The following is a 57206-nucleotide window of genomic DNA, read 5'->3' on the forward strand; positions in this document are numbered from 1 at the left end:
TCGGGATGGTCCTGCCGTTCATTTTCGCCTTTATCGCAGCACACGCAATTGGTCAGGGCGCAGTGATTTGGGTCTATATCAGCGAGGTTTTCCCGAGTGCTGCTCGCGCGAAAGGCCAATCATTGGGAGCTGGAACCCACTGGGTTTGCGCTGCCGTACTTACCCAAGCCATGCCGATCATCCTATCCCAAATGGCGCCCGCCGCAATATTCGCCGGATGTGCCGCACTAATGGTGCTTCAGCTCGTCTGGGTTCATTTCGCGATGGTTGAAACCAGCGGGCGTAGCCTTGAGGATGTCGCCTCCGAGCTTTCGGTATCACGCGTTCGCTTTTTCAGAAGCAATATGGGCTCTGGACGGGACCGCTGATTTGAACAAATACACCAAAATATTTCGGATTAATCTCATATTTTTTAAACATAATTTCTAAAAATAGCCGCTGATCAACAAGACAGGCACCATCACCGAGGAAAAGCCATTGCTGAACATGATGGAGGCGCTTGATGGGTTTGACGAGGCCACACTGGTGAACCTGGCCTCGGCGGTGGAAAGACAATCGGAACATCCATTGGCCCAGGCCATCGTTCGCGCAGCAGATGAGCGCAGGCCTTTGCCCGGCGCTGTATCGGATTTCGCTTTGCAGACGGGGCCTGGGGTTGGCGGCGTATCGATGGTCATGACGTGGTCGTGGGCAATGCAGCGCAGCTCATCCCGGTCGGTGCCGACCCAAGAGCGTCGGAAATCATCGCTGAGGCGGTTGCGCGCCAAATCGGCGGGCTTGATGCAGTGCATGCAGGCTTGAAACCAGCCGACAAGGCACGGATCGTCTCCGCATTGCAGGCATCCGAGGCGAAGGTCTCCACGGCAGGCGACGGTATCAACGATGCGCCGGCGCTTGCGGCGGTCGATGTCGGAAACGCCTCGCGGCTTAACCGGGCCAGGCTGTGAATGCGGTTCGCCCCCTGGCCGCGTAACAAATGGCCGGGCACCGCGTAGTAGAGGAATAATGAAACCGCCTGGAGCGATCAGAATGAATCTCGGTTACTGGCTTGGCGTTCTGTCTCTCCACCTCGCAAACTCACCGACAGTGCCGCACTGCCAGACGACGGTGAACAATCGGACTGGCCCGGGCAGGGGTCACATCAACACGCCGCGCGTGCTTCGCCGCCGACGCCACGGTTGGGCACAAATTATCGTACGCGTGCCTCTCACGGCCCTATGCGCCCTTATGGGAATACTGCTGTCACCTATAGCGCTCAACGCCCAGCCCGTCGAAGACCCGGCCAGTTCATCCTTGCCGGCGATTGCCGAGATCGGCGTTGCTGGCGAGCCAGAGCCGGTGATTCAGCCCGCGATCCAGGATGCCAATTCCGACCAGAGCGTTGCATCGCGAATGGAGAGCATATTCCAGGAGATCGAGGGTCTGCGCGATGTCCGGATCCGGGTGCAGTCCGGCGTCGTCACGCTGACTGGTACGGTATCGAACCAGGCGGACCGGGACAAGGCAGAGGCCATAGCCGGGCGGTTTGCCGGAGTGGTCACGGTGGAGAACGCCATTGACCGCAGTTTCGAGGTCGACGGCAATCTGGCACCCGTAGTGGAAAAGTTCAGTGCAGATTTGCGGGGTTTAGCCCGAGCCCTTCCGTTGTTCGGGGTCGCCCTTCTGGTCGGATTCATCGTCGGCGGCTTGGGGTATCTGCTGGCCGCGCAGGACCGACTTTGGCGTTGGCTTGCGCCGAACAACTTCCTTGCCGAATTGATTGGCGGCGCTGTCCGTGTGGTCAGCATCGTCGCCGGCCTGATCGTCGCGCTGCAAATCCTGGGTGCCACCGCACTTTTGGGTCTTGTCCTGGGCAGCGCTGGGGTCATCGGCATCGCATTGGGTTTCGCGGTGCGGGACACTGTCGACAACTATGTCTCCAGCCTGATGCTCAGCATACGGCAGCCCTTTCGCGCCAACGATCATGTGCTGATTGGTGACAGCGAAGGCCGCGTCATCCGCCTCACCTCGCGCGCAACCATATTGATGACGCTGGATGGCAACCATTTGCGCATTCCCAATGCCACGGTCTTCAAGGCCATCATCCTCAATTACACGCGCAACCCTCAAAGACGGATCGAGTTCGATCTGGGCATCGATTCCGATGACGATCCAATGCAGGGCATGCAGGTCGGCCTCGCTGCAGTGCGCAGTCTGCCGATCGTGCTCGCAGACCCTCGCAGCCATGCAATTATCGATGTCGTTGGCGATTCCAGCATCATCCTGCGCTTTTTTGCATGGATTGACCAACGTCATACCGACTTCGGGAAGGGTCGAAGCCTTGCGATTCAGGCCGCCAAACATGCGCTTGAACAGGCAGGGTTTGTGCTGCCCGAACCGATCTACCGGATCCGCGTCGACGGTCGCAGCCAACTTGACCCATTGAGCGCACTTGGAGACGCAAGCGATCAGGCTCCACCAAAGGCCCCCCGGCGCCCCGACACCAGGCTGCCGGTGGACGGCGATACCGGGCCGGACAGTGCCGTCGAGCAGCTGGTAACCGAGGAACGCGATGAATCGCGCGAACCTGATCTACTCGATGGGAGAAGACCGGTCGAATGACAGTGGAGGCCCGGATCCGCTCAGTGCGCTCAGTGCGCTCACGCGCCTGCACCTTCGGTCGATCTGCTGCCAGTTGAGTTTGGCCATGAATTTATCGACATATTTGGCCGCCGCCGTGCCATAATCCATGTGATAGGCGTACTCGTACATGTCGAGCGCCATCAGTGGTACGCTGGCAGCAGGCTGGTGCAAGCAATCCCATGCCCAGTAGTTGTGCAGGCTGCGGTGCAGCCCCGCATGACTATTGCGTCGATGCACCAAAGCCAACGAACACGGCAGCCTCATCAACCGATTTTCGCTGAGAGATCACAGCGTTGGCAGGAAAGGCCTCATCCGGCCAGCCCAAGGCGATGCTCTTCATGATCACTTGATCGTCTGCGATGCCGGCATGTTCGCGCACAACGGGCGACTGCATGATACCCTGGCTGTTGATGACCGTGCCCAGCCCGCGCGACCACGCCGCGTTGACCAGGGCGGTGGCGACTGCGCCGCAATCGAACGGCGTATCATCGCTGCCATCCAGTTCCCGATCATAGGTGATGATGATGCATACCGGTGCATCGAATTGACGGAAGCCGCGCAGAACCCAGTCCTGGCGGGCAGCTGCGTCGTCGCGCGCTATGCCCATCGCGGAAAACAGCTGCTTGGCGACCCCGATTTGCCTGTCGCGATGCGGTCCTGCAAAGGGATTGCCAGTGCGAAATTCGCGCGATTGCGGCACGCCTGCGATCATGCGCTCGGTATTGCCCTGCCGGATCCGGTCGAGGGGCTCGCCGGTGATGACGTAGAAATTCCATGGCTGGGTATTCATCGAAGACGGCGCACGCATGGCGATCCGCAGAATTTCCTCGATCAGGGCGCGCGGCACTGGATCGGGCTTGTATCCGCGGATGCTTCGGCGACCCAGAATGACCTCATCGAACTGCATGCAGGCTCCTCTTGACTGAGGGACTGTTCATGAACGAACCGGGCCTGCGTGGGAAGTCCGGTTTCCGGCCTACGAACACAGGGATCCACCAATGGCACAGGTGCCTGCCGGAAAATGCTCGATGCGGGCTGCTCTTGTCTGATCTGTAGTTGTTGAGCGAGGCGCATATGCGCCTCATCGAGCCCTTTTTCTCCCTATCGCAGGGCATTCCGCAGGACGATGAATGTCGGATCGCAAGCGGTATCATCTTCGCGATCGGGACGGGCAGCGCTGGCATGATGCGCCTCCAGCCCCCAATTATGCCCCAAATTATGCCCCAAATTAACGAAATCTGGCAGAACAATCTGGAACAAAGCGAAATCCCAATCACGAGCAAAATAGCTCGGAACCCGCAAAAAATCAACGTTTTGGGATGTTTTGGGAGGGAAAGGTGGTGCCGCTTACGTGACTCGAACACGTGACCCCATCATTACGAATGATGTGCTCTACCAACTGAGCTAAAGCGGCGCGGGCCTTGGAGTGGCCGGTGCGAGGGACGCCGTTATCAGCAGCGCGGGCAGGATGCAAGACGCCTTGCGCGTTCTGTTTCCCGTCTGGGGAAATCCGTCACGCGCTGTCCTGCGGGCTTCTGCCTAACGCATTCAGGCGTTTGAATTAACCCTAGTTTTACCTCCTTGCGAGACATTGCTCAGGTTAAACACTGATTGGGGCCAAGGCATGGATACTCTGCGCGGATATCGCGATGGCGCGAACGGCCACGACGACGCAGACGATGCGCAGCTGGCAGCGGCTGTCGTCGATAGTGACGATGAAGCGTTGATGGACCCGCCGCAGGGTTTTGGCAGCGATGAGCGGCGCATGCATGTGCGCGCCTACAACTACTGGGCCAAGCTGCTTGGAAACCGGGTATTTCCGTCGATCGAAGACCTTGATCCGGAGAACATCGAAGACTTTGGTCCGCACAGCGTCCTCCTCGATTTCACATCGGGAATCGAAAATCCGGCCATTCCCTTCATCGGCAGGGCGTTGCGCGAGGAGAGCGATCTTCCCGATGCCGTAGCCTATCTGGACGAGGTTCCGGGCCGGTCGCTGCTGTCGCGAATCACCGATCATTATATGCAGATCCTCGCCAACCAGGCCCCCATCGGCTTCGAGGCGGAATATGTGAACGATCGCGGATCGACGATCATGTATCGCGGCATCCTGCTGCCCTTCTCCACCGACGATGACAGCATCGACTTTGTCTATGGCGTGATCAACTGGAAGGAGCTCGCCGACAGGACGCTCACCGAGCAGTTGATCCTGCAGATCGACGAGGTGGTGAAACAATCGCCTCGGAAGCCCGCCTTGCCGATCTGGGAGGATGATCCCGCCCAGATTTCCGCGCCGGGTGAACTGGGGCTCGACCCGCTGGATGAGCCGCTGGCGCTGGATGGCTATGCGATGTTCGACACCGTGGCCGATGGGCTGGTCGAGATCGGCTTTGGCGGAGAAGACAGCGAACCTGCCGCCAACCCCTTCCCTGCCGTCGAACTGCCGGGCGGCGATGCCGCCCTGGCCGACCTGCTCGATTTTGCCCGCGCGCATGTCGAAGCCGCGCTGGCGAGCGAGGAGCGTTCGCGCGCCGCGCTGTATGCCGCGATCGGCCGGGCCTATGACTTTGCGCTCGCGGCCCGGGGACGGCCCGACGATTACGCGGCGCTGCTCAGCGCAAGCGGCATCACCGCGCAGTTGCGCGCTCCGATGACTCCGCTGGTCAAGCTGGTCTTTGGCGCAAGCTATGACAAGACACGGCTGGCCGAATATGCCTGCGTCCTGAGCCACGCGATGCGGCGCGATGTGCCGCGCGGCGGCCTGGCCGATGTGCTGATGCAGCAGGTCGGCGGCCTCAAGGCGATCGTCCAGATCGAGCGGCGCGCTCGGCGGGCCCGCGACGAGGATGCTGAAAAGCTCTGCCGCAAGCATGAGACCCGGCAGAAGCTGCGCGCCAACCCGTCGACACCCATGGGTGCATTCGACATTGGCGATTGCGAGTTTGCGGTGCTGGTCGCGCGCCGCAACGCCGATGGCGTGCTGGGGGTGATCGGCATGGTCGACGAAAGCGATCCACTGGCCGATCGCATCCTGCGCAAGCTGGCCGGCTAAGCGGTTTCGGGCCCTTCCAGGGCTCGTAACATTTAATCGATCAGTTGAAAGAAAATTACGTGAATTTGGCGTCAGCCCCCGGCTGTCCGCTTGAGAACCCGCGCATGATGGCGCATAAGCCGGGGTAGCAGACCCCATAAAGATGCGGCACTACAGCACGCACAAGGGGCAAGAGGAACAGATGGCCGACACCCCGAATGCAGCGTCTGACGCAGACGCATCCGCGACCCCATCCAACAGTGCAAACCCCTTTGGCGACCCGCAACTCCACAACAGGCTGCGCGTCGCGCTGACCGATGCATTTCTCAAGGGTGCGCTGCCCGGCGAGAACGAGGGCTTTGATGAAGACGCCCGTACCGAGGCTGCAGACTTCGCGTTGAAGGCGATGGCAAGGCGTCCCAGCGCCGACACCGTGCTGCTGATCGAATCGATCCCGGGACAAGCCGGCCACCGTCATATGCGGCTGGCGATCATCAATGACGACATGCCGTTTCTGGTCGATTCGATCGCCGCAACGATCTCGCGCTTCGGGTTGGCGATCGACCGGGTGATCCATCCGGTCGTCGCGCTGCGCCGCGATGCCGATGGGCTGCTCAGCGAGATCTTTGCCGATGAAGCGCCGGGTGAGCGGCGGGAATCGGTCGTGTATCTGGAGGTCGAGCGGGCCGATGCACGGCAACGCAAGGCGCTGGAGGCAGCGCTGTTGTCGGCGATGGCCGATGTGCGCGCCGCGGTGCAGGACTGGCCGATGCTGCAGGCTGCGATGCAGGCCGATGCCACCGCGATGGCCGATGGCGAGGGCGCAGCCCTGCTGCGCTGGTTTCTCGACCGCAACATGACCCAGCTGGCCTATCTGCGCTATCGCCGCGATGGCGCGACGGAAGCCGCCCTGGGGCTTGCACGGATGGGGGGCAGTGACCGCCAGCTGCTGGCAGCGCATTCGTTCGAACAGGCCTTTGCCTGGTTCGAAAGCGGCAACGCATCACCGCTGATCATCAAATCGAACTTCATTTCGACCGTTCATCGCCGGGCACCGCTCGACATGGTGATCCTGCCGATCTGGGAAGATGGCCGCGTCGCCGCACTGTCTGTCCACGGCGGCATCTGGACCAGCGCCGCGCTCGCCGCCGCGCCGGAGCGCGTGCCCGTGCTGCGCGCGCACCTCAAGATCCTGATGGACAAGTTCGGCTTCTCGCCCAGCGGCCATGCCGGCAAGGCGCTGTCGCACGCGCTCACCGCGCTGCCGCACGACCTGCTCATCGCGTTCAGCCTGGAAAATCTGGAGCGTGTCGCGCTCACCGCGATGTCGCTGGCCGATCGCCCGCGGTCCAAGCTGGTGACGGTGCAGTCTTCGCTGAAGCGCCACCTGTTCGTGTTTGCATGGCTGCCGCGCGACGAGGTCTCGACCGGGCGCCGCGTCGCCATCGAACGGATGCTGACCGAAGCATCGGGCGGCAAGACGCTGAGCTGGTCAATCTCGCTCGAAGACGGCGAGATCGCACTTCTGCGCTATGTGCTCGACCTGCGCGACGGCGGAATGCGCGTCGATGATGCCGCGCTGGATTCCGCGCTGCGCGCCATGGTCCGCGGCTGGGAGCCTTCGGTCGAGGAGGCGCTGATCGCCTTGGGCGAGGACAGCCGCGCCGCTGCGATGGCAGGCCGCTATGCCCCGCAGTTCCCGATGGCCTATCGCACCGATTACGGCTCGCAGGAGGCCGCGCTCGACATACTGCGGCTGCGCGATCTGGACAGCCCGGAGCAAACTGGCGCCCGGCTCTATCGCAAGAGCATGGATGCAGCGCAGAACCTGCGGCTGAAACTGTACAGCCAGGCCGGCGCGATACCTCTGTCTGAAACCGTCCCGGCGCTCGAGAATTTCGGCTTTGACGTGCTGGAAGAAATACCGACCCAGCTGTCTGGCAGCGGCGGCGCGCATATCCACGATTTTCTGCTGCAACTGCGCGGCCAGGGTGATGTCGATTCACTGCTGATGCGCGCCAGCGCCATTGAGGCCGCGATTTCCGGCACGCTGGAAGGCAAGGCGGAAAACGATCCGTTCAACCGCCTGATCGCTGCGACGGGGCTGGAACAGCGCGCGGTGATCTGGCTGCGCGCCTGGTACCGGTATCTGCGCCAGGCAGGCCTGCCTTATGGTATCGGCACCGTGGTCGATGCGCTGCACGATGCTCCTGCAATCGCGCATGCGCTGGTCGCGCTGTTCGTCGCGCGGCACGATCCGGCCTTTACGGGCGACCGCGAGGCCGCCACGCAGGCCAATCTCACCGCGATCAACACCGGGCTCACCCAGGTATCCGCGATCGATGACGACCGGCTGCTGCGCATGTTCCGCTCGCTCGTCATGGCGATCTTGCGCACCAATGCCTTCGCCCCTGCCGCGTCGCTGGCGATGGTGATGAAGATCGACAGCGCCAAGGTACCCGGACTGCCCGCGCCCCTGCCCTGGCGCGAGATGTTCGTGTATTCGCCCCAGGTCGAAGGAATTCATCTGCGCGCCGGCCCTGTCGCGCGTGGCGGGTTGCGCTGGTCCGACCGACGCGACGACTTCCGCACCGAGGTGCTGGGCCTGATGAAGGCACAGCGCGTCAAGAACGCGGTGATCGTCCCGACCGGCGCCAAGGGCGGGTTCTTCCCCAAGCAGCTTCCCGACCCAGCGACGGATCGCGAGGGCTGGCTCACCGGCGGCAAGGATGCGTACAAGGCCTTCATCCGTACCCTGCTGTCGATCACCGACAACATCGTCGATGGCAAGGTGGTCCACCCTGACAGCGTCGTCGTGCACGATGGCGAGGATCCGTATTTCGTGGTCGCCGCCGACAAGGGCACCGCGACCTTCTCCGACACCGCCAATGGCATCGCTGCCGAGTTCAACTTCTGGCTCGGCGATGCGTTCGCCTCGGGCGGTAGCCAGGGCTATGACCACAAGGCGATGGGCATCACCGCCAAGGGCGGCTGGGTCTCGGTCCAGCGCCACTTCGCCGAAATGGGCGTCGACGTTCAGAGCGACCCTGTGCGTGTTGCAGGCTGCGGCGACATGTCGGGCGACGTGTTCGGCAACGGCATGCTGCTGTCCAAGGCGATCAAGCTGGTCGCCGCGTTCGATCACCGCCATATCTTCCTCGATCCCGATCCGGATGCTGCCAAGAGCTGGGAAGAGCGCCAGCGGCTGTTCAACCTGCCGCGGTCCAGCTGGGACGATTACGACAAGGCGCTGATCTCCAGAGGCGGCGGCGTGTTCGCACGATCGATGAAGGCAATCCCGCTTTCGGCTGAGGTCAAGGCGATGCTGGGGATCGATGCCGACGAGATCGAACCGGCGGCGCTCATCTCCGCGATCCTGCGCGCCGAGGTCGATCTGATGTGGTTCGGCGGCATCGGCACCTACATCAAGGCCGCGTCCGAAAACAATATCGACGTCGGCGATCCTTCCAACGATCCCCTGCGCATCAACGCCGAACAGCTGCGCTGCAAGGTGGTGGGCGAAGGCGCCAATCTGGGCGTGACCCAGGCGGCGCGCATCGCCTTCTCCATGCTGGGCGGACGGATCAATACCGATTTCATCGACAATTCGGCAGGCGTCGATTGCTCGGACAACGAGGTCAACATCAAGATCGGCCTGGCGGCGGTGACGCGCGCGGGGCATCTCGACGAGCCTGCGCGCAACGCGCTGCTCGCCTCGATGACCGACGACGTTTCGGCTCTGGTTCTCGAGGACAACCGTCTGCAGGCACTGGGCCTTTCCATCGCCGAACGCGCCGGGGTGACCGCCCTGCCCTCGTACATCCGGCTGATCGAGCATTTCGAGGAGCAGGGACGGCTGGACCGCAAGGTCGAGGGACTGGCCGACAACGCCACGCTCAAGCGGCGCGCGCAGGAAGGGCATGGCCTGACCCGGCCCGAGCTTGCAGTCGTGCTCTCCACCGCCAAGCTGACGCTGCAGGATGCGATCGAGCGCATTCCGCTGGCCGATGATCCGACGATGCGGCCCGAGCTGCTCGCCGCCTTCCCGCCGCAGATGCGCGAGGCCTATGGCGACGTGCTGATGCAGCATCAGCTGCGCGGCGAGATCATCGCCACCAAGCTGGCCAACCGCATGATCAACCGGATGGGCCTCATTCATCCGTTCGAGCTGGCGGAAGAAGAGGGCTGCAGCCTGGGCGATGTCGCCTGTGCCTTTGTTGCGGCAGAGCGGCTGTTCGCGCTTCCTGCGATCTGGGAGGAGTTCGACCATGCCGAGATGGACGAGCAGGTCCGCCTGATGCTGTTCGATGCCACCGCCAATATCGTGCGCGTGCACATTGCCGATGTGCTGCGCGCGAGCGCCGATGGACTGATGCCAGGCGCGATCGTCGCTGCGCTGCAGCCCGGTGTCGATGCGCTGATCGCGGGGATGGACGACCTGCTCAACGCCGAGGCACGGCTGCAGGCGGCGCGTCAGGCGCAGGATCTGGTCAGCCTGGGCGCATCGCAGGTGCACGCGGGCCATATCGTCCGGCTGACCGGTCTGGATGGCGCGGCAGGCCTTGCCAACCTCGCCAGCCTGAGCGGCACCGGCCCGCTGCCGCTGACCCAGGCCTTTGCCGATCTGGGCGCGACCTTGGGTCTCGACTGGACGCAGATGACGGCGGCGCGCATGTCTCCCAGCGACCCGTGGGAACGTCTGCTGGTCTCGGGCCTCGCCCGCGACTTCCAGCAGATGCGGCTCGACTTCCTGGCGCGTGCCCAGGGCGGCGATCCGCAGGACTATGTGACCCAATGGGCCGAGGCCAACCTGCCCCGGATCAAGCAGTTCCGTACCCTGATCACGCGCGCAAGAATGGATGCCGCCCCCAGCGTGGCCATGCTCGCACAGATCGCCAGCCAGGCGCGGATCCTGCTGGCGCGGTAGCGTATTGCTCCGGCGCACCGCTCACACGCGGTGTGCCGGAGCCGTCATGCCGGATTGTGCCTCGCCAGAAATGCTTCGAGCCGCTTCAGCCAGTCGGCAAGGTTGTTCGGGTCGTCGAAACCATGGCCTTCGGTTTCATAGCTCACATATTCATGCGGCTTGCCCGCCGCCTTGAGCGCCTCGACATAGATCTTGGCCTGTTTTGGCGGCACGATCGTGTCTTCTTCCCCCTGGGCGATCAGGACCGGTCGGGTCAGGCGGCTGGACTGAGCGACGGGCGAGACGGTATCCAGATTGAAGCCCTCGTCACCACGGATGGTGTTGCGCCATTTGCGCAGACCGCTTTTGTTGAAGAACCGCGCATCATATTTGAGGATGCGGTTCCAGTCGGTGACACCGGCAAAGCTCGCGGCACAGCGGTAGCGCTCCGGATTGCGCGTGACCGCCCAGAGCGCGGCATAGCCGCCATAAGACGCGCCCACAACGCACACCCGGTTGGCATCGACCGTTCCGTTGTTGACCAGCCAGTCCATGCCATCGTCCAGATCGTCCTGCATCTGCCGCCCGATAGCCCCCTCGCCTGCAGCGGAATGCGCCTCGCCATAGCCGCCTGAGCCTCGGAAATTGGGTTGCAGCACGGCATAGCCACGGCTGGCCAGGAACTGCACCTCGACATCATAGCTGAGCGAATCGCGGATGCCATAGGGGCCGCCATGCGGCAGGATCACCAACGGCAATCCCTTGGGGTCACGGCCTCTGGGCAGCGTCAGGTTGGCGTGGATCGTCAGACCATCGCGCGCCTTGTAACTGACATACTGGCTGGGGCTGAGGCGGTTGGATTTGATCGTCTCGTTGGCCCGCGCAATCAGTTCCATCACGCCGCGCGATTCATCGAACAGATAGAAGCTGCCTGGATCGTGCGAAGCGCCGACATGATAGATCTTGACCCTACCGTCGCGGCTGCGCGAAACGAGCGACCCGTGCCGCGTGCCCAGCGCCTTGTCGATGGACGCCTGGATCTCCTGCTGGGCAGGATCAAACCAGTGCACCCGCGCGCGGTCATCGGTGTAATAGACAGCCGACAGGCTGCCGTCCTCGTTCAGGTCAAAATCGGTGATATCATGATCTGGATTGCCGTAGACCAGCTCGCCAACGGTCTGCGTGGCGTAGTTGTAGCGGTGCAGCGCGTAACGCCCGGTCGCCTTTGCCGACAGCACATAGCCCTCATCCGACCCGCCGATCACGCGGATCGCCTCGATCAGACCTTCGCGGGTTTCGTCGTCATAGCGGATGGTCGCCAGCTTCTTGAACTCGCCGGTGTCACCAGGCCGGTAATGCAGGGTCCAGCTGCGGCGATCAAAACTGACCCCCATGCGCACAACCCCCCGGTTGTCTGCATACCATTCCCAGATCGTGCTGACGGGCCGTTGAACGACCGTCATCTTGCCGGTCTCGAGCGAGGCCCGATAAACGGATGGATAATCGTAAATCGTCCGCTGGATCGACAGCAACACCCATTCGCCAGAAGGCTCGACGTACAGCACATCGTCGCCTTCCTCCCCCTGGGTATCCTGTCCGATGAACTTGGCCTTCATGGTCGCGGTATCGACTGCCAGTAGGTAGGACTTGCGCACCTCTTCGCCCTGCACATTGCTGGTCTTTGACACGCTGATCAGAATGCGATCATTGCCCGCCCAGCGGAACCAGCCAAGTTCAAGCTTCTCAGGCAGAGCAAAATTTTGGAGCGTGCTTTCGGTCAGGCCGCGAAACACGACAAACGTCTTGCCCTGACGCTGGGTGGAAAACAGGATAGTCTGCCCGTCGGGTGACAGCTTGGGCCAGTTGACCAAATTCAGTTTTGCGAATGTCTCGGCATCATAAAGCTCACCCGCTGCGGCCGCTGGCTCTTGCGCAGGCTGATGCGCGCTGGCCTGAACAGATGCAAGGCTCAGCCCCAGAATGACGGTGACCAACACGCTACGACTGAACAAAAGAAAACCTCCCCCGACGATCGATCGTCAGGGGAGGTTATTCAGTCATTCAAAATTGATGCAAGCAGACATTCATTCAAAACGAATGGATCTCGCGATCAGGCCGCCTCCTTCTTCCGGCTCTGCTTCTTGCGCTCGTTCGGATCGAGGAAGCGCTTGCGCAGGCGGATGTTCTTGGGCGTCACTTCGACCATTTCATCGTCGTCGATGTAGGCGATGGCCTGTTCCAGGCTCATCAGGCGCGGCGGGGTGAGGCGGATGGCGTCGTCCTTGCCGGTCGAACGGAAGTTCGTCAGCTGCTTCGACTTCATCGGGTTGACTTCAAGGTCATCGGGCTTGGCGTTCTCGCCGATGATCATGCCTTCATAGACCGGCACGCCCGAGCCGAGGAACAGCACGCCGCGATCTTCCAGCGCGTTGAGCGCATAGCCCACGGTGTCGCCGGTGCCGTTCGAGATCAGCACGCCGAGCTGACGCCCGGTGATCTGGCCCTTGTAGGGGCCGTACTTCTCGAACAGCCGGTTCATGATGCCGGTGCCGCGCGTGTCCGACAGGAACTCGCCGTGATAGCCGATCAGGCCGCGCGACGGTGCGCTGAAGGTGATGCGGGTCTTGCCGCCGCCCGAGGGACGCATGTCGGTCATCTCGGCCTTGCGCTGCGCCATCTTCTCGACAACCGTGCCCGAGTGCTCGTCGTCCACATCGATGACGACGGTTTCATAAGGCTCGGTGCGCGCACCCTTTTCGTCTTCGCCAAACAGCACGCGCGGACGCGAGATGCCCAGTTCAAAGCCTTCGCGGCGCATCGTTTCGATCAGCACGCCCAGCTGTAATTCGCCGCGACCGGCAACTTCGAAGCTGTCCTTGTCGGCCGATTCGGTGATCTTGATCGCGACGTTCGATTCGGCTTCGCGCATCAGGCGATCGCGGATCATGCGGCTGGTCACCTTGGTGCCTTCGCGGCCGGCAAACGGGCTGTCGTTCACCGCAAAGCGCATCGACAGCGTCGGCGGATCGATCGGCTGCGCATGCAGCGGCTCGGTGACCGAAGGCTCGCAGATGGTGTTGGCAACGGTCGCGGTGGTCAGGCCCGCGATCGAGATGATGTCGCCGGCATTGGCAACGTCCACCGGAACGCGCTCAAGACCGCGGAACGCCATGATCTTCGACGCACGACCGGTCTCGACGATCGCGCCATCGGGATCGAGCGCGTGGATCTGCTGGTTGGTCTTGACCGAGCCCGAGAACACCAGACCGGTGAGGATGCGGCCGAGGAAGTTGTCGCGGTCGAGCAGCGTCACCAGGAACTTGAACGGACCGTCGGGGTCCGCCGACGGGGCGGGCACATGCTCGACGATCTTCTTGAACAGGGGCTCCAGCGTGCCTTCGCGGACATCGGGCGAATCGCCGCAATAGCCGTTGCGGCCCGAGGCGAAGAGCACGGGGAAATCGAGCTGCTCGTCATTGGCTTCGAGGCTGACGAAAAGGTCGAACACCTCGTCGAGCACTTCTTGCGGGCGGCCATCGGGACGGTCGATCTTGTTGACGACGACGATCGGCTTGAGGCCCAGAGCCAGCGCCTTGCCGGTGACGAACTTGGTCTGCGGCATCGCGCCTTCGGCCGCGTCGACGAGCAGGATCACGCCATCGACCATCGAGAGGATGCGTTCCACTTCGCCGCCGAAGTCGGCGTGGCCCGGGGTGTCGACGATGTTGACGCGCGTCAGGTTGCCCTGCTGGTCGTCCCATTCAATCGAGGTGCACTTGGCCAGAATGGTGATGCCGCGTTCTTTTTCGAGATCGTTCGAATCCATCGCGCGCTCTTCGACGCGCTGGTTGTCGCGGAACGTGCCGGACTGGCGGAAAAGCTGGTCAACAAGGGTGGTCTTGCCATGATCGACGTGCGCGATGATGGCGATATTGCGAAGGGACATGAAAGAAAGCCTGTGTCAGGGGATTGCCGGGGCACGCCGTCCGGCACGCCACTCTCGCGGGGCCCATAGCTTAAGCCTTGCTGCGGCGCAACAACTAGCGCGTGGGGGGTGGCGTGTGCCAAATCCTCCCCGCCCCGGGGAGGGGGACCATCCGCAGGATGGTGGAGGGGCAGCGGGGATGTGCGCCGTCGAAGCATTGCACCTGGACGCTTCCCCTCCACCATTCGCTACGCGAACGGTCCCCCTTTCCCAAGGGGGAGGAATTGGAAAAGCCCCGCGCCTCTTCTCACCTTCGTCATCCTGAACTTGTTTCAGGACCCATCGCACCCCAAAAGCCGAAGCCGCGCGGGGAGAAATGGGCCCTGAAACAAGTTCAGGGTGACGGACAGCGGCATTGCCGTAGCCAGGTCTATGGAGGCGGCTTTTGCACCATAAAGGAAAAAACCCGCCGTTCTCCAAACGACCCCATAGTCGACATTACATCAATCGTCGTTCGGGATCTGGCTTGCCGCATAAATCGCGATCAGCTCGTCCGGTTTCGCTTGTGTAGCGACATGAAGGATCACGGTTCGTTGGAGTTCGACATCGGGATGAAACGCACAGTTCCCGGCGAACCATAGCGCTTCCGACATTGGTTCATCGGAATGCCACGTCGTCATGACGAACTTTTCATCCGGTATGTGGCCGTAATTAAAGGTTTCAAGGACCGCCCAATCAACCGCGTCGTGCCACTTTTCGCACTCGGCCCCCCAAGCGATTGCATACAAGCAACCGCCTTCTACCAACCATTGGGCGATGCTGTTGCGCCAGTCGTCGGTCACCGTGGTGTCGGAGACAATGACTGCCCGAAGCGGCCCGATGGGTAGCTGTGGTGGAGTCTCGTCTGGAGGCAGATGCACGTATTCCGGTCTCATGCGCTCAGCTTAGGGGAACGGTTCCAATCGGCAATCCCTTTTCCGAAAACCACCCAGTTCCCGCCATCCCCACCACCAAGCCCCGCCCCCAAAAGCAGCCCCTACTCGGCACATACCCCCATCCACATATCGCGCGGCATATCGACGCGGATCGGCGGGCCGCCCTTGGGGTCGGCGATGCCGTCGTACCACAGCGAGCGCGCCAGGTCGGGCATGAACACGCCGAGCGGCGCGGGGCTGTCCAGCAGCGGCGGCGTCGAGACGTATTTCATCCCGTTCGGCTCGCCAATGAAGGCGTGGAAATACAGGCTTTCCTCGCCCTCTTCCTCAGGCAGCATCTCCGGCGGGTTTTCGGCATCGCCCATTCCATCGACCGGGATCAACGTCGTCGATCCGAAGCCGTTGGAGCCTGCAAAGCTGAAATATTTGCGGAAGATCAGCTTGTCATCCTCGTCGGTCTGCTCGAGCACCGCGACCATGTCCGACTGCGCGCTGGGCGGCAGTGCGGGCTTTTCGAAGTGCAGCGTGAAGCGCGTCGGCCAGGGCGAGCGGTAGGTGGCCTTGAGGATCGGGCACGCCAGAGGCTTGACCTGCACCGCCGGGTCAGGCGTGAAATCGAGCGTGTCGATGCGCAGCCGGTCATCGACGATCTTGAACACCGCATAGGCATTGCCCCCGGTGGCGCAGCAATTGGCGTCGCTGTCGCGCCAGATCGGGAAATAGCTGCTGAGGCCGTAATAGTCGTAATCGACGCCCTTCCACAGCCCCATGCCCTCGGGCAGGCGCTTGGGCAGTTCGTTCTTCCAGCTGTTCATGCCGATGTTGACCCACGCGCCGGTGCGATAGAGGAACAGGCTATCGGCATTGCCCTCGCCCGTCCCCGCAGTGCGCGCAGGGAAATGCAGGATGATGTCCTCGCCATTGTCGACCAGACGCGGCGGCTCGGCCTCGCCCTCGGTGCTGGTGTAGCCGATCAGCGCCGGTTTCGCCCCGCTGATGTCCCAGGCGATGGTCATGCGCAGCGGGATGCCGCCGCCAGCATCCAGCCCGCTGACATATTGCCACGCGATCTGCCGCGCGCTGCCCTCCTCGCCTGCATTGAGGAAACCTGCCGACTGCACGACGCACATCTCGACCGCGCCGACCATGCAGGTCCTGGCGAGATTGCGCCCCAGCTCCTGCGGGGTGCGAATGGACGCGGCGATTCTGGCCAGCCCGTCGATCTCGGCCTTCACAGAACCCAGGCTCTCGATGATCACATCGGGATTGGCCTGTTGCGGCGTATCCTCGGGCGAATATTCGAAACCCCGCCGCAGATCGGCCACCGCCTCGTCGCGGCGTTCGGCGATCGTCGCCTTGCGCGGATCGACCTTGTCCCAGTCGGCCAGCGCCACCTCGACATCGGCCCAGCGCGCCGCGATTTCCGCGTTGGCGCACAGCGCGGCAGCGTTGAGTGTGCGGTCGGGACAGGGCGGAGGGGTTACGGTGGTCAGCAGCAGCGCGGGCAGAAGCATCATCGATGCACAACTCCAGTCAGGTGCGACCCCGCCCTGAGTTGTGCGCCGATTACAGCCAAATGCAATATGCTCTGAAGGGTTTAGCTTATTTGCCGGTCCAGTTCGGCGCGCGCTTCTGCGCGAAGGCGGCGGCACCCTCGCGTGCATCCTGCGAGGTCATCACGGGCCCCACGATGTCCTGCTGCTTGGCCCACATGTCCTCGTCGCTCCAGCCGCGCGATTCGACCAGAACCTGCTTGGAGACGCGCACCGCGAGAGGGCCATTGGCGCTGATCTTGTGCGCCAGTTCGAGCGCGCCCTCGATCGCCGGGCCCTCCACCACGCGGTTTACGAAGCCGATCTCGTATCCGCGCTGCGCCGAGATGAAATCGCCGGTCAGCGCGAGTTCCATCGCGATGCGCGGCGGAATCTGGCGCGGCAGGCGCATCAGGCCGCCCGCAGCCGCCGCAAGGCCGCGCTTGGTCTCGGGAATGCCGAACTGCGCCTTGCTGTTGGCGACCAGCAGATCGCAGGTGATCGCGACCTCCATCCCGCCCGCCAGCGCATAGCCATCGACCGCAGCGATCAGCGGCTTCTTAGGGGGAGATTCGACAAACCCAGCGAAACCCTTGCCCTTGACCATCGGCAGTTCGCCGGTGAGGAAGGCCTTGAGGTCCATGCCCGAGCAGAAGGTGCCGCCCGCACCCTTGATGATGCCGACGCGCAAGGCGTCATTGTTATCAAGCTCCTCCATCGCCGCCGCCATGCCTTCGGCCACCGCGCGGTTGACAGCGTTCTTGGCCTCGGGCCGGTTGATGGTGATGATGAGGACGCCATCGTCGGCGAGGGTTTGCACTTCAGACATATCGAATTCCTTGTGAAGGGTCAGAACAGCAGATCGGCCAGCTTGGCGCGGTGCCAGGCGGCGTCGCCGTATTGGCTGGCGTGCCAGATCGCGCTGCGGCGGTAGAGGCCCGCGTCGCAATCGTGCGTGAAGCCGAAGCCGCCGTGGAACTGCACCGCGCGATCGGCGGCGAAACTGTACGCCTTGTCGGCGCTCGCCTTGGCCATGCGCACCGCGATCTCGCCCACGCCCTGCTGGCCGAAATTGTGCGCAGCGCTGAGCATGTGCGAGCGCGCCTTTTCGTACCCGACATAGGCGTTGGTGATCGGGTGCTTGAGCGCCTGATATTCGCCGATCAGCTTGCCGAACTGCTTGCGGGTCTTGAGATACTCGATCGTGTAGTCGATCGCGCTCTGCGTGCCGCCGCACATTTCCGCCGCCTGCAGCAAGGCGCTCGCGAGCTCGATCTGCCCCAGCGCCGTGCCCGAACGGCCTGCGTCAAGCAGCGCGGATGCGGGGACCGTGATCCCATCGAGCGTGAGTTCGTAGCTGCGCTTGGTCTCGTCGATGATGATCTCGCGGCGCAGCGCGCCATCGGGGATCGCCGACCGCTCGATCAGCACCAGCCGCACCGCGCCCTCGACGGTGACCGACGCGATGACCAGCGCCGCGTCCTTGGCATAGGTCACGAACTGCTTGGTGCCGCTGAGCACATAGCCGTCGCCGCTGGCCTTGGCAGTCGCCTCGACATGGTCCAGGTTCCAGTCGCCGTGCGGTTCGGTGAGCGCCAAAGTCGCCACCTCCCCTGCGACGATACGTGGCAGCCATTCGCCGCACTGTGCCTCGTCGCCCGCTGCGAGCAAGGCCTGCGCGGCGATGGTGCAGGTGGCAAAGGGCGTGGCGAGCAAGCGCCGCCCCATCTGCTCGGCGATCGGCGCGACTTCGGCCATCGACAGCCCGACCCCGCCCTGCGCCTCGGGCACCGCGATGCCCAGCCAGCCCAGATCGACGATCTCCTGCCAGACGGCAGGATCATAGCCGCGCTCGTCCGCAATCAGCTTGCGCACCTTGTCGATCGGCGACTTGTCGCGGCAGAAGCTGGTCGCGACATCCATCAGCTCGATTTGCTCTTCGCTGTAGCTCAGGCCACCCAGATGGTCGGCGAGATTTCCTTCACTGAATGCCATGAGTTAGCGGCCTTTCGGCAGGCCGAGCACATGCTCGGCGATGATGTTGCGCTGGATTTCGGAGGTACCGCCGCCGATGGTGGCGGAGAAGCTGTTGAGATAGCTGCGGTGCCAATAGCCATTGTCCACCGCGCACGGATCATCGACATAATAACCGCCACGCGTACCCTGGAAGCCGATCGAGAACTCGGTCAGCTCGCGGATCATCTCGGTGCGCGCGAGCTTGTTCATCAGCGCAAGGCCCATCGGGCGGTCCTGGACAAGCGGCCCCATCCGGCGGCGCTGGTTGTTGAGGTTCAGCGCCTGGATATCCATCATGAAATCGACCATCCGGTCCTTCATCACCGGATCGTCGAGCAGTGGCTTGCCGCCACGCTGCGATTGCCGCGCCAGTTCGACCACACCCATCGCGTCGAGCTCTTTCAGGAAGTACCCGCCGGCCAGGTTCACCTTGGCCCCGCGCTCATATTCCAGCGTCTTCATCGCGATCTGCCAGCCGTCGCCCTCGTTGCCCATCAGGCACTCGGCGGAAATGCGCGCATCGGTGAAGAAGCACTGAACGAAGCCATATTCGCCGGTGAGCTTCTTGATCCGCCGCGTCTCGATCCCCGGCGCGTGCATCGGCGAAAGGAAGAAGCTGAGCCCCGCGTACTTGTTCGGTCCGTCGTTCGACGTGCGCGCGAGCAGGATCATGTACTTCGCGCGATCGCCCAGCGAGGTCCAGATCTTGGAGCCGTTGAGCACGTACTCGTCGCCATCCCGCACGGCCTTGAGCTGCGCATTGCCGAGGTCGGAGCCATTCTCGGGCTCGGAGAAACCCTGACACCAGATGTCCTCTGCGTTCAGCATCCCCTTGATATACTTCTTTTTCTCTTCCTCGCTGCCGATGTCCATGATCAGCGGCCCGGCCCAGCCGATGCCGATCGCGTTGAGCATGATCGGGCCGTCGTATTTCTTCATGACCTTGGTGGCGATGCGCTGGAAATCGGGGTGCAGGCCGCCGCCGCCATATTCGACAGGCCAGCTCGCGCCGAGATAGCCCGCCTCATAGACCTTGCGCTGCCAGGCGCACAGGAACTCGAACTGCTGATCGGTGCTGACCTCCATGAAGGTCAGCGGCAGCATGAAGCCGGGGTCCTTGGGGGTGTTCTCGCGAAACCAGGCGTCGGCCTGGGCTTCGTACTCTGCCAGCTCGGCAGCGGTGGGACGCGATGCCATGTCTCTCTCCTCGCACGTTCGATCCGGCCCGCGCTGGAAGATTCGCCGGGCCGTTTAATCGTTCGGTTAAAGAGGATATGCAGGGGTCCGCGACGCTTGTCCAGCAGGGCTGAAAATTTCCTTGGACCCGTGTGGCGGCTGCACGGGCACGCGAGGGATCAGAGCGCCTCCAGCGTCCGACAATAGGACTTCTTGCGGAACGCATCGACCGCCGCGATCTCGCCCCGGTTCTTGAGCAGCACGCGGATCAGCGCGACACCCTTGGCATCCGGCAGCACGACCTTGCGCGCGCCGGTGGGCACAGCCTGCCCTGCCGCAGCCAAGACGATCCGCACCGGCGCGCCCTTGCTGTCACGGTCGCTCTCGACAAAGGCGACGTTGGTTTGACTGTCAAACACCGTGAGCGACCAGTAATGATCGGGCACCGGATTGGCCCTGATCTCCAGTGGCCCGTCAGTCAGATCAAACGCGCAGACCGAATAGGCGAGGTCCGGGCTGGGCCGCACGATGGTCTGGCTTTCGGCGGTCACCAGCGGTGAATGCGTCATGCGGTTGACCCCGGCTTGCGCGGCCAGCTTTTCCCAAGCGCGGTCCATGATGAAGCTCGGCGTTGCTGCGAGCGTGCCATACCAGCCCGCCAGCGCGGCGAGAACGGCGACCAGCAAGGGTCCGATCCAGCGGCTCATGTCCGGCACTCCCCACGCTCGATGCTGGGCAGCTTCACGCTCCCGCGCCGGGCCAGCAGGTCGCGCGATGGGTGGTAGGCACGCAAGGTCAGCTCGAAACGCTGGTCATCAGGCATCGCGATCCAGTGCGCACCTGTTCGTTGCCGTGCGATATCGACCTGCCACCGCGCCGCCTCGGCGGGGGTGAGCGCGCCGCTGCCGACCGAATAGACGCTGGCCGGGTTGGGGATGAGATAGCCCTTGGCGTCGTACAGCGTCAGGCTCCACCAGCGCGCATCGATTGCGCCGCCCGAAACGCGGTACGCACAGCGCCCCTCGAGCGTCCGTCCGGCGCTGTCGGTGGTCGCGTTGAAATAGATCGCCTCGCGCTCGGGCAGGGCCAGCAATCCGCGCAGCGCAACGGTGGCCCGGGTCGAAACGCTGGCGTCAGCCGTGCCGACGTTATTGCCGGTGCTCCACGGACCGTTTTCGATGCCGAGCGCGGCAAAGCTCTGGCGCAGTTGCACCACCGCCGTGCCTGCCCCGATTGCCAGCCCCGCGACCAGCATCACCCCATAGCGTAACCCGCTGCGCATCTGCGCCCCTCTCCTTCTTTTGACAGAGGCTATGCCGGAAGATGGCGGGCTATGGCAAGGGGAATGGAGTTGGTTGGGCAACGGCAGCGTGCACTAGCGGGTCCCCTGCGAAGGCAGGGGCCCATCTTCGGACATTTGCGACATGACACAGCCGTTGCATCAACCGGATAGAAAGGGAGATGGGCCCCTGCCTTCGCAGGGGACCGGGCATACGATCCAGGAGGCGAGAGTGTTAGTTCAACCCTTCTTGAGCGCAGCCTGTGCCGCAGCGAGCCGTGCGATCGGCACGCGATACGGCGAGGCGCTGACGTAATCAAGCCCGGTCGTTTCGCAGAACGCGATGCTGGCGGGATCGCCGCCATGCTCGCCGCAGATGCCCAGCTTGATGTCGGGACGCGTCTTGCGGCCCTTTTGAACCGCGATCTCGATCAGCTGGCCGACGCCCTCGATATCGAGGCTGACGAACGGGTCGCGCGCGAAGATGCCCTTGTCGACATATTGCGTGAGGAACCGTCCGGCATCGTCGCGGCTGACGCCGAGCGTCGTCTGCGTAAGGTCGTTGGTGCCGAAGCTGAAGAACTCACCGACCTCGGCGATTTCATCGGCCATCAGCGCGGCGCGCGGAAGTTCGATCATCGTGCCGACCAGATACTCGATCCGGCGACCCTTTTCGGCGAACACCATTTCGGCGGCGGTATCGACCACCTTTTTCATCAGCTCGAGCTCGCGCTTGGTCGCGACCAGCGGGATCATCACCTCGGGGATCGGAGCTGCGCCGCTCTTGTCCGCGACATCGCACGCCGCTTCAAAGATTGCGCGCGCCTGCATCTCGTAGATTTCAGGATAGGTCACGCCCAGGCGGCAGCCGCGATGGCCGAGCATGGGATTGAACTCGTGCAGTTCGTTGGCGCGGCGCTTCAAGACCTCGACACCGACGCCAGCGGCTTCGGCGACTTCGGCAAACTCGTTCTCGCTGTGCGGCAGGAACTCGTGCAGCGGCGGATCGAGCAGACGGATGGTGACGGGCAGACCCGCCATCACCTCGAAGATGCTGTGGAAGTCGGCGCGCTGTTCGGGCAGCAGCTTTTCGAGCGCGGCACGGCGGCCCGCTTCGTCCTCGGCAAGGATCATCTGGCGCACGTTGGTGATGCGGCTGGCCTCGAAGAACATGTGCTCGGTGCGGCACAGGCCGATGCCCTCGGCGCCGAAATCGCGCGCGACGCGGCAATCCTCGGGGGTTTCGGCATTGGTGCGCACCTTGAGGCGGCGGACCTTGTCGGCCCAGCCCATCAGCACGCCGAAGTCACCGACCAGCTCGGGCTGCACGGTGGGCACTTCGCCCAGCATCACCTCGCCGGTGGTGCCATCGATCGTGATCGTATCACCTTCGCGCAGCTCGCGCTTGCCGATGCGCAGCACGCGCTCCTTGGTGTCGATCGACAGGCTGCCCGCGCCCGAGACGCAGGGACGGCCCATGCCGCGCGCCACCACGGCAGCGTGGCTGGTCATGCCGCCGCGCGCGGTCAGGATGCCCTTGGCGGCGTGCATGCCGTGGATGTCTTCCGGGCTGGTCTCGATGCGCACCAGGATGACAGAATCGCCCATCTCGTTGCGACGCTCTGCGCTGTCGGCATCGAACACGATCAGACCGCTCGCCGCGCCCGGCGACGCTGGCAGCCCCTTGGTCAGCACGTCGCGCACCGCATCCGGGTCAAGCGAGGGGTGGAGCAGCTGGTCGAGCGCCATCGGATCGACGCGGGTGATCGCCTCTTCCTCGGTGATCAGGCCTTCGCTCGCCATGTCGACCGCAATGCGCAAGGCCGCCTTGGCGGTGCGCTTGCCCGAGCGGGTCTGCAGCATCCACAATTTGCCGCGTTCGACCGTGAACTCGATGTCCTGCATGTCGCGATAGTGCTTTTCGAGGATGTCGAACACCCGCGCCAGTTCGGCATAGGTTTCGGGCATCGCCTCTTCCATGCTCAGCGGTTTGGCGCCGGCTTCCTCGCGCGCCTGCTTGGTGAGGTACTGCGGCGTGCGGATGCCCGCCACGACGTCCTCGCCCTGCGCGTTGATCAGGAACTCGCCGTAATAGAGGTTCTCGCCGGTCGAGGGGTTGCGCGTGAACGCCACGCCCGTCGCCGAAGTGTCGCCCATGTTGCCGAACACCATCGCCTGCACGTTGACCGCGGTGCCCCATTCGGCGGGAATGTCGTTGAGGCGGCGATAGACCTTGGCGCGTTCCGACTGCCACGACCCGAACACAGCGGCGACCGCGCCCCACAACTGATCGTTCACATCCTGCGGGAAAGGCTTGCCCCACTGGTCCTGCACCAGCGTCATGTATTCGGCAACCAGCGCCTTCCAGTGCTTCGCTTCCATCTCAGTATCGCTGAAGAAGCCATTGTCTTCCTTCATGATTTCGAGAGCTTCCTCGAACGCATCATGGTCGAGACCCAGTACGACGTCCGAATACATCTGGACGAAGCGGCGATAGCTGTCCCACGCGAAACGCTCGTCGCCCGAGACCTTGGCGAGGCCTTCGACGGTGGCGTCGTTGAGGCCCAGGTTGAGCACCGTGTCCATCATGCCGGGCATCGACACGCGCGCGCCCGAGCGGACCGAGACCAGCAGCGGATCGGCAGCGTCGCCAAAATTCTTGCCGGTGATCGCCTCGATATGCTTGAGGCCGTCTGCGACCTCAGCCTTCAGGCTGTCGGGAAACACCTCGCCGTCGACATAATAGCGCGTGCACATTTCGGTGCTGATGGTGAAGCCGGGAGGGACCGGCAGGCCGATCGAGGCCATGCCATCAAGGTTCGCGCCCTTGCCGCCGAGCAGGAACTTGTCACCCGCGCCGCCATCATTGGCATCGCCACCGAACCGGTACACATATTTCGTCATCAGCTTCAGCCTGTCTGTGAGATAAGGGTTGATCGGTCGAGGTTAGCCCTCGATCTTCGAAAAATCGGCGACCCGGTGAACGGCAGCACGGAACCGCGCGAGCAGCCCCAGCCGCGCGGCGCGCTTGGCTGGGTCGGCATCGTTGACGGTCACGTCATCGAAAAACGCATCGATCGGCGCGCGCAGCACCGCCAGTGCGGCCATTGCGCCCTCGAAATCCTCGCCATGGATGGCGAGCGCGGCGAGCGGCTCGGCTTTGTCGAGTGCTTCGATCAGCGCGAGTTCCGCCGGTTCGGGGTCGTAGGGAAGGCCAGAGCCAGGCTGCGCCATTTCCGCGACGGCCTGCGCGACAGCGGGATCCTCGACCATCGACAGCGGGTCTTCCTCACCGGTCTGCGCAATGCCCCCGCCGGTTTCCGGCGCGCCGGTCGGCGCATTCGCGCTGCCCCAGTCTTCCTTCTTCAGGATATTCGCCGCGCGCTTGTACCCGGCGAGCAGATTGCCTCCCTCGCCCGTCTCGACAAAGGCCTGGAGGGCATGAACACGCGCGAGGAGGCGGACGAGATCATCCTCGCCGCCAAGCGCAAACACCGCGTCGATCAGGTCGTGACGGACACCGGCCTCGCGCTGCTGGACCTTGAGGCGGTCGATGAAAAAGCCAACCAAAGTCACAGCAACATTCTGATCGAACGTCATCGCAATCGGACGACCAGCAAATTGAGATGCTGATGCCTCAAACTCTTGGGCGAGAATTGAGACAGCAGGTATCTTCATCGCCGGTGCAACCGCAGCAGCGATCATCGAATGAACCGAGCAGCGCAAGTGATTTGAGAAAATCAGGTTGGACACAGCAATCGCTGAACGCCTCAAAGCAAACGGGTCTTTGGAACCTGTCGGCAACTCACTGATGCTGAAAAAGCAAGCAAGGCTGTCCAGCTTATCTGCCAGGCTCACCGCCACCGTCACCGGCGCAGTCGGCACGTCATCGCCCTGGCCGACCGGCTTGTAATGGTCGCGGATCGCGGCGGCGACTTGCGGGTGGAGACCTTCCTTCGCCGCGTAATAACCGCCCATAAGCCCCTGAAGTTCAGGGAATTCTCCAACCATCTCGGTGACGAGATCGGCCTTGCATAGACGCGCGGCCTGTTCGGCGAGCGCCGGGTCGCCCTTGACGATGCCCTCTTCGCACAACCAGCGCGCCAGCTTGGCGACGCGCTCGACCTTGTCGGCGACGGTGCCCAGCTTTTCGTGGAAGATGATGGCCTTGAGCTTTTCCGAATGCTGCTCGAGCGTCTTCTTCTGGTCGAGTTCCCAGAAGAACCGCGCATCGCTCAATCGCGCTGCGAGCACCTTCTCGTTGCCCGCGACGATCGCCTGGCCGCCATCGTGCGCCGCAATGTTTGCGGTGCAGACGAACGCAGGCGCAAGCGCACCGGCGGCGTCGCGCACGACGAAATATTTCTGGTTGATCCGGGTGGTTAGCTGGATGACCTCAGGCGGAACCTCAAGGAACGCGGGGTCGTAGCGGCCGAGCAGCGGCACCGGCCATTCGGTGAGCCCGGCATTCTCGACCACCAGACCTTCGTCCTCGACGAGGACAAAACCGGCGTCGCTTGCAGCCTGCGCCGCGCCATCGCGGATGATGCTGGCGCGCTCGTCATGGTCGACGATGACATGCGCGGCGCGCAGCGTGCTGGCGTAATCCTCGACGCCCGAAATCGTCACCGCGCCCTTGTGATGGAAGCGGTGGCCGACGGTGGTGTTGCCCGCGACCAGCCCATCGACCTCGCACGGCACGACATAGCCACCCAAAAGCGCGATGATGCCCTGCAGCGGACGCACCCAGCGGAGCGATTCCGTGGTCTGGCTGGCATGGCCCCAGCGCATCGACTTGGGCCAGGGGAAGGCGCGGATGATCGCAGGGATCGCGTCGGCCAGCACATCGGCGGTGGCGCGGCCCGGCTTGTTGATCACCGCGAACAATGTCGCGCGACCCTTGACGTCGCGGGTTTCGAGCGCGTCGCGGGTCAGCCCCGCCTTGCGCAGGAAGCCGTCAACCGCGGCATCGGGCGCATCGGCGGGGGGACCCTTGAGCTCTTCGGACACCGCTTCAGTCGTCTCGGGCAGCCCGCGCGCAATCAGCGCGAGGCGGCGCGGGGTGGACCAAGTCTGGAGGCTCTGAGCCTTGAGACCGGCGGCGGCGAGCTGGTCGGCAAACAGCTTCTCAAGATCGGCGCGCGCCTTGCCCTGCATCCGCGCGGGAATTTCTTCGGAGAGCAGTTCGAGCAGGAAGTCGGTCATGTCAGAGATTCCAAAGCCGCGCTCGCTAGCCCGTCACCCTGAACTTGTTTCAGGGCCCATCGGGCACCAAGCGCCTTCACCCTATCGGCAGCCAGACGATGGATGGGTGCTGAAACAAGTTCAGCATGACGAAGATTGATGGCTGGGTGATTCACGCGGCCCACCCGTTCTTCTCCATCCACGCCTGGCAGCTGCCCTTCGCGAGGTCGCGGACGCGGCCCATATAGGCCTGGCGTTCGGCGACCGAGATCACCCCGCGCGCCTGCAGCAGGTTGAAGACATGGCTCGCCTGGATCGCCTGCTCGTACGCGGGGATCGGCAGCTTATTATCGAGGCAGTTCTCGCACTCGGCGACGGCCTTGCGGAACGCGTCGAACAGGCTCTCGGTGTTCGCCACCTCGAAGTTCCACGCGCTCATCTGCTTTTCGTTCTCAAGGAAAACATCGCCGTACGTGACGCCGTTGCCGTTGAAATCGAGGTCGTAGACGCTGTCCTTGCCCTGGATGTACATCGCCAGCCGCTCGAGACCGTAGGTCAGCTCGCCTGCGACGGGCTTGCAGTCGAAGCCGCCCATCTGCTGGAAATAGGTGAACTGCGTCACCTCCATGCCGTCGCACCAGACCTCCCAGCCCAGCCCCCACGCGCCCAGCGTCGGACTCTCCCAGTCGTCCTCGACAAAGCGGATATCGTGCAACAGCGGATCGACGCCGATCGCGGTCAGGCTGTCGAGATACAGCTGCTGGATGTCGCCCGGCGAGGGCTTCAGGATCACCTGATACTGGTAATAATGCTGCAGCCGATTGGGGTTCTCGCCATAGCGGCCATCGGTCGGGCGGCGGCACGGCTGGACGAACGCGGCGTTCCACGGATCGGGGCCCAGCGCGCGCAGCGTGGTGGCAGTGTGGAATGTCCCCGCCCCCATCGGCATGTCATAGGGCTGCAATATCAGGCAGCCATGACGGCTCCAGAAGCTGTGCAGGGTCAGGATCATGTCCTGAAATGACAGGCTGTGTTCGGTCAAACGTCCGGCCTTCGCAGATGCAAAATGAATGCGCCGCGCTTTGGCGGATGGCAGGCGCTGGGTCAAGTCGCAGGTGATTCAGGCTTGGTGTGGGTGTCCCAAGTTTTGCTTCGTGGATGCGGATATCAACGCGGTGCTCTGCTCTTTATTGGTCCCCCGCGAAGGCGGGGGCCCATCTCCTGCCCTGCCGATGTTTCACCTGCTAGGAGATGGGCCCCTGCCTTCGCAGGGGACCAGCAGAACGTGAAGACTGCGGCTACTCCGCCGCCACCATCTGCTCCACGCGCTCCAGCGTCACCGGCGTGCCGTTGAGCACCGCGTTGCCCGAAATCGGGTCCATCGCCTGCGGGTCGGTGAGGTCGTTGAGCGATACGCCCGGACGCCGCCCTGCCACCGCGAGCCGAGTCCCGGGCTTGTCCTGCCCGAAGCCATGCGGGATCGAGATGACCCCGGGCATCACATCGTCGCTGATCTCTGCGGCCAGCTCGACCGAGCCGACGCGACTGGTAACGCGAACGAAGCCGCCATGGGTGATGCCCCGCACGGCGGCATCATCGGGGTGGATCATCGCGGTGCAGCGATCCGGACCCTTGGCGAGGCGCGGCGAATTGTGCATCCAGCTGTTGTTGTTGCGCACATGCCGCCGCCCGATCAGCAGCAGCGCGTCCGCCGGGGTTTCGGCGAGCGCGGCGCGCCATTGCTCCAGCGCCTCAAGGCACAAAGGCGGCGCGCAGGCGATGCGCTTGTCCGGCGTCTGCAAGCGATCGGGCAGTCGCTGGACATGCGGGCCGAAGTCCTTGCCGTTGTTGTTCGCCTCGAGCTCTTCGAGCGTCACGTCATAATCGGAGCGCGCCAGCATCGAGGCCAGCACGGTGCGCGGCGGCACGATATTGGGCACCGCCTCGCCGCGCGCATGCAATATCGCGCGCGCCATCTCGGCGACGATCTCCCAATCCGCCTTGCTGCCCGCTTCCATCGGCAGCGTTGGCGCCGAGTAGTCGGCATAGTTGCGGATCGCGATGGGCCCCAGCAGCAGCGGATAATGGTCCTTTTCCAGCGGCCCGCATGGCGGCAGGATGTAATGCGCATGCGCGCTGGTGGCGGTCACGAACATGTCGACCGACACCATCAGGTCGAGCTGCGGCAGCGCCTCGCCCCAGGCGCCGGGCGACGACAGCGCCGGATTGCCCGAGAGCACCACCAAAGCCTTGATCTGCCCCTCGCCCGGCGTCGCGATCTCGTCCGGCAGCAACGCGGACGGGAACTCGCTGATCACCTCGGGCCGGTCGCCGATGCGCGAGCGAAAGCGGTCGTACGTTCCCGGCCCCGCGCCCGCGACCAGATCGACCACGGGGGAGGAGAACATCACCCCGCCCTCGCGGTCGAGATTGCCGGTGGCGATGTTGAGCAGCTGGATCAGCCACAGGTTGAGCGTGCCACCTTGCGTCACCGAAACGCCCATGCGGCCGTAGACGATGGCCGGCTCCCCGTTGCCAAGGGTCGCCGCCAGATCGCGGATGACGGGCTCGGAGATGCCGCAATGCGCGGCGAGGGTCGGCACATCGAAGCCACGGATCGCCTGCCACGCTGCCGCCCAGCCCGTGTCGAGCATCGGCTCCAGACGGCCCGGAGCGACCAGCCCCGCGTCGTCGAGCGCCTTGAGCAGGCCCAGCAGCAAGGCTGTATCGGTGCCGGGGCGGATGAAGTGGTGCGCATCGGCGATTCTGGCGGTCTCGGTGCGGCGCGGGTCGATCACCACCACCTGCCCGCCGCGCTTCTGCACCGCCTTCAGCCGCTTCTTCACATCGGGCACGGTCCATACGCTGCCGTTGCTGGCGAGCGGATTGCCACCGATGATCAGCATGAACCGGGTGCGATCGACATCGGGAATCGGGAACAAGGCGTTGTGCCCGTACATCCACATCTGGATCAGCTGGTGCGGGATCTGGTCGAGCGTCGAGGCGGAATAGAGCGTGCGCAGCTTCATCGCCTTGCGCAGCACGCCCGTCTGCGTGCCGGTGGCGTAATTGTGCGCGTTGGGGTTGCCCATGTACATCGCGGGCTGGCCGCCGCTGGCCATGACTTCGGCCATGCGCGCGCCGATCTCGGCATAGGCGGTGTCCCAATCGATCTCCTGCCAGCCGTTTTCGGTGCGCTTGACCGGACGGCGCAAGCGGTCAGGATCGTCCTGCAGATCGGCCAGCGCGGTCGCCTTGGGGCAGATATGGCCGCGGCTCAGCACATGGTCGGGATTGCCCTTGATCGAGACGATCTTGCGCCCCTGCACCTCGACCAGCACGCCGCAATTGGCCTCGCACAGATGGCAGGTGCGCGCGTGGATGCTGGTGGCCGATTCGTCTGCCATGGCGTTCTCTCCCGGTTGTCTTTGGACCGGAAGGTATCAGCGCGCCCCACTGCTGACCAGCCACCGAAAACCCCGACTTTCCGTAACGGATGTCATGCGACACTGGCACTAAGTCAGGGTCACTTGACATAGTCAGCGAATCATAGCATAAAGTCAGGGTAAGCTGACATTTGGTCAGCGAAGAGTGACAGGATGAACCGATGATCAGGGGAGCCCCACGCAGATCAACGATGGCCAACCGGCGCCTGCACCGCTGGGCGGCTGGCCTGGGATTGGCGGTGCTGACAGGCGCGGCCTGCACATGGATCAGCATCGCCGGCGCAAACGAACCTGCAGCCCTTCCGGCCCATGGCGCGCAGCAAACCATTCTCGTCCATTTGGTGCTTGCTTGACACGGCCAGCGCGCAGAGGACGCAAGAGGACGCCCCACGGATGGAAGACATGAAAAACCGTTTGAAAGTGCTGCGCGCCGAACGCGACTGGAGCCAGGCAGAGCTGGGCGCGCGGCTTGATGTTTCACGCCAGGCGGTCAACGCGATCGAAACCGGGAAGTACGACCCCTCGCTGCCGCTGGCCTTCCGGATCGCGCGGCTGTTCGACATGGCTATCGAGGAGATTTTCGATGACGAGTTCACCGGAGGCAACCATGGTTGAGAGCGACTGGCAGGCGCGCGCCAAGCAGCGCAAGCGCCGCATCTACATTATTATCGGCATCATGTTCGGCTTGGGGTTGCTCAGCGGATTTCTGGTCGGCTTTTTCGAGGATGAACAGGCTGGCCTGATGGCTGCCAACAGCATACCACCGCAACTTGCCATCCTTTCGGCAGTCGTCTTTGTCACCGCGATCACTTTCGGCACGTGGCGGCTCATGCAGGTCACCGACGAGTTGGAGCGCAAGATCAATACCTCAGCCACGGTGATGGCAGGCAACGTCCTTCTGGAAGGCTATCCGACGTGGTTTTTCCTCTGGAAGGGCGGCCTTGTCGGCGAGCCCGACGCACTCTGGCTGTTCTGCGCCGGTATCACTGCCAGCTGTCTCACATACGCGTGGCAGAAGCTGCGCTGACCCGAAGTTCTTGCCCCTACCCCAACCCTCAGTCCCCACCAACCAGTAAAGGCCTGTAATCGATGACCTTGACGTTCAAATCTCTGCGGACTGCCGCATACAGCATCGCGCTGATCAGCTTCGCCAGCACGCCGGTGCTGGCGCAGGAACCCACCACGGTCGCAGAAGCGCTGGGCGCCTCCCCTGCTCCGGTCACGCAGGACATCAACCCGGCGATGTGGATCGTGCGCGATGCCGACACGACCATCTACCTTTTCGGCACCGTCCATGTGCTGCGCCCCGGACTCAACTGGCTCAAGGACGATGTTAAGACCGCGTTCGATGGATCGGACGAGCTGGTGCTGGAAATCATCGAGCCCGAAGACCCTTCAGTCACGCAGGGCGTGCTGGCCAAGTTGGCGACCAATCCGGCAGGCACCACGCTGCGCAGCCAGCTGCCCGCCACTGTGCTGACCAAGTATGAAGCGACGTTGGGCACGCTGGGCATACCGGCGGTTGCGCTCGATCAGTACAAGCCGTGGTTTGCCGGCGTCACGCTGACCACCGTTCCGCTGCTGATGAAGGGCTATGACCTCAACAGCGGTGCGGAAAAGACGCTCACCGCCGCCGCCAAGACTCAGGGCAAGCCGCTGGGCCAGCTGGAAACGATCGAGCAGCAGCTGGGCATTTTCGCCAGCCTCGATCTCCAGCGGCAGGTCGAATTCCTCGATGTCACGCTCGACGGCGTTCCCGAAGTCACCACGCAGATCGATACGCTGGTCGATGCCTGGGGCAAGGGCGATCTGGAAAAGCTCAACACGCTGATGAACGAAGGCTTCGAGAGCTATCCCGGTCTGTACGACGCGCTGCTGACCAACCGCAACGCCAACTGGGCGCGCTGGATCACGGCGCGGCTGGACAAGCCCGGCACGGTGTTCATGGCCGTCGGCGCGGCGCACCTCGTCGGCAAGGACAGCGTGCAGGCTCAGCTCGCCAAGACCGGCATCGCCAGCACCCGCGTCACCCAGTAAAGATCAGGTTCGCCGGCTCAAACCCCGCCAGCGCCTCAGCACTGGCGGGGTTCATGCATCCAGCGTGGCGTTGCGGAAGCAGGCGCGGACCTCGCGCACGAAAATGTCCGGCACCTCCAGCGCGGCGAAATGCCCGCCGTGATCGACCTCGTTCCAGTAGATGATATTGCTGAACCGCTTTTCTGCCCAGCGGCGCGATGTCTGGAACAGCTCCTGCGGGAAGATCGTGCCGCCCATCGGCAGGCTGATCGGGTCAAACCCCATGGCGCTGAAACTGTGCCAATAGAGCCGCGCCGACGATGCCGCCGAGTTGGTCAGCCAGTACATCGAAATGGTATCGAGCAGCGCATCGCGGTCGAAGCCCGAAAACTGGTCGTCGCAATCGGACCAGTTGCGGAATTTCTCCAGGATCCATGCCATCTGACCGACCGCGGAATCGGCGAGCGCATAGCCGATGGTCTGCGGCCGCGTCTTCTGGATCGATGAGTAACCGCTCTCCTCCTCCTGATAGTATTGCATCCGCGCCGCCGCGCGCTTCTCCAGATCGCTCAGATCCGCCATCGTCGTGGGGTCGGGCAGCGCCAGCACCATGTTCGAATGCACCGCGGCGCACGCGCCCAGGTTTTGCCGCGCGATTTCCAGCGTCACGCCAGAACCCCAATCGCCGCCCTGGGCAAAATACCGGTCATAGCCCAGCGCGAGCATCAGGTCGTTCCACACCTTCGCGATCCGCGCAATGTCCCAGCCCGGCTCGGTCGGCTTGCCCGAAAAGCCGAAACCGGGGAGCGAGGGAATGACGAGGTGGAACGCGTCCGCCGGGTCATCCGGGTTGGTCAGCGGCTCGATCACCTCGATGAACTCGAGCACCGATCCGGGCCAGCCATGCGTCATGATCAACGGGCGCGCGCCGGCGTGCTTGGAACGGATGTGGAGGAAGTGGATGTCCACCCCGTCGAGCTCGATCAGGAACTGCGGATAGGCATTGAGCGCCGCCTCGCATTTGCGCCAGTCATATTGCTTGGCCCAATAGGTCGCAAAATCCTGCACCACCGCCAGCGGAATGCCCTGATCCCAATCGTCGACAGTCTCCTTCTCCGGCCAACGGGTGGCGCGGATGCGGGCGTGGAGGTCGTCGATCGCGGCTTGCGGTATATCAATGCGAAACGGGCGTTGTGTATTCATGGATCGAGCCTATCCGATGAACCGGGCGCTTGCAAACGCTCCGGACCCGCCGATCTCTGACAAATCTTTCTTGCAGATTGCAACAATAACCCCTCAGCGCCGTTCGATTAGGGCACGCCCATGTCATGGCATTCATCATGGCTAGCCATCAGCGCGAATTCAAACGCGCGATGTGGAATCGAAAATGGTCGGCGCAAAAGGAGACTCTTCAATGAAAACCGCTTTTCTTACGTCATTCGTGGCGACTTCGGCCCTGATGCTCGGCGCTTGCGGATCGGAAACCGTGACCACCGAATCCGATGTGACCGCTCCGGCTGACGCGCCGATGGCCACCGACGGTACCGCCGCCAACAGCATGGACCCATCGGGCAACGTCATGGTCGGCGGCGCAGCAATGCTTCCTTCGCGCAACATCGTCGAAAACGCATCGGAATCGCCGATTCACACAACGCTGGTCGCTGCGGTCAAGGCTGCCGGCCTGGTCGATACGCTCGCTGGCACAGGACCGTTCACGGTTTTTGCGCCCGTCAACACCGCGTTCGAAAAGCTGCCCGCCGGCACCGTCGACACGCTGCTGAAGCCTGAAAACAAGGACAAGCTGTCGGGCATCCTGACCTATCACGTCGTTGCCGGTCGCATGACCGCAGCCGATCTGACCAAGGCCATCACCGACGGCAGTGGCACCGCGACGCTGACCACCGTTCAGGGTGAAAAGCTCACTGCCAAGATGGATGGCGCCAATGTCGTGCTGACCGGTGAAGGTGGAAGCACCGCGATCGTCACTCAGGCGGACGTGCCCCAGTCAAATGGCGTGATCCATGTCATCGACGGTGTGCTGACGCCCAAGGCCTGATCACTCGATTTGACTTTCAGTTTAGGGCAGTCGGCAGAGATGCCGGCTGCCCGAAATGCATTTGGCTCAGACAGGGCTGTTCAAACAGGCTTTGCGCCCGACCCCTGCCCGCCGCGATTGGCATATTCCTGCGTGCCGAGGTGATAGACCTTGTCACCACCCAGCACCGCCTGGTTGGAATAAGTGAACCCCGGGTTCAGCCCGCGATACAGATCGTCGAAATTGCGCTCCACCGTCTTGCGGAACAGTTCCTCGAAGCTGTCGATCACGAAATAGGTCGGCTGCATGTCCGAGATGACGTAGTCGGTGCGCATCACCCGGTCGACTTCCAGATGAATGCGGTTGGGCGATTGCCCTTCGACCGAGAACTTCGCCTCGAGCGGGCCGGACAAGATGCCCGCGCCATAGGCCTTGATGCCATCGGCCTCGCGGATCAGCCCGAATTCGACCGTGTACCAGTACAGCGCCGACAGTGCCTTCAACCGGTTGTACGCCAGCGCCTTCCAGCCTGCCCGGCCATATTCCTGCATATAATCGGCATAGACCGGATCGGTCAGCATCGGCACATGGCCGAAAACGTCGTGGAACACGTCGGGCTCGGAGATGTAATCGAACTGTTCGCGCGAGCGGATGAAATTGCCCGCCGGGAAGCGCCGGTTGGCGAGGTGATAGAAGAACACGTGATCGGGGATCAGCATCGGCACCGGCACCACCGACCAGCCGGTGATCGGCTGCAGTTCCTCGCTCAGCGCGCCGAAATCGGGCACGCCGCCGCGCCCCAGCTCGAGCCGCTCCAGCCCCGCCATGAAGCTGCTCGCCGCGCGGCCCGGCAGCACATCCATCTGCTGGGCGAACAGATCGTCCCAGATGCCATGCTCTTCGGGCGTGTAGACGCGCTGCTGCGGCTCGAGCCAATCCTCGCCCAGATGCGCCGGGCGCTGGAGCGGGGCCACGCAGGTTTCTGCGGGCACATCGGGAATGACCGAAAAATCGACCGCGTCGGGCCTGATGAGAAGGTTTTCCATGCTGCGTCCCCTGAAACAATACTTGAAGCGGAAAGATACCATGGCGGGCGTGAAAAATCCTGTCTGAATCTTGCCCGATATCGTCATCAATCGATCAACTCTTTCGTAAATTAGCTGTTTCAGGTAGGTTCTTTCCATGATTGATCTTGAACCGGAAGATATCCGCATCCTGCGCGCCTTGCAGGACAACGGCCGCATCACCAATGCCGAGCTTGCCGAAACCGTCGGCATGTCCGCGTCCCCCTGCTGGCGGCGGGTGCGCAGGTTGGAGGGCGATGGCGTGATCAGGGGCTATTCCGCCAGGCTCAGTCGGCGCGCGCTGGGCCTTGGCGTGCTCGCCTATGTCAGCGTCGAAATTTCCGACCACGGCGAAGCGGTGACCCGCGCATTCGAGGCGGCGGTGGCCGATCTCGACGAGGTCATCGCCTGCCACCAGGTCACCGGCGGCGCCGACTATATCCTCACCGTGGTGAGCCGCGACCTCGACAGCTATGCGGATTTCGCCAACAGGCGGCTTCGCCCGGTCGCAGGGATCAAGGCGATCAGCACCAGCTTCGTTTTGAAAGAGGCCAAGCCGCAAGGCGGGCTGCCGGTTCAGGCCTCATAGCATCGGCCGTCTGCTGTCAGGCAGCGAGGCCAGGCAGCTGCGACCGGATCGCGTCCAGATTGGTTCTGGCAAGGTGACTGCCGCGGCCATGGACGCTACCTTCAAGCAGCGGTTGATCGCCGATCTCAAGGCATCGCTCCCAGGCCGAGACGGCCAATGGAATCCATTCATCCAGCGCATTCGCCGGATCGGTCATGCCTTTGTCCAGCGCAAGGTTGCCGAGGACAAAAAAGAAGTCCGGCGACTTTTCCCATCGCATCATGAACTGGTCGGCAAAGGCAAAGGCCGTATCGAAATCGCCAACCTGGCCCAGGCAGTAGAGATAGCGCGTCGAAAGACAGTGCAGCCAGTTTGCGTCGGCTGGAGTGGCGGCAAGCGACTGGCGAAAATATTCGCTCGCCGCGGCGAACTCGCGGCGCACTTCGGTTTCCTTGCCCAGCTGATACAGAATGTAGGGATCGCCGGGACTGTCCTCCAGATCGAGCAGAAGCAGCGAACCATTGCGGTCACGCTTGGTATCGAGCTGGGCATCCAGATAGCCATCATGCCCCAGGTACAAATCCACCCTGACACGCGGGAGGGTTGAGGCGGCCTGCTCGTGCACCCGTCCCTCGAAGCGAACGTTGCGGGGGAGTATCCTGGTGATCCAGTGCTGTCCTTCGGGTTGCGCGCCCTTCACGCCTGCGAGTTCAAACGCGCTCCGCTGGCAGACCACGCCCAGGCGATGGGGTGTCTGGCACCAAGAACGCAGAAGCTCGCCACCGGACTCGATCCACTCATCGGCATCGATCACCAGATTCCAGTCCGCATCGGCCAGCTCGAGCGATCGATTGCGCGCCTCTGCAAAGCTTCCCGGCCACTCCATCTCGTACACGTCAGCACCCGCCTGCCGGGCCAGTTCAATGGTGTTGTCGGTGGATCCGGTGTCCAGAACGACCATCTTGTCGACCCAGGGCCGCACGCTGTCGAGGCAACGGGCGATGCAGCGCGCCTCGTTGCGGACGATCATGGCCACCGCAAGGCTGCCCTTTGGGCGCCCGGCAGGCGATCGGGTTGGCTTTTTCAAGGCGACGTCCTCACTCTGGCCGAAATTCGGTCCAGAGCAGGCTATCGCGGAATGGTTAACGAGATGTGGATTGGCAGGGCCAGCCTGCATCCCCTGCCCCGGCCCGGAGTGCGGAGCGCCCGAAAACGCCCGCAGACACCAGCCTCAGCCCGCAATGACCCCATACAGATCATGCTCGTCCGCATCCTCGACCAGCACATCAACGAACGATCCCGGCTCCAGTCCTTCAGACACATCGCGCAGATACACATGACCATCGATCTCGGGTGCGTCAGCCTGCGAGCGACCCGTGGCGCCAACCGAGCCGTCGTCCTCGTCGGGCTCGCCGATCTCGTCGATGATCACCGGCAGCGTGCGGCCAACCTTGGCAGAGAGTTTCGCGGCGCTGATCGCGGCGGTCTTTTCCATCAGCCGCTGGTAGCGTTCTTCCTTGATTTCCTCTGGCACCGGATTGGGCAGCGCGTTGGCCGCTGCACCTTCGACGGGTTCGAAACGGAAGCCGCCGACGCGGTCGAGCTGTGCCTCGTCCAGCCAGTCGAGCAGATACTGGAAATCCGCCTCGGTCTCGCCGGGAAAGCCCACGACGAACGACGAGCGGATGGTGATATCGGGCGCGATCTGCCGCCAGGCCTTGATCCGGTCGAGCACCTTAGCCTCGTTCGCCGGGCGCTTCATCCGCTTGAGAACGGCAGGGGCTGCATGCTGGAACGGGATATCGAGATAGGGCGTCAACAGCCCTTCGGCCATCAGCGGGATGACGTGGTCGACATGGGGGTACGGATACACATAATGCAACCGCACCCAGGGCGCCTTGCCCTCTGCCGTGCGCAATCCGCCCAGCTCGCGCGCCAGATCGGTCATGTGCGCGCGCACGGGGCGGCCCTTCCAGTCGCGCGGCTCATGCCGGGTGTCGACGCCATAAGCCGAGGTATCCTGGCTGATCACCAGCAGCTCGCGCGTGCCCGCCGCAACCAGCTTTTCCGCCTCGCGCAGCACCGCATCGATGCGGCGGCTGACTAGGTCACCACGCAAGCTGGGGATGATGCAGAACGCGCAGCGGTGGTTGCAGCCTTCGGAAATCTTGAGATAGCTGTAGTGGCGCGGGGTCAGCTTGATGCCGCCTTCGGGCACCAGATCGATGAACGCACCGCGTGCTGGCGGGGCGGCGTCGTGCACGGCCTGCACCACATCCTCATACTGATGCGCGCCGGTGATTGCCAGCACATCGGGGAAGCGGGCGCGGATGACGTCGGCCTCGTTGCCCATGCAGCCGGTGACGATAACGCGGCCATTTTCGGCCATCGCCTCACCGATCGCATCCAGGCTCTCTTCCTTGGCACTGTCGAGGAAACCGCAGGTGTTGACCAGAACGACATCGGCCCCCGCATAGTCGCCGGACATCTGATAGCCCTCGGCGCGCAGCTTGGTGAGGATGCGTTCGGAATCGACCAGGGCTTTCGGGCAGCCGAGCGAGACCATGCCGACTTTCGGCGGGGCGGGGATCGTGATGGGGGTGGACATGATTCCGCGGCGCATAGGCGTTTTGCGCGGCTTTGTCATGGATGAAGTGAACGCTGCGCTTCAACGCGCTTTCGGAAATGCGCTGTGGCTAGTGCGCAACGTCCCTCGACTTCGCTCGGGACAGACGGGGGTGGAGCTCAGTATCGACGCTACCCTTTCCGAGTTCCCGAGCGAAGTCGAGGGACGTCGGCGCTACGGACACGGAGTAGCACCTGCAGGTTCGTCGACAAACAGGACACGCCCAGCAGCATAGGCTGCGAACGCCCCGGCCAACTGCATCACGACGAACATCGGCACATCGCCAGGCGCGATGCCGGCAAAGCTGTTCGACAGAGAGCGCGCCACGGCAATCGCGGGGTTGGCAAAGCTGGTCGAGCTGGTGAACCAGTATCCCGCCACGATATACAGCGCGACGGCGGCGGGGACGTTGTCGGGCCGGTAGCGGACCGCGCCCAGGATGGTGAGCAACAGGCCGAACGTCGCGACGAATTCGCCTGTCCAGTTGCCGATCCCGGCGCGCGCCTTGGTCGAAGTTTGCAAGATCGGCAGGTCGAACATCAGGTGGGTCACGAAGATGCCGATGATCCCGCCTGTCAGCTGCATGACAATGAACGCCAGCGCATCGCGCGTGGCGATCTCCCCGCGCAGCCGCATCACGAAGGTCACTGCCGGATTGAAATGCGCGCCCGATATAGGGCCGAAGATGGTAATCAGCACATATAGGATCGCGCCGGTGGCAAGCGTGTTGCCGAGCAACGCGATCGCGACATTGCCCCCAGCCAGCTCCTCCGCCATGATTCCAGAACCGACGACGCAGGCGAACAGCAGTGCCGACCCCAGCCCCTCAGCGATCAGCCGCCGCGCCTGTTGCCCCATCTGTCGCCCCCTCGAATCGCCCGATTTCCCTCAACTGACGCTGGAGAGGTTGGCCATCGCTTGCAAGATCAAGTTCCAGCAGCGCCGCAATCCGCGCCTGCATCTGGTCGAACGCGGTCTCGAACGCCGCGCGCTGACCATCGCCGTCCACGGCAGCCGGATCGGGAATGCCCCAATGCGCCTTGATCGCGCGGCCGGGAAAGATCGGGCAGATCTCGCCTGCGGCATTGTCGCAGACCGTGATGACGATATCTAGCGGCGGCGCATCCGCCGCTGCAAACTCGTCCCAGCTTTTCGAACGAAAATCGCCGGTGATCGCGCGCTCCGCCAGCAGCTTGAGCGCCATCGGATGCGGTTCGGCTTTGGGGAAACTGCCCGCAGAGAATGCCAGCAATCGCCCCTCGCCCAGATGGTTGGCGAGGGCCTCTGCCAGGATCGAACGCGCCGAATTGCCGGTGCACAGGAACAGGATGCGGATCATCGCTGTGAATGCCTCACATCGTCGGGCAGCAGGTCGTCTCGGGCGCGCTCAACGCCCCCTTGGCGACCGGGCCGGGATCGCCATAGACCGTCGCCTCGCCATCGGTGAAAAAGGCCTCCCACACGATGCCGTTGGGGTCCTTGACCCAGCTCTTTTCCGACCGGGCATAGCAGCAGGTGGTCTTGCCTTCTTCCAGCACCGGCCGGTCGGCCTTGGCCAGGCCTGCATACACGTCAGCCAGCTCGTCGGTGTTTTCCGCCTGGATGCCCAGATGCTCGATGCCTTCGCTGGCGCCGCATCCTGCGACCGATATCGCGAAATTGACGCGCGGATCTTCCAGCTGCCACTTGGCATAGTCGCTCTTCACCACCGTCGGCTCGGCACCGAACATGGCGGAATAGAAGGCGATCGATCCATCGAGATCGCGGGTCTTGGCGTGGACATGCATGCGCTTCATCAGGTCTCTCCCTTGCAATAGCGTGTCAGCAACCGGAGCCCCGGCAGCAGTTTTCGGTCAGAAAGCCGACCAGTGCAGCCATCGCGGCAAAGTCGGCGGAATAGATCAGCGATCGGCTCTCCCGACGCTGCACGATGAGCCCGGCCTGCATCATCTGGTTGAGGTGGAACGACAGCGACGAGCGCGGAATGGCGAGCCGGTCGGCCAGATCGCCTGCGCTCACTCCCTCGGGACCCACTTCAACCAGCAGTCGAAACGCGGCGAGACGGTGCTCCTGTGCCAGCGCGGCCAGCGCGGTGATCACATCCGCGCTGCTGAGTGGCACTTGCACGCCACCGCCCGCGACACGATCAATGCACAAAGAGCCCGTCGATTCCATATTTCCAATATCATGGAAATATAAGGTCACGTCAAGCGGCAAAGGCGGTAAACCCTTTGTGAACCATTTTGCCGCAATTTGGCCTTGATGTTCCTGCGCCCCGGAATCCTGACCGTGCTGGCCGTTGCTGCTGCACTGACGTTCGCAAGTGGCCCCGCGGTCGCGCAGGAGGCAATGCTGCAGTGCGTGCCCTATGCCCGTCAGGTGAGTGGTATCGAACTGTATGGCGATGCGCACAGCTGGTGGCAGCAGGCCGATGGTCGCTATGAACGCGGCAAGCGCCCGGTGGCGGGCGCGGTGCTGGCGTTCAAGCCGTACCGCTCGATGCAGCTGGGCCATGTCGCCGCTGTCAGCAAGGTCATCGATTCGCGCCGGGTGCTGCTCGATCACGCCAACTGGTCACCGATCAACGGTCGCAAGGGCCAGATCGAACGCAACGTGCTGGCCGAAGACGTTTCGGCGGCCAACGACTGGAGCGAGGTGCGGGTCTGGTATTCGCCGATCGGCGGCCTTGGCACCACGCGCTATCCGGTGCACGGCTTCATCTATCCGCAGGGCCGCAGACCCGGCCAGCTCCAGACCCCGCCGGTGCAGATCGCGTCTGCAGATCAGCCCCGTGGCCCATTGACCCGCGCCGAGCGCAAGGCGCAGCGGCAGGCGGAAAAGGACGCGCGCAAACGGCTCAAGCAGATCGAAAAGCAGCGCAGGGAATACGCGAAATACCTCAAGAGGCAGGCCAAATCGCAGCGCCAAAGCGCGCATACGTCACCGCATGACGCACCGCCGCGACTTGAGGCCGACCCGATCGGTGATCTGATCGGCCGTGTCGGCGGTTGATTGACGCCCGGCGATTACGCCTTGGCGACGGGCGCGTCTTCGCCCAGATCCTTGTACCATGCCTCGACAGGGCCGCTGAGCTTGAGCGTCAGAGGCTGGCCCTTGCGGTCGAGCGTCTTGCCCGCCTGAACGCGGATCCAGCCTTCCGAGATCGAGTATTCCTCGACATTGTTCTTCTCGACGCCCTTGAAGCGGATGCCGATGCCGCGCGCCAGCAGCTCTTCGTTGAAGAACGGGCTGCGCGGGCTGATCGCGATCCGGTCCGGCGGCACATCGGCAGCGCCCGTGGCGGCGGCGGTCGGGGTCTGGTCGGCGGTTTCGGGGGTATCGGTCATATTGAGGTCCGTTCTGGCATAAGCGTGCCGCGCCCATAGCCAGCCCTAGCGGACATCGCAATAGACCTGCCGGATGACGCCGCGGTCGAGCAAGGCCTGGAACAGCCGAACGGCGCGCGCAGGGCTCGAAAGGTCGGTGACCTCGCCGATATCGTCCACGGCTGCGCTCGCGTTGACCAGACGCAAGATTGCCTCCGGGTCGGTGGTCAGCACCCGACCCCGCCGGGGGGTGGATGCCGCGTTGACACCGACGACGCGGCCCTGTGCGTCGAAGGTCGGCCCGCCACTGATCCCGCCCAGCGGGCCATCGGCAGGTGGCAGGCGATCCGCCTCGGCCCACACCAGGATCGGCTCTGTCTGCCCGCCCGGCCCGCCCCGTGCTGCATAAGCCTGCCCGATATAGCGAGACACGACCACCGAGGGCTCGCCTGCGGGAAAGCCCATGTGATAGCCTAGGCTGCCTTCGGACGGCAGATCATCGGTCAACGCCAGCGCAAATTCGGGCAGCGGCCCCTGGCGGATCACCGAGACGTCCGCTTCGCGGCTTTCGATGACGTCGGATATGGCATCGATACCGTCATCGGCCACCATCCCGATACGGTCGCAATTGTTGGTGACATGCTGCGCGGTCAGCCACGTGCCGTCGCGATCCACCGCAAAGGCAGTACCCTGGCTGTCCTGCTGCGGCCCCGGATCGGCGATGATGAAACTTTCGCCAATGTTCGGCAAAGGCCGGCGCGGGCTGCGCGGGTCGAATTGCTCGACACTGAGGGGAGCATCCCTCCATTGTTCGCCGTCGCCGCTGAACCAGACCCACAACAAGACCCCACCCAGCACCCAGGGCAGGCAACCGCGCCGGCTTCCCCCGTTCGTCCTGCTCATGACCGGACCGGCGCCGGGGAACCAATGGCTGCGTTGTGCATAATTGCGAGGCTAATGCGATGAGCGACAGAATCAAGCATGGCCAGCGAAGAATTCCGAAACAAGAGATCAGCCAAGGCATTTAGGTGATCAGTTAGTTTGTGCATGAACATGTCCTAACAATCATATTAATCTGGCGTTCAGATCATCCCACTTCACCGACAATGGTGTTACCCTTTGGCAACACCGGGTCAACATTGTTGAATATGTTGGAACCCTTTCCCGGTTCTGTAGGTTTGGCAACCGTCTGAATACCAAAAAGCAAGGACGCGATTATATGAAAACCCCCATCAAGATTTCCGCTGTTTCGGCCATCGCCATCGCGATGCTGGCCACTCCAGCATTCGCCCAGACGGTCAAGGAAGACACCGATTTTGACGGCGTCTATGTCGGCGGCCATTTCGGCTACTCGGCACAGTCGAGCCCCCGCGATGAAGGCGTTGCCTTCGACACCGACATCGACGGCGAATTCGACAACGGCGTGTTCACCGCAGCCGGCGCCAATGCCTTTGCACCCGGCTTCTGCCGCGGTTCGGCGCGCACCAGCCTGGCCGCTGACGGCTGCGCCCAGGACCAGAACGGCATTGAATACGGCGTCCGCATCGGTGCCGACAAGCGTTACGGCAACTTCGTGATCGGCGCGCTGGTCGAAGGCAGCCGCTCGGAAGCCAAGGATTCGGCAACTGCCTTCAGCAGCACCCCGGCGAATTACGTTTTCACGCGTGAACTCGATTACGCCGTGTCCGCTCGCGCCCGCGCGGGCTACACCCCCGGCGGTGGCATCCTGTTCTATGGCACCGGCGGTGTCAGCTATGGCCGCATGGAAAACAGCTTCCGCACCTCGAACGCTGCCAACGCGTTCACGCCGCGCAATGGCAAGGATTGGTCGTGGGGCTGGCAGGCCGGCGGTGGCGTAGAAGCCAAGATCGCGCCGAACATGAGCATCGGCCTTGAGTATCTCTACAACACCTACACCAACGACGATTATGTCGTGAATGTCGGACCGGGCACAGCGCCTGCGACCAACCCGTTCCTGCTGACGAGCGGCCAGACCGACATGCGTCGCAGCGACCCCAATTTCGAATTCCACTCGCTGCGCGTGACGACTGCGTTCCGCTTCTAAGCGATCGGTTCTCGAACTGAGTTCAACGGATGGCGGGGCCTCGCAAGAGGTTCCGCCATTCGCTTATCCGGCGACAGCAGCCGCGTTGAGCGACGCCAGCGCGATCTTGACCATGGCCAGAAAGATCGCGGCGGAAAGCTGGTCCTCCTCGATCCGCTTCGACAGGTTGCCGATCATCAGGTCGACCACGCGAAACGCCACCAGTTGAAGGATCAGCGTGACGCTGCCCCAGATCACCACATCCCAGACATTCACCGATGCGGCCAGGCAAAAGGCAAGCGGCAGCGCCAGACCGATAGCCGCGCCGCCCAGCGACACCGCTGCCGACACATTGCCGTCCCGGATCAGCGCAAATTCGCGGTGCGGCGTGATCCACATGTACACGGCCAGCGCAAGCGCCCAGGCGGCCGTTGCGGACCCGAGATGCAGCATGAAGATCGGCAGCCCGGCAGACAGGCTCTGGATTACGGGCATGGGATCGGTCATGGCGCAAACTGTTGACCCGAAAGCCCTGGGCGATCAAGCCTGATCCGACATATCCCGCTCCCCGCCCCTCCCTCGACAATGCAATCAGGCAAGCTTTATGCGCATCTGCATTCTCATTCCCGATGACAACGACCTGCAGCGCTATGACGACTGGCGCGATCAGGCGACGCTCATCGAACCCTTGCTCGCGGCGCATGGCCTTTCGGTCGAATGGCGGGCGTGGACCGATCCTGCGCCGATCGACGTCGATCTGGTGCTGCCGCTGATGGCCTGGGGCTATCACCGCGACTTGCCGCGCTGGCAGGCGCAGCTTGACCGTTGGCAGGGCAAGCGCTTCCTCAACCCGCTGGAGGTGTTGCGCTGGAACACCGACAAACGCTATCTGCTGGAGCTGGCCGCCAAGAGCGTCGCCATCGTGCCGACGCGGTTCCACGAGGCGCTGCGGGAGAGCAACCTGGCCGATGCCCGGGCGGCCATTGGTGGCGCAGACCTGGTGATCAAGCCGCCTGTATCCGCAGGATCTGACCACACATGGCTGCTGCGCGGTGCGGTCCCCTGCCCCGCTGAGGCTCTGGGTCGCGCCATGCTGGTGCAGCCGATGATGCCAGCGATCGCCACCGAGGGCGAGTATTCGCTTTTCTGGCTCGCAGGCGACTTTGCTCATGCCATCGTCAAGCGTCCCGCCGCTGGCGATTTTCGCGTCCAGGGTCAGTTCGGGGGCCAGTCCCAGGCCATTGATCCACCCGCAGCGGCCAAGGCGCTGGCGCTGGCCACCCTGGCCGCGATTGACGCAGAGCTGCTGTATGCGCGCGTCGATATGGTGGGCGATGGCGAGGGCGGCTACTGCCTGATGGAGATCGAGCTGATCGAACCCTGGCTCTCGCTCGACCGCACGGCAGACGGCGGCCAGACCTTTGCGGCAGCTGTCGCGGCGGCCGCAGCCCACTCAGCCAGCGCCGGTTAAGGTCTGACCGACCATCGCCACGCAAACACTGACAGGACGACCCATCTATGCCGCATTTCCCTGCCCTGATCTGGATCGCTGCGATGCAGGTTGGCCCAGCAGACGCTAACGCGCTGGAACCGCTTGCCCCCCAGGCAGCCCCACGGCCCGATGAATTCCAGAACAAGCCCCGCGCATCCGGCTTCACTCCGCCACTGGCAGATGAAGCACGGTTCGATTCCTGCATGGACATGGCCACCGATGATCCGGCGAGCGGCATCATGGCCGCGAACGAATGGCTGATCGCAGGCGGCGGCTATTTCGCCCGCCACTGCCTGGGGTTCGCTTATGCCAGGGATGGTCGCTGGAGCGCTGCGGCGGACAGCTTCGTCTCCGCGGCGCGCGATGCCGAGCTGGCGCATGACAAGCGCGCCACCAATTTGTGGACCCAGGCCGGCAATGCCGCGCTTGCATCGGGTGATCCCGACCGGGCGCTGACCTATTTCGATGCGGCGATGGCGCAAGGCGAGGCCGACGGGCTGTTGCTGGGCGAGCTTCACCTGGACCGCGCCCGCGCCTTGGTCGTCGCTGGACGCACCGATGAGGCCGAAGCGGCATTGGACGAGGCGCACCGGCTTGCGCCCGAAGATCCGCTCGCCTGGCTGCTGTCGGCCACGCTGGCGCGCCGGCTGGGCAAGCTTGACCGCGCGCAGGCCGATATCGACATCGCCGCCAAGCTGGCCCCGCGCGATCCGGAAGTGGCCTTGGAGGCAGGCAACATCGCCGCCAGCGCAGGCCAGTACGACACTGCGCGGCGCAACTGGACCCAGGCGATCGACATCCGCCCCGATGGTCCGGTCGCCAGGACTGCGCGGGGGCATCTGTCGCAGCTCGATCAGGCGGAAAGCGGGGATCAAGCAGAGCCGAAGTAGCGCTCTGCTCTCCTGCTTGGATGCCGCAATAACCCTCCCCCTTGATGGGGGAGGGTTGGGTTGGGTGATCTCTCCGGATTGAGCAGTGCTTCAGCAGCGCACCATCACCCTCACCGCTGCGACTAGGTGGAAATGCCACCAAGCCTCGCTGCCTCTCGCATCAAGGGAGAGGCATTTGGTCGGTCAATCCAGATAGAAATCCACCGTCGTCACGACGCGGACCTTCTTGAACGGCGTGTCGCTGACGCCCCAGCTGCCACCACCATCGCCGTCGCGCGATTCGACCGAGAAATAGCCCTGCGTCGCGCTCTTGATGCCGCCGACATCGGTGCCGCTATCCTCGGCGAACTGCTCGGCAGACGCGCGCGCGTCCTTGGTCGCTTCGGCGACCATCTTGGGCTTAATGTCGTTGAGCTTCGTGAAGCTGTACGCCATGCCCGAACCTTCCTCGAGCACCACGCCGCGCTTGATCAGGTCGAACTGCCGCTTCACTGCCGCCTGCGCCTTCTTGATGTCGTTGGTGCGCAGCGACATGCGCTGGCGGATGGTGTAGGTGGTTGATCCGTAGTTGTTGTTGAATTGCGAGACATTGGCGCCTGTCGGCTGCAAAGCATCGCCATCAAAGCCCAGTTCGGTGAAGAATCCGCGCAGCGCCTTGCTGTCGGCATCGATATCCGCCTGCGCCGTGGCCAGATCGTCCGCCTGCGCCGAATAGGCAATCGTCCAGGTGGCAAGGTCGGCAGTCACATCCTTTTCCGCCAGCCCGCGCACGGTCACCGACCGGTCCGCCTGCTTGGCGCGCAGCAGCCCATCGCCCAGCAGATACCCGCCCGCGACCATGCCCAGCGCCATGATTCCTGCGCCTGCCAGAAAGATGTTCCCCGTCAGCCAGCCGCGTTTGCCTGCATCGTCCTGTGCCCCGCTTTCAACCATGCTCTCTGTCCTTCCAATGTCCCGCACACCGCCTATATTCGGAGGGTATTCCACCCCTGCGGCACGATGATCGATTAGCCTCTCGGCGATGAACCGTGTCTTAACTGCGATGAACTGAAAGTAGCATAATGACCAAATATCTGCACACGATGATCCGCGTCACTGACCCGGAGGCGACAGTACGCTTTTTCGAGCTGATCGGGCTGAAGGAAACGCGCCGCTTCGACAGCGAGCAGGGCCGGTTCACGCTGATCTTCCTCGCCGCCCCCGGCCAGGAGGGCGTGGCCGAGGTCGAGCTGACGCACAACTGGGACCCGCAGGAATATACCGGCGGGCGCAACTTCGGGCATCTCGCCTACCGCGTCGACAATGTCTACGAGACCTGCCAGCGGCTGATGGACGCCGGCGTCACGATCAACCGCCCGCCACGCGACGGCCATATGGCGTTTGTGCGCAGCCCCGACGGAATCTCGATCGAGCTGCTGCAGGAAGGCCATCTGGCACCTGCCGAGCCCTGGGTATCGATGCCCAACACCGGCGAGTGGTAAGCGGCTGGCGAGAGGCGGCGAAGCAAGCTATGCTGCGCATGTTGAGGGGGCGGATGAGAGGATAATGATCATGCGCAGACTGCCCGTCATGCTGACCCTGGCCGCCCTCGCCTGCACCGCGCCGCTGATGGCGGCAGATTGCCGTGATGCGGAAATCCGCGAACGTACGCTGAGTGCGATCGAGAAGCTGGATGAACGCGGCCAGAAAATTGCCAGGCTCTATCTGCGCGACCGTGTCGCGGGCGATCCTGTCTCGTGCATCCCCAGGGTACGCCTGCGCCGTTCCACAGCAGCGAGCGACGATGTACTGCTGTATGACGACGGCTCGATCGTTTATGTCAACACGCCCTATTTGGGCTGCCCCCGCGCCCGCGACAACACGATGATATCGGCCACTCCGGTCGGGCGACTGTGCTCGGGTGATACCGTGCTGGTGCAGGACCTGCGCATCGACGCGCCCCTTGGCAGCTGCGCGCTGAGCAAGTTCGTGCCGTTCAAGAAGGTGAAGAAGGGGGGATAGTGGCAACCGTTTTTGCGGGGCCCACCTCCAGCCTATCCAAACCCCGCCAGGAACGCCGCCACATTTGCGCCCAGCGCGTCGACGGCATAGCCGCCTTCCATCACGATCACCGTCGGCAGATCGAGCGCGGCAATCGAGGCCGCGATGGGGGTGTAATCCTCCGTCTGCAAAGCGAATTGCGAGATGGGGTCACCTGCGAACGTATCCGCTCCGAACGAGACGCACAGCAGGTCAGCGCCGAACTCGCGGATGGCCGCAAGCCCGGTGCCCAGCGCGGAGCGATACTCGGCCAGGCCCGTCCCGCGTGGCAACGGCAGGTTGAGCGTCGCGCCCTCGCCTGCCCCTTCGCCGCGCTCGTCGGCATGGCCCCAGAAGAACGGATAGTCGGTCACCGGATCGGCATGGACCGACACGAACAGCACGTCGCCCCGGTCGTAGAAGATGTCCTGCGTGCCGTTGCCATGATGATAATCGACATCAAGGATCGCGATGCGCTTTTTGCCGCCTGCAATGGCCGCTTCGGCTGCGATCGCGGCATTGTTGAGGAAGCAATAGCCGCCCAGATAGTCCGCGCCGCAATGGTGCCCCGGTGGTCGGCATAAGGCGAAGGCTGCCCGCTCGCCATCCAGCACCGCCTGCACCGCCGCCAGCGCCGACTGCGCGCCCCAATATGAGCTCGTCCAGGTGCCCGCAGCGATCGGGCTGGAGGCATCGAAGCTGAACTGGCCGAGGTCCGCATCGATGCGGTTAAGCTTGAGCGGACGGCGGCCCACCACCGGCCAGGCATAGCCATGCGCGTCGCCTGCCCGCCCCGCCTCAACCCAGCGCTGGTGCGCGGTCTGCAGGAAGGCCAGATAGTCATCGCCATGCACCCGCCGGATCGGCTCCAGCCCGAAATCGGCAGGAGCTTCGACCTGCTGAAGGGTCGCCAGCACATTCTCCATCCGCCCGCGATGTTCTGCATGGGGCACATAGGCGCCATTGTGCAGTTCCACCGCCGGAGCGTGATCATGCTGGCGTGCGTCAAAAAACGTTCTCATCGCTCCGCCCTTCACTGCGCGAACAATTTGCTCAGGAACACCGTCTCCACCTCGCGGCGCAGGTCGTTGTTCGCCTTCTTGAGGAAGCCGTGGCCTTCGTGGGCATAGAGCACGTACCAGGTCTCGACCCCGTTGCCGCGCAACGCAGCGACCACCTGATCGGATTCGGACTGCGGCACCCGCGGGTCGTTCGCGCCCTGCATCACCAGCATCGGCTTGGTGATCTTGCCGACGTTCTTGAGCGGCGCGATCCGCTCGAACACCGCGCGCATCTTGGGATCGCGCTCGTCGCCATATTCGGCGCGGCGGTTGTCGCGGCGATAGGCTTCGGTGTTCTTCATGAAGCTGACGAAATCGCTGATGCCGTAACGCTCGACCCCACCAACCAGTCTGTCCGAATAGAAGGTCATGGCGGCCAGCGACATATAGCCGCCATAGGACTGGCCATAGACCGCGATCCGCCCCGCATCCATGCCCGGCTGCTTGCCCGCCCAGTCGATCAGCGCACCGATGTCCTTGACGCTGTCTTCACGCAACGGGCCATTGTCGAGGTTCAGATATTTGGTGCCATAGCCATCCGACCCGCGCACGTTGGGCAGGATCACCACCGCGCTCAGCACATCGGCAAAATACTGTGCGCCGGGGTTCCAGCTGGGCCGCGTCTGCGCTTCGGGTCCTCCGTGGATGTCGATGATCACCGGCAGCTTCGCATCGGGCGCAGCAGTCTTCGGACGATAGACGAAAGCGGGCACCGACAGCCCGTCAAAGCTCTTGAAGCGGATCAGCGTCGGCTCGGCGAGCTTCGCCGGATCAAGCTCGCCGGCTTCCGACTGCGTCCAGCGGGTCACCGCGCCGCTGCCCAGATCGACATCCCAGACGTCGCCTGCGGTGGTGGCGTTGGTCAGTCCGATTGCGAGCTTGCGACCATCGAGCGAGAATTCGAGCGCCGTGATGACCCCGCGCGGCAGCGATGGCGCAGAGATCGCATCGGGCGTCGTCAGCGAGGTCAGCAAAACCCGCGAAAAGCCATCCTCGTTCAGCGTATAGGCCAGCGTCCGGCCATCGGGGGCCAGGTCATAGCTCTCCACATCCCAGTTCACCTTGCTCGACAGCTGCGTCATCTGCCCCGATGCGACATCGATCCGCACGAGCCGCCGGAAATCGCTGCCCGCATTGGTGATCGCCAGGATCGCCTTGCCGCCATCGATGAAGCGCGCTTCCTCGAACCGCGCCTTGGCTTTCATCGAGAAATCGAGCGGGGTGACCTTGCCGCTCGCCATGTCGAGCAGCATCAGCTGGTTTTCGCGGTTGGAGATGCCCTTGGCGAGCAGCACGGTCGTCTTGTCGGCGCTGATATCCTGCGGGCCGACTGCACCAGTGCCCTGCCACACCACGCGGCGGCTGGCAGGATCGGCGGGATCGGCCGCCATGATCGCATAGTCGGCCGAACCCTTGGTAGCACGCGACCAGACCAGCAGGCTGCCATCCTTGGCGAACACCGGCGACTGGTTGCGCGTCACCGGTTCGGTTAGCGGCTGACCTGCGCCATCGAGATCGCGGACGAACAGCTGGAACCACTCATCACCGCCAGTGTCGCGGGTGAGCACGAAGCGGCTGCTACCAGGCACGGCCTTCGCGCCGCCCACCGGCTCGTTGTAATAGGTCAGCTGCCGCCGCGCAGACCCGGGGGCTGTGACATGATGCACCTGAAAGGTGGAGCCGAAGCGCGTGGTGATCAGCATCGATCCATCGGGCAGCCAGTCCTGAAACCGCGCCTCGCGATAGTTCTGGTACCGCTGCACCGCATCGCGAATATCCTGCGGGATGGCGGGCACATTTTCCAGCCGTGCGGAGCCGACCTGGCGGGTTTCCGGCTGCGCCTGCTGCGCCGAAGCGGGGACGGCGACGAGCGCGGCAAAGGCCAGCAGAGACGTACGAAGCAACATGCGACACTTCCTTGTTCTTGCACCTGAAAATCCTCGCCAAGGACGGGACAGGTTTTCAGGAACTTACGGTCAGAATACGCCCATGGCCAGCCCCGCGCCGAACATTGCGCCCAACTCGCGGCAGCGCGCCAGATCGGCCTCGTGCAGATGCTTGGGCGCGGCGATATCTTCCGGCGTTTGCGCATGGGTGCAGACGATAAGACTCTCGGCGATGCGCCTCAACCGCCAGCCGGTGGCGATCCGCTCGATCTGCCGCACCGCGCCCTCGCCGTCCGATCCTGCTGCGACCATCACCGCATAGGGCCGCCCCTCGATCTGCCCCAGCAGCGGGTAATAGCAGCGGTCGAAACACTCCTTCATCGCGCCGGTCATGCTCGCCAGGTTTTCCGGGCAGACGAACAGATAACCGGAAGCCTCCAGCAGATCGGCGGGTTGCGCTTCGTCTGCGCGCAGCAGGCGTACCGGGCCTTCCTCCGCAGCCGCAGCAGCAGCAGCCTGCGCCATCGCTTCGGACGCGCCGGTGCGGCTGTGCCAGACGATCAGCAGAGTGGGTGTGTCGGTCATGGGGCTGGTGATAGCGCAGCCAACGGATCATTCCACCGCTTTTGCCCCTTCCCCCTCGCCAACGCCTGCCGCAGCGCATAAACAGGAGACTTCCCCGAACATCTGCGATCTGGAAACCATGGCCACCCTGCACCCCGACCCCGTTCTTGGCATCACCCAGTCGATGACAGGCCAGCCATGGCACTGGCGCGGGGCCGAGGGCGACCGGCGCGAGGCCGATCTGCAGCCCGACGATCTGGTTGCCCTGCTGCTGCTCAGCCGCGGCGTGCCGCGCGACGATCTTGATCGGCACCGCACCCCCACCATCCGTGGCTTCATGCCCGACCCGTCGATCTTCCGCGACATGGACAGCGCCGCCGACCGGCTCGCGCAGGCAGTGATCGCGCGCGAGAAGGTGACGGTCTATGGCGATTACGACGTCGACGGCGCGACCAGCGCCGCACTGCTGATCCGCCTGCTGCGCGATCTGGGACTCGATGCAGGGGCCTATATCCCCGACCGGCTGATGGAAGGCTATGGCCCCTCGGGCGCAGCGCTCACCAGCCTGGCCGCAGACGGCTCGACGCTGATCGTCACCGTCGATTGCGGCGCGATGGCCTATGAGGCGCTGCAGATGGCGCACGATGTCGGCGTCGATGTCGTGGTGGTCGATCACCACAAATGCGCCAGCGAACTGCCGCGCGCCTTTGCGCTGGTGAACCCCAACCGGCTCGACGAGGACGACGAGGCCGCCGCGCACGGCCATCTCGCCGCGGTGGGCGTCGCCTTCCTGCTCGGCGCGGCACTCGTCCGCACCTTGCGCGCGCAGGGCTATTTCGCCAGCCGCAGCGAGCCTGCGCTGATGGACCTGCTCGATCTGGTCGCACTGGGCACGGTGGCCGATGTCGCGCAACTCAAGGGGCTCAACCGCGCCTTCGTCGCGCAGGGGCTCAAGATCATGGGCCGACGCGGCAATATCGGCATGGCCGCGCTGATCGACGCCAGCCGCCTGACGCGCGCACCGGTGTGTTCGGATCTGGGCTTTGCGCTGGGCCCGCGAATCAACGCAGGCGGCCGCGTCGGTTCGGCCGATCTGGGCGTGCGGTTGCTCACCACGCAGGACGAGGCCGAAGCCGCCGATATCGCCGCGCAGCTCTCGCGGCTCAACGAGGAACGCCGCGCGATCGAGGCGATGGTGCAGGAAGAGGCCGAACTGCTGCTGACCGCGCAGCACAACCGCGCGGTGGCGGTGCTGTCGGGCAAGGGCTGGCATCCGGGCGTGATCGGTATCGTGGCCGGGCGAATCAAGGAACGTACCGGAAAGCCCTCGCTGGTGATCGCGGTCGATGATGCCGGTATCGGCAAGGGATCGGGCCGCTCTATTCCCGGGGTTGATCTGGGCGCGGCGATCATCGCAGCCAAGGACGCCGGACTGCTGGTCGCAGGCGGCGGCCATGCGATGGCGGCGGGGCTGACGATCAACGCCGACATGCTCGATCGATTCGGTGAGTTCCTTGAAGACCGGCTCGCAGGGCCAGTCGCTGCAGCTTCAGGATCGGCGCGGCTTCTGGTCGATGCGCTCGTAGCCCCGCGCGGGCTGACGCCCGACCTTGTCGAGCGGATGGAAAGTGCCGGCCCCTACGGCATGGGCTGGCCCGCGCCGCGCATCGCCACCGGGCCGGTGCGAATCGTACGCTGCGATGTCGTCGGCACCACCCATGTCCGCGCGATCGCAGCGGGCGATGACGGCGCATCGTTCAAGGCGATGGCCTTCCGCAGCGTCGACACCCCGCTGGGCCAGGCGCTGCTGGGTGCGCCGCGCGACCGCCGCTTCTGGATTGCCGGGCGCGTGAAGATCGACAGCTGGAACGGCAATCACGCCGCAGAAATGCACGTCGACGACCTCGCTCCGGTCGATCGGTGAAAAAGGTTGGAAAAGACAAATACCGCGCTTGACTGCCCAGCCGCGAATCCCTAATGGGTCGCTTCCCGCGAAGATGGCCCCTTCGTCTAGCGGTTAGGACGCGGCCCTTTCACGGCTGAAACACGGGTTCGATTCCCGTAGGGGTCACCACTTTCCAGTGGTTTAGGTCATGGTGCGACGGGATTTCCCTGATTGTTCCCTATCATGCGGTTTTTCGCGGCCTTGATGCAGCCATCCTGCTCGGCCGTTCTTGCGCGTGAATTCGCCTGGTAGTCGGGCGCGCCGCCCAACCTCAGAATCATGCCTGCAATGACTGCGCTTCATGCTTGGTCCAGCTGCAAATAGGCCAGCCAGTATCGATCATAGGTGCGCTTCCACATGTCCTTGGGACGCTTGGTTTGCCCTTCCGGAGCCAACTTGATGGCGGTTGACGCGGTAACGTTCGGGGGAGCGGTTGCCGTGCGAACGCATTGATTGGCAACTCCTGATGCAACAGCCCAACCGATACCCGAATGATCTCACTGGCTGCCATGGCAGGTTTTTGGCTTACCGGGCCAGCCTGAAGCCGGTCAGTACTCTTTAGCAACATAGCGCCACGCCAACCCGGCCAAAGCCCGTTGGAACCAATTGGTTGGCCGTGCCAGTCCCGCCGTGCCGGCCAGCAGTTCAGCGCGGCCCGGTGAGCTGGGCTACCAGCAGATCGTTGGCAAGGCTGGCAACTTTGGTTGCGCCCTCCTCGTAGTTGCCCGGTTTGGCGTTGAAGGCGTATTTACGAGTTTTGCCAAAGCCGAGGCCACCAAGGCCAACCGCAGCGGCGATGCCGCCTGCGACATTCGCAGCGGCCTGAACGCCCTTTTCGCTGCCGCTGCTGGCATCGGACATCTCGATGAACTCGCCATCGACCGAAACCGACTGACCCAGCGTCAGCACCGTCTGCTTTCCATTGGCGCCGATTACCGTCATCTTGGAATAGCCGGGCGTAACCGACAGGTTGGCGTTGACTTTCAGGCCACCGAAATTGAACGCGCCAGGGCGCTTCTGGTCAGAAAAGTCGATCAGGTAGGTTGCGGTGATGACCGGCGTGCCTGACGATCGGGCATAGTTGCCCAGGGCAACGCTGTTCTGCGCATAGGCCATGGTGTTGCCCATCTGGCCGAAGCCGCCCGATGTCGGGATATCCCCCATGATCATGATCTGGCGGGGGATGGCTGCGGGATACATATAGGTCGCCTTGCCCTTGCTTTTCTTTTCGAGCAGCAACGTCGCTTCTGCTGGTTCCGCCTTGCCCTTGCTGGCCAGTTCCTTGCTGGCGAATACGGCTGCAGGCTCGGCCACGGTGAAGCCACTGGCGGCGAGCCGCTGAACGAGATCCGCATATGCAGCATCGGTAATCTGCTGCATCATTTCAGGCGTTACGCCGACCAGGCTGCTTTTGGCCTTGGTGACGCCACCAACCGCCGCAAGCGCGCCGCCGGTCTTCTGGATCTGGTCGGTCGATTCAAAAATGAAGCCCACGTTGAAGCCGCCAATCGCCACTGTGGTCGCACCTGCAATCGCATCCTTGCCGGACACCTTGACCGCAGCGGCCTCCTTGGCATGCGCAACGCCGGGAACAAAGGTCGGCGTCAGCACCAGAGACATGCCAACAGCGGCTGAAAGAAGCCCGCGAGTGTTATATTCCTGCATCGATTTGTCTCCGGTTTGTTCGAAGTGAGCCTGATGGCGTCATCTTGCGATCTGTGAGGTTTTCAAATTAGCCGACGCCAATTGCCCTGCAGGCGCCTTCGATTTGCGATTGTGTGGCGCGGTCCTGCTCGATCGCCGCTCCCAAGAACCTGTTCGCCGCCACGACCAACTCGGACTTCAGTTCCCTGTCGGTCTTTTCAGGTTTCAATACCTTGGCCTCTGCCAGCAATGCCTGCGCGGCGGCTTGGCCGACCCGCTTTATTTCCGGGTCTTTCGAGGCCAGGGACATGCCATGGACCCGGCCTGCACAGGCCATAACCTTGTCGTAACCGGCATTGCGAAAAGCCGACTGGCCCCCGGACTGCTGAGCCACCCGCGTAAGAGCTTTCAAATTCGGCGGTTGTACACCGGCAGCCAAGGGGCCGGAGTTGACTGCCAGGGCGCCGATACAAAGTATGTGGTGGAGCTTCATGGTAGCAAACTGATGACACTTGCCCCGCGGAGTCAATTGTCGTCGAATTCCTAACATCATTTGTCATTCCTAGCCGCGACTGCGCCTTGCAGTGGATCAGGAACGCTCCCCGACGGTGTCGGAGTGCAGCAGTTTGACCGATGGACGGGTGACGAGACCATATGGTCTCGGGTATCGGCCCACACCTCTTCGAAAACGTCTGATATCTGTGCCAAAATATCCGTTTGGGAACTCGGCGCGCTTGAAGCGTCATTGGGTGTGTTCCCATGCGCGCCATCGAGGCATTCGAGGGGGCTGCTCATGCCGAAAACGCACGTCGGCGGTTACCGCAGGCCTTTGTGAGCCCTGTCGATTTCGAACAAGAAGCTGGCCTGGCCTGAACGAGCCTGCCTGGGTGTCCACCAAGCCGGCAGCAGGCCAGACACATCTTGCGAAGATAGAGATTCCTGATATCTCAATTGCGAAGACGTTTTCCACTCAGGGATCATCGATACCCTTCGAATACATGCGAAGCCTTTTCCAAAAAATCACAGCTTGCAATTCAATGGGTATTTTCAGGTAAGATTTTTTGACAGCTTCAGAAGTTTTGAATCTTACCGGTTATCATATAAGATGAGATTTTATGATCAGCATGTCTAGCACCGTAGCTTTCAATTCCGACCTTATTTTTTCAGAGATGGATGGCGATTTTATTATGCTCGACGTTGCGAGCGGAAAATACTTTCACCTCGATTCCATCGGCTCTGAGATTTTCCGAGAAGTAAAAGAGCCCCGACTAGTTGCCGATTTGTGCGCGGTATTAGCGACCCGCTTCCAATCAGAGCCTGGCCAGATCCAAACGGACACCTTGCAATTCTTAACTGAAATGTAATCCAAGGGACTCGTGCATATTTCATATTGAAAATATTCACATCTATTTCAATGCAATTCGATTTTTCTTTTACGTTCTATTTTATAAAATTCCGATGTAGCTCAGTCAAAATGAACTCGATAGATCGGCGATATCATGGAAACGGCAGTACAGAGGGTGTTTTCGTGTAATGTCTGAAGCCGATTTGCCTCGATTTTTTTACTCGCTTTATGGGCTGGTAATTTGCTGCGAACGGCCATTGGCTTTTCTGCCATCGTCGGCCGCGACCTCACCGGACATCACAATCGAATTTGCGGCTTTGGAAGACCGGCAAGACACGCCGCTGGTTGTCGCAGACAAATTCTCTGTTTTTGCGGACATGGAGGCCCGGTTCACGTCGGAGCTGGGGTTCGCAGCTGCCATTTCATCTGGCCGCCTCATAACCGTCGACGTAGCCTCTCACCTTTCCGAAGCAGGATTGCATGCGGCACTGTTCGGGCCGGCAATGGGTTGGCTGCTCTTTCAGAGAGGTCTGGTGCCGTTGCATGGCTGCGGGGTCGAAATAGCTGGGAGACTGGTGGCCATCGTCGGGCACAGCGGAGCAGGCAAGTCGACGCTTGGCCGGGCTCTC

The 57206-nt window shown here is 63.1% G+C and carries 52 protein-coding genes and 2 tRNA genes (2 of these 54 cut by a window edge); 20 read left to right on the forward strand and 34 right to left on the reverse strand.

Annotation, left to right across the window (positions count from 1 at the left end; all coding sequences use genetic code 11):
• Positions 1–368: the 3' end of a sugar porter family MFS transporter gene (locus tag D618_RS0112995; RefSeq protein ID WP_017671963.1), read on the forward strand. 1000 nt of this gene lie to the left of the window's left edge; the window shows 368 of its 1368 coding nt (coding positions 1001–1368); its start codon lies beyond the left edge, outside the window; its stop codon occupies positions 366–368.
• A gap of 57 nt (positions 369–425) precedes the next feature.
• On the opposite strand, the gene D618_RS20065 is transcribed toward D618_RS0112995, so the two are convergent.
• Positions 426–791 (reverse strand): hypothetical protein, encoded by a 366-nt coding sequence (locus D618_RS20065; RefSeq protein ID WP_238550673.1) that lies wholly within the window; start codon positions 789–791, stop codon positions 426–428.
• A gap of 6 nt (positions 792–797) precedes the next feature.
• On the opposite strand from D618_RS20065, the gene D618_RS20070 reads away from it, so the two are divergent.
• Positions 798–947, forward strand: coding sequence for a hypothetical protein (locus D618_RS20070; RefSeq protein ID WP_238550674.1), 150 nt, complete (start codon positions 798–800; stop codon positions 945–947).
• 82 nt (positions 948–1029) lie between these two features.
• Positions 1030–2601, forward strand: coding sequence for a mechanosensitive ion channel domain-containing protein (locus D618_RS0113010; RefSeq protein ID WP_238550675.1), 1572 nt, complete (start codon positions 1030–1032; stop codon positions 2599–2601).
• Here D618_RS0113010 and D618_RS19720 read toward each other — a convergent pair.
• The 3 genes from D618_RS19720 to D618_RS0113030 all read right to left on the reverse strand — a co-directional run bounded on the left by D618_RS19720 (position 2572) and on the right by D618_RS0113030 (position 4036).
• On the reverse strand, positions 2572–2793 hold the full coding sequence (locus tag D618_RS19720; RefSeq protein ID WP_238550676.1) for a Fe-Mn family superoxide dismutase: 222 nt from the start codon (positions 2791–2793) through the stop codon (positions 2572–2574). The genes D618_RS0113010 and D618_RS19720 overlap by 30 nt on opposite strands.
• A gap of 49 nt (positions 2794–2842) precedes the next feature.
• The gene (locus D618_RS0113020; RefSeq protein ID WP_017671968.1) at positions 2843–3529 is read right to left on the reverse strand and encodes a nitroreductase; all 687 of its coding nucleotides are present in this window, start codon (positions 3527–3529) and stop codon (positions 2843–2845) included.
• A 431-nt stretch (positions 3530–3960) separates the two neighbouring features.
• Positions 3961–4036: transfer RNA gene (locus D618_RS0113030), tRNA-Thr, on the reverse strand.
• A 210-nt stretch (positions 4037–4246) separates the two neighbouring features.
• Between D618_RS0113030 and D618_RS0113035 the strand changes: the two genes are divergently transcribed.
• A complete protein-coding gene (locus D618_RS0113035) occupies positions 4247–5674 on the forward strand; it encodes a hypothetical protein (RefSeq protein WP_017671969.1) in 1428 nt (475 codons plus the stop codon).
• A 181-nt stretch (positions 5675–5855) separates the two neighbouring features.
• Positions 5856–10580: an NAD-glutamate dehydrogenase domain-containing protein gene (locus D618_RS0113040; RefSeq protein WP_081590526.1), complete on the forward strand. Its 4725-nt coding sequence runs from the start codon at positions 5856–5858 to the stop codon at positions 10578–10580.
• A gap of 44 nt (positions 10581–10624) precedes the next feature.
• Here D618_RS0113040 and D618_RS18360 read toward each other — a convergent pair whose 3' ends face one another.
• The 13 genes from D618_RS18360 to D618_RS0113105 form a co-directional block, all read right to left on the reverse strand.
• Entirely contained in the window at positions 10625–12571 is a 1947-nt protein-coding gene (locus D618_RS18360) for a S9 family peptidase (protein ID WP_152414721.1), read from the reverse strand.
• Positions 12572–12669: 98 nt separating this feature from the next.
• A complete protein-coding gene (typA, locus tag D618_RS0113050) occupies positions 12670–14505 on the reverse strand; it encodes a translational GTPase TypA (protein ID WP_017671972.1) in 1836 nt (611 codons plus the stop codon).
• Positions 14506–14987: 482 nt separating this feature from the next.
• Positions 14988–15419 carry a hypothetical protein gene (locus D618_RS0113055; protein ID WP_017671973.1) on the reverse strand — a complete coding sequence of 144 codons (432 nt, stop codon included), beginning with the start codon at positions 15417–15419 and terminating at the stop codon, positions 14988–14990.
• Between the two features lie 101 nt (positions 15420–15520).
• Positions 15521–16936, reverse strand: coding sequence for a hypothetical protein (locus D618_RS0113060; protein WP_017671974.1), 1416 nt, complete (start codon positions 16934–16936; stop codon positions 15521–15523).
• An 85-nt stretch (positions 16937–17021) separates the two neighbouring features.
• Entirely contained in the window at positions 17022–17780 is a 759-nt protein-coding gene (locus tag D618_RS0113065; protein WP_017671975.1) for a crotonase/enoyl-CoA hydratase family protein, read from the reverse strand.
• Between the two features lie 20 nt (positions 17781–17800).
• Positions 17801–18946 (reverse strand): acyl-CoA dehydrogenase family protein, encoded by a 1146-nt coding sequence (locus D618_RS0113070; protein ID WP_017671976.1) that lies wholly within the window; start codon positions 18944–18946, stop codon positions 17801–17803.
• A gap of 3 nt (positions 18947–18949) precedes the next feature.
• Positions 18950–20164, reverse strand: coding sequence for an acyl-CoA dehydrogenase family protein (locus D618_RS0113075; RefSeq protein ID WP_017671977.1), 1215 nt, complete (start codon positions 20162–20164; stop codon positions 18950–18952).
• Between the two features lie 158 nt (positions 20165–20322).
• Entirely contained in the window at positions 20323–20850 is a 528-nt protein-coding gene (locus D618_RS0113080; RefSeq protein ID WP_017671978.1) for a DUF1254 domain-containing protein, read from the reverse strand.
• Positions 20847–21425: a DUF1214 domain-containing protein gene (locus D618_RS19085; protein WP_081590517.1), complete on the reverse strand. Its 579-nt coding sequence runs from the start codon at positions 21423–21425 to the stop codon at positions 20847–20849. Before D618_RS19085 ends, D618_RS0113080 begins: the two co-directional genes overlap by 4 nt.
• Positions 21426–21662: 237 nt before the next feature.
• Positions 21663–24326, reverse strand: coding sequence for a pyruvate, phosphate dikinase (gene ppdK / locus D618_RS0113090; RefSeq protein WP_017671980.1), 2664 nt, complete (start codon positions 24324–24326; stop codon positions 21663–21665).
• A gap of 42 nt (positions 24327–24368) precedes the next feature.
• Positions 24369–26627, reverse strand: coding sequence for a glycine--tRNA ligase subunit beta (gene glyS, locus D618_RS0113095; protein WP_017671981.1), 2259 nt, complete (start codon positions 26625–26627; stop codon positions 24369–24371).
• A gap of 151 nt (positions 26628–26778) precedes the next feature.
• Positions 26779–27618, reverse strand: coding sequence for a glycine--tRNA ligase subunit alpha (locus D618_RS0113100; RefSeq protein WP_026091655.1), 840 nt, complete (start codon positions 27616–27618; stop codon positions 26779–26781).
• Between the two features lie 286 nt (positions 27619–27904).
• Positions 27905–30013, reverse strand: coding sequence for a molybdopterin oxidoreductase family protein (locus D618_RS0113105; RefSeq protein WP_017671983.1), 2109 nt, complete (start codon positions 30011–30013; stop codon positions 27905–27907).
• A gap of 441 nt (positions 30014–30454) precedes the next feature.
• Between D618_RS0113105 and D618_RS0113115 the strand changes: the two genes are divergently transcribed.
• The 3 genes from D618_RS0113115 to D618_RS0113125 all read left to right on the forward strand — a co-directional run bounded on the left by D618_RS0113115 (position 30455) and on the right by D618_RS0113125 (position 32089).
• The gene (locus D618_RS0113115; protein WP_017671985.1) at positions 30455–30667 is read left to right on the forward strand and encodes a helix-turn-helix transcriptional regulator; all 213 of its coding nucleotides are present in this window, start codon (positions 30455–30457) and stop codon (positions 30665–30667) included.
• The gene (locus D618_RS0113120) at positions 30660–31079 is read left to right on the forward strand and encodes a hypothetical protein (RefSeq protein ID WP_017671986.1); all 420 of its coding nucleotides are present in this window, start codon (positions 30660–30662) and stop codon (positions 31077–31079) included. The genes D618_RS0113115 and D618_RS0113120 overlap by 8 nt, the downstream gene beginning before the upstream one ends.
• Positions 31080–31141: 62 nt before the next feature.
• Positions 31142–32089, forward strand: coding sequence for a TraB/GumN family protein (locus tag D618_RS0113125; RefSeq protein WP_017671987.1), 948 nt, complete (start codon positions 31142–31144; stop codon positions 32087–32089).
• Between the two features lie 51 nt (positions 32090–32140).
• On the opposite strand, the gene D618_RS0113130 is transcribed toward D618_RS0113125, so the two are convergent.
• Entirely contained in the window at positions 32141–33271 is a 1131-nt protein-coding gene (locus D618_RS0113130; RefSeq protein WP_017671988.1) for an epoxide hydrolase family protein, read from the reverse strand.
• A 325-nt stretch (positions 33272–33596) separates the two neighbouring features.
• Here D618_RS0113130 and D618_RS0113135 point away from each other — a divergent pair, with 325 nt between their 5' ends.
• Positions 33597–34124: a fasciclin domain-containing protein gene (locus D618_RS0113135; protein WP_040370770.1), complete on the forward strand. Its 528-nt coding sequence runs from the start codon at positions 33597–33599 to the stop codon at positions 34122–34124.
• 80 nt (positions 34125–34204) lie between these two features.
• Here D618_RS0113135 and phhA read toward each other — a convergent pair whose 3' ends face one another.
• Positions 34205–35149, reverse strand: a complete 945-nt coding sequence (gene phhA, locus D618_RS0113140) for a phenylalanine 4-monooxygenase (RefSeq protein ID WP_152414723.1) — start codon at positions 35147–35149, stop codon at positions 34205–34207.
• 136 nt (positions 35150–35285) lie between these two features.
• Between phhA and D618_RS0113145 the strand changes: the two genes are divergently transcribed.
• The gene (locus D618_RS0113145) at positions 35286–35756 is read left to right on the forward strand and encodes an Lrp/AsnC family transcriptional regulator (protein WP_017671991.1); all 471 of its coding nucleotides are present in this window, start codon (positions 35286–35288) and stop codon (positions 35754–35756) included.
• 16 nt (positions 35757–35772) lie between these two features.
• Here the strand turns inward: D618_RS0113145 and D618_RS0113150 are convergent, their stop codons facing one another.
• From D618_RS0113150 to D618_RS0113175, 6 genes are all read right to left on the reverse strand, one after another.
• Positions 35773–36912 carry a glycosyltransferase family 2 protein gene (locus D618_RS0113150; protein WP_238550677.1) on the reverse strand — a complete coding sequence of 380 codons (1140 nt, stop codon included), beginning with the start codon at positions 36910–36912 and terminating at the stop codon, positions 35773–35775.
• A gap of 54 nt (positions 36913–36966) precedes the next feature.
• Entirely contained in the window at positions 36967–38343 is a 1377-nt protein-coding gene (gene rimO, locus D618_RS0113155; RefSeq protein WP_026091661.1) for a 30S ribosomal protein S12 methylthiotransferase RimO, read from the reverse strand.
• Between the two features lie 192 nt (positions 38344–38535).
• Positions 38536–39219: an MIP/aquaporin family protein gene (locus D618_RS0113160; RefSeq protein ID WP_017671994.1), complete on the reverse strand. Its 684-nt coding sequence runs from the start codon at positions 39217–39219 to the stop codon at positions 38536–38538.
• The gene (locus tag D618_RS0113165; RefSeq protein WP_017671995.1) at positions 39188–39700 is read right to left on the reverse strand and encodes an arsenate reductase ArsC; all 513 of its coding nucleotides are present in this window, start codon (positions 39698–39700) and stop codon (positions 39188–39190) included. Before D618_RS0113165 ends, D618_RS0113160 begins: the two co-directional genes overlap by 32 nt.
• 13 nt (positions 39701–39713) lie before the next feature.
• Entirely contained in the window at positions 39714–40157 is a 444-nt protein-coding gene (locus D618_RS0113170; RefSeq protein WP_017671996.1) for an ArsI/CadI family heavy metal resistance metalloenzyme, read from the reverse strand.
• 25 nt (positions 40158–40182) lie between these two features.
• Positions 40183–40536, reverse strand: coding sequence for a metalloregulator ArsR/SmtB family transcription factor (locus D618_RS0113175; RefSeq protein ID WP_017671997.1), 354 nt, complete (start codon positions 40534–40536; stop codon positions 40183–40185).
• Between the two features lie 174 nt (positions 40537–40710).
• On the opposite strand from D618_RS0113175, the gene D618_RS19725 reads away from it, so the two are divergent.
• Entirely contained in the window at positions 40711–41373 is a 663-nt protein-coding gene (locus tag D618_RS19725) for a CHAP domain-containing protein (protein ID WP_238550682.1), read from the forward strand.
• Between the two features lie 14 nt (positions 41374–41387).
• On the opposite strand, the gene D618_RS0113185 is transcribed toward D618_RS19725, so the two are convergent.
• Entirely contained in the window at positions 41388–41708 is a 321-nt protein-coding gene (locus D618_RS0113185) for a DUF3297 family protein (RefSeq protein ID WP_017671999.1), read from the reverse strand.
• 45 nt (positions 41709–41753) lie between these two features.
• Positions 41754–42437, reverse strand: coding sequence for a serine protease (locus D618_RS0113190; RefSeq protein WP_238550678.1), 684 nt, complete (start codon positions 42435–42437; stop codon positions 41754–41756).
• Between the two features lie 469 nt (positions 42438–42906).
• Here D618_RS0113190 and D618_RS0113195 point away from each other — a divergent pair, with 469 nt between their 5' ends.
• Positions 42907–43752 (forward strand): outer membrane beta-barrel protein, encoded by an 846-nt coding sequence (locus D618_RS0113195; RefSeq protein WP_017672001.1) that lies wholly within the window; start codon positions 42907–42909, stop codon positions 43750–43752.
• Positions 43753–43815: 63 nt separating this feature from the next.
• Here D618_RS0113195 and D618_RS0113200 read toward each other — a convergent pair whose 3' ends face one another.
• Positions 43816–44238, reverse strand: a complete 423-nt coding sequence (locus D618_RS0113200; protein ID WP_017672002.1) for a DUF350 domain-containing protein — start codon at positions 44236–44238, stop codon at positions 43816–43818.
• Positions 44239–44335: 97 nt separating this feature from the next.
• On the opposite strand from D618_RS0113200, the gene D618_RS0113205 reads away from it, so the two are divergent.
• Both D618_RS0113205 and D618_RS18370 read left to right on the forward strand, forming a co-directional pair.
• Entirely contained in the window at positions 44336–45202 is an 867-nt protein-coding gene (locus D618_RS0113205; RefSeq protein ID WP_017672003.1) for a hypothetical protein, read from the forward strand.
• Positions 45203–45249: 47 nt separating this feature from the next.
• The gene (locus D618_RS18370) at positions 45250–46113 is read left to right on the forward strand and encodes a tetratricopeptide repeat protein (protein WP_017672004.1); all 864 of its coding nucleotides are present in this window, start codon (positions 45250–45252) and stop codon (positions 46111–46113) included.
• Between the two features lie 183 nt (positions 46114–46296).
• Here D618_RS18370 and D618_RS0113215 read toward each other — a convergent pair whose 3' ends face one another.
• Positions 46297–46965: an SIMPL domain-containing protein gene (locus tag D618_RS0113215; protein WP_152414741.1), complete on the reverse strand. Its 669-nt coding sequence runs from the start codon at positions 46963–46965 to the stop codon at positions 46297–46299.
• 209 nt (positions 46966–47174) lie between these two features.
• On the opposite strand from D618_RS0113215, the gene D618_RS0113220 reads away from it, so the two are divergent.
• Positions 47175–47594 carry a VOC family protein gene (locus D618_RS0113220; RefSeq protein ID WP_017672006.1) on the forward strand — a complete coding sequence of 140 codons (420 nt, stop codon included), beginning with the start codon at positions 47175–47177 and terminating at the stop codon, positions 47592–47594.
• Positions 47595–47664: 70 nt separating this feature from the next.
• Positions 47665–48114 carry a hypothetical protein gene (locus D618_RS19095; protein WP_152414724.1) on the forward strand — a complete coding sequence of 150 codons (450 nt, stop codon included), beginning with the start codon at positions 47665–47667 and terminating at the stop codon, positions 48112–48114.
• A 32-nt stretch (positions 48115–48146) separates the two neighbouring features.
• Here D618_RS19095 and D618_RS0113230 read toward each other — a convergent pair whose 3' ends face one another.
• From D618_RS0113230 to D618_RS0113240, 3 genes are all read right to left on the reverse strand, one after another.
• Entirely contained in the window at positions 48147–49154 is a 1008-nt protein-coding gene (locus D618_RS0113230; protein ID WP_017672008.1) for a histone deacetylase family protein, read from the reverse strand.
• 11 nt (positions 49155–49165) lie between these two features.
• On the reverse strand, positions 49166–51100 hold the full coding sequence (locus tag D618_RS0113235) for a prolyl oligopeptidase family serine peptidase (protein ID WP_017672009.1): 1935 nt from the start codon (positions 51098–51100) through the stop codon (positions 49166–49168).
• A gap of 69 nt (positions 51101–51169) precedes the next feature.
• The gene (locus D618_RS0113240) at positions 51170–51664 is read right to left on the reverse strand and encodes an NAD(P)H-dependent oxidoreductase (protein ID WP_017672010.1); all 495 of its coding nucleotides are present in this window, start codon (positions 51662–51664) and stop codon (positions 51170–51172) included.
• 118 nt (positions 51665–51782) lie between these two features.
• Between D618_RS0113240 and recJ the strand changes: the two genes are divergently transcribed.
• Both recJ and D618_RS0113250 read left to right on the forward strand, forming a co-directional pair.
• A complete protein-coding gene (gene recJ / locus D618_RS0113245) occupies positions 51783–53567 on the forward strand; it encodes a single-stranded-DNA-specific exonuclease RecJ (protein WP_017672011.1) in 1785 nt (594 codons plus the stop codon).
• A gap of 75 nt (positions 53568–53642) precedes the next feature.
• Positions 53643–53717 (forward strand) — tRNA-Glu (locus tag D618_RS0113250).
• Between the two features lie 516 nt (positions 53718–54233).
• Here D618_RS0113250 and D618_RS0113255 read toward each other — a convergent pair.
• Both D618_RS0113255 and D618_RS0113260 read right to left on the reverse strand, forming a co-directional pair.
• Entirely contained in the window at positions 54234–55208 is a 975-nt protein-coding gene (locus D618_RS0113255; protein ID WP_017672012.1) for a hypothetical protein, read from the reverse strand.
• A gap of 112 nt (positions 55209–55320) precedes the next feature.
• Positions 55321–55725: a hypothetical protein gene (locus D618_RS0113260; RefSeq protein ID WP_017672013.1), complete on the reverse strand. Its 405-nt coding sequence runs from the start codon at positions 55723–55725 to the stop codon at positions 55321–55323.
• A 622-nt stretch (positions 55726–56347) separates the two neighbouring features.
• On the opposite strand from D618_RS0113260, the gene D618_RS0113270 reads away from it, so the two are divergent.
• Positions 56348–56596 carry a PqqD family peptide modification chaperone gene (locus tag D618_RS0113270; RefSeq protein ID WP_017672015.1) on the forward strand — a complete coding sequence of 83 codons (249 nt, stop codon included), beginning with the start codon at positions 56348–56350 and terminating at the stop codon, positions 56594–56596.
• A gap of 169 nt (positions 56597–56765) precedes the next feature.
• Positions 56766–57206, forward strand: the 5' end (the start) of a protein-coding gene (locus tag D618_RS19100; RefSeq protein ID WP_081590518.1) for a hypothetical protein. It continues 492 nt past the right edge of the window; only the first 441 of its 933 coding nucleotides appear in the window; its start codon is at positions 56766–56768; the stop codon falls past the right edge of the window.

It is taken from the genome of Blastomonas sp. AAP53 (assembly GCF_000331245.1).
Lineage (GTDB): Bacteria > Pseudomonadota > Alphaproteobacteria > Sphingomonadales > Sphingomonadaceae > Blastomonas.

Excerpts from the sequence above, each read along its gene's own strand:
- D618_RS0113270 (WP_017672015.1), top strand. The coding sequence starts at position 56,348 with ATGATCAGCATGTCTAGCACCGTAGCTTTCAATTCCGACCTTATTTTT.
- D618_RS0113020 (WP_017671968.1), bottom strand. The coding sequence starts at position 3,529 with ATGCAGTTCGATGAGGTCATTCTGGGTCGCCGAAGCATCCGCGGATAC.
- D618_RS0113055 (WP_017671973.1), bottom strand. The coding sequence starts at position 15,419 with ATGAGACCGGAATACGTGCATCTGCCTCCAGACGAGACTCCACCACAG.
- D618_RS0113205 (WP_017672003.1), top strand. The coding sequence starts at position 44,336 with ATGCGCATCTGCATTCTCATTCCCGATGACAACGACCTGCAGCGCTAT.
- D618_RS0113075 (WP_017671977.1), bottom strand. The coding sequence starts at position 20,164 with ATGGCATCGCGTCCCACCGCTGCCGAGCTGGCAGAGTACGAAGCCCAG.
- glyS (WP_017671981.1), bottom strand. The coding sequence starts at position 26,627 with ATGACCGACTTCCTGCTCGAACTGCTCTCCGAAGAAATTCCCGCGCGG.
- D618_RS0113185 (WP_017671999.1), bottom strand. The coding sequence starts at position 41,708 with ATGACCGATACCCCCGAAACCGCCGACCAGACCCCGACCGCCGCCGCC.
- phhA (WP_152414723.1), bottom strand. The coding sequence starts at position 35,149 with ATGGAAAACCTTCTCATCAGGCCCGACGCGGTCGATTTTTCGGTCATT.
- D618_RS0113145 (WP_017671991.1), top strand. The coding sequence starts at position 35,286 with ATGATTGATCTTGAACCGGAAGATATCCGCATCCTGCGCGCCTTGCAG.
- D618_RS0113175 (WP_017671997.1), bottom strand. The coding sequence starts at position 40,536 with ATGGAATCGACGGGCTCTTTGTGCATTGATCGTGTCGCGGGCGGTGGC.
- D618_RS0113080 (WP_017671978.1), bottom strand. The coding sequence starts at position 20,850 with ATGAGCCGCTGGATCGGACCCTTGCTGGTCGCCGTTCTCGCCGCGCTG.
- D618_RS18370 (WP_017672004.1), top strand. The coding sequence starts at position 45,250 with ATGCCGCATTTCCCTGCCCTGATCTGGATCGCTGCGATGCAGGTTGGC.
- D618_RS0113105 (WP_017671983.1), bottom strand. The coding sequence starts at position 30,013 with ATGGCAGACGAATCGGCCACCAGCATCCACGCGCGCACCTGCCATCTG.
- D618_RS0113170 (WP_017671996.1), bottom strand. The coding sequence starts at position 40,157 with ATGAAGCGCATGCATGTCCACGCCAAGACCCGCGATCTCGATGGATCG.
- D618_RS0113150 (WP_238550677.1), bottom strand. The coding sequence starts at position 36,912 with ATGCAGGCTGGCCCTGCCAATCCACATCTCGTTAACCATTCCGCGATA.
- rimO (WP_026091661.1), bottom strand. The coding sequence starts at position 38,343 with ATGTCCACCCCCATCACGATCCCCGCCCCGCCGAAAGTCGGCATGGTC.
- ppdK (WP_017671980.1), bottom strand. The coding sequence starts at position 24,326 with ATGACGAAATATGTGTACCGGTTCGGTGGCGATGCCAATGATGGCGGC.
- D618_RS0113165 (WP_017671995.1), bottom strand. The coding sequence starts at position 39,700 with ATGATCCGCATCCTGTTCCTGTGCACCGGCAATTCGGCGCGTTCGATC.
- D618_RS0113040 (WP_081590526.1), top strand. The coding sequence starts at position 5,856 with ATGGCCGACACCCCGAATGCAGCGTCTGACGCAGACGCATCCGCGACC.
- D618_RS0113100 (WP_026091655.1), bottom strand. The coding sequence starts at position 27,618 with ATGATCCTGACCCTGCACAGCTTCTGGAGCCGTCATGGCTGCCTGATA.
- typA (WP_017671972.1), bottom strand. The coding sequence starts at position 14,505 with ATGTCCCTTCGCAATATCGCCATCATCGCGCACGTCGATCATGGCAAG.
- recJ (WP_017672011.1), top strand. The coding sequence starts at position 51,783 with ATGGCCACCCTGCACCCCGACCCCGTTCTTGGCATCACCCAGTCGATG.
- D618_RS0113135 (WP_040370770.1), top strand. The coding sequence starts at position 33,597 with ATGGCCACCGACGGTACCGCCGCCAACAGCATGGACCCATCGGGCAAC.
- D618_RS20065 (WP_238550673.1), bottom strand. The coding sequence starts at position 791 with ATGCACTGCATCAAGCCCGCCGATTTGGCGCGCAACCGCCTCAGCGAT.
- D618_RS0113010 (WP_238550675.1), top strand. The coding sequence starts at position 1,030 with ATGAATCTCGGTTACTGGCTTGGCGTTCTGTCTCTCCACCTCGCAAAC.
- D618_RS19725 (WP_238550682.1), top strand. The coding sequence starts at position 40,711 with ATGCTGCAGTGCGTGCCCTATGCCCGTCAGGTGAGTGGTATCGAACTG.
- D618_RS19085 (WP_081590517.1), bottom strand. The coding sequence starts at position 21,425 with ATGCGCAGCGGGTTACGCTATGGGGTGATGCTGGTCGCGGGGCTGGCA.
- D618_RS0113070 (WP_017671976.1), bottom strand. The coding sequence starts at position 18,946 with ATGGCATTCAGTGAAGGAAATCTCGCCGACCATCTGGGTGGCCTGAGC.
- D618_RS0113215 (WP_152414741.1), bottom strand. The coding sequence starts at position 46,965 with ATGGCGCTGGGCATGGTCGCGGGCGGGTATCTGCTGGGCGATGGGCTG.
- D618_RS0113035 (WP_017671969.1), top strand. The coding sequence starts at position 4,247 with ATGGATACTCTGCGCGGATATCGCGATGGCGCGAACGGCCACGACGAC.
- D618_RS0113160 (WP_017671994.1), bottom strand. The coding sequence starts at position 39,219 with ATGGGGCAACAGGCGCGGCGGCTGATCGCTGAGGGGCTGGGGTCGGCA.
- D618_RS0113120 (WP_017671986.1), top strand. The coding sequence starts at position 30,660 with ATGGTTGAGAGCGACTGGCAGGCGCGCGCCAAGCAGCGCAAGCGCCGC.
- D618_RS0113130 (WP_017671988.1), bottom strand. The coding sequence starts at position 33,271 with ATGAATACACAACGCCCGTTTCGCATTGATATACCGCAAGCCGCGATC.
- D618_RS0113115 (WP_017671985.1), top strand. The coding sequence starts at position 30,455 with ATGAAAAACCGTTTGAAAGTGCTGCGCGCCGAACGCGACTGGAGCCAG.
- D618_RS0113240 (WP_017672010.1), bottom strand. The coding sequence starts at position 51,664 with ATGACCGACACACCCACTCTGCTGATCGTCTGGCACAGCCGCACCGGC.
- D618_RS0113230 (WP_017672008.1), bottom strand. The coding sequence starts at position 49,154 with ATGAGAACGTTTTTTGACGCACGCCAGCATGATCACGCTCCGGCGGTG.
- D618_RS0113235 (WP_017672009.1), bottom strand. The coding sequence starts at position 51,100 with ATGTTGCTTCGTACGTCTCTGCTGGCCTTTGCCGCGCTCGTCGCCGTC.
- D618_RS0113200 (WP_017672002.1), bottom strand. The coding sequence starts at position 44,238 with ATGACCGATCCCATGCCCGTAATCCAGAGCCTGTCTGCCGGGCTGCCG.
- D618_RS0113065 (WP_017671975.1), bottom strand. The coding sequence starts at position 17,780 with ATGTCTGAAGTGCAAACCCTCGCCGACGATGGCGTCCTCATCATCACC.
- D618_RS0113125 (WP_017671987.1), top strand. The coding sequence starts at position 31,142 with ATGACCTTGACGTTCAAATCTCTGCGGACTGCCGCATACAGCATCGCG.
- D618_RS0113195 (WP_017672001.1), top strand. The coding sequence starts at position 42,907 with ATGAAAACCCCCATCAAGATTTCCGCTGTTTCGGCCATCGCCATCGCG.
- D618_RS0113060 (WP_017671974.1), bottom strand. The coding sequence starts at position 16,936 with ATGATGCTTCTGCCCGCGCTGCTGCTGACCACCGTAACCCCTCCGCCC.
- D618_RS0113255 (WP_017672012.1), bottom strand. The coding sequence starts at position 55,208 with ATGTCTCTGGTGCTGACGCCGACCTTTGTTCCCGGCGTTGCGCATGCC.
- D618_RS0113260 (WP_017672013.1), bottom strand. The coding sequence starts at position 55,725 with ATGAAGCTCCACCACATACTTTGTATCGGCGCCCTGGCAGTCAACTCC.
- D618_RS0113220 (WP_017672006.1), top strand. The coding sequence starts at position 47,175 with ATGACCAAATATCTGCACACGATGATCCGCGTCACTGACCCGGAGGCG.
- D618_RS19095 (WP_152414724.1), top strand. The coding sequence starts at position 47,665 with ATGCGCAGACTGCCCGTCATGCTGACCCTGGCCGCCCTCGCCTGCACC.